Origin of the sequence: Nitrospirillum amazonense (assembly GCF_029594735.1) — a bacterium.
Taxonomy (GTDB): domain Bacteria; phylum Pseudomonadota; class Alphaproteobacteria; order Azospirillales; family Azospirillaceae; genus Nitrospirillum; species Nitrospirillum amazonense.
The window spans coordinates 769,673-826,128 of record NZ_JARPAF010000002.1 but is presented as its reverse complement, the minus strand read 5'-3'; the positions used below and the strand labels follow the sequence as shown (position 1 = coordinate 826,128).

General features: G+C 69.0%; 49 protein-coding genes and 1 tRNA gene (1 of these 50 cut by a window edge). 30 read left to right on the top strand and 20 right to left on the bottom strand.

The features are described 5' to 3' along the window. Both P5F91_RS09985 and P5F91_RS09980 read left to right on the top strand, forming a co-directional pair. Nucleotides 1-1,209 carry the 3' portion of a DUF1800 domain-containing protein gene (locus P5F91_RS09985; RefSeq protein WP_145613580.1) on the top strand. It extends 393 nt beyond the left edge of the window, so 1,209 of the gene's 1,602 nt are visible here — the last part of the coding sequence; its start codon lies beyond the left edge, outside the window; it ends in the stop codon at nt 1,207-1,209. 19 nt (nt 1,210-1,228) lie between these two features. Then, complete coding sequence (locus P5F91_RS09980) at nt 1,229-2,539, top strand: DUF1501 domain-containing protein (RefSeq protein WP_277907127.1); 1,311 nt, start codon at nt 1,229-1,231, stop codon at nt 2,537-2,539. Nucleotides 2,540-2,589: 50 nt separating this feature from the next. On the opposite strand, the gene P5F91_RS09975 is transcribed toward P5F91_RS09980, so the two are convergent. From P5F91_RS09975 to P5F91_RS09960, 4 genes are all read right to left on the bottom strand, one after another. After that, on the bottom strand, nt 2,590-4,074 hold the full coding sequence (locus P5F91_RS09975) for a methyl-accepting chemotaxis protein (protein WP_277907126.1): 1,485 nt from the start codon (nt 4,072-4,074) through the stop codon (nt 2,590-2,592). 200 nt (nt 4,075-4,274) lie between these two features. Beyond that, nucleotides 4,275-4,904, bottom strand: coding sequence for a DUF1826 domain-containing protein (locus tag P5F91_RS09970; protein WP_277907125.1), 630 nt, complete (start codon nt 4,902-4,904; stop codon nt 4,275-4,277). Continuing rightward, entirely contained in the window at nt 4,901-5,176 is a 276-nt protein-coding gene (locus tag P5F91_RS09965) for a hypothetical protein (protein WP_277907124.1), read from the bottom strand. Before P5F91_RS09965 ends, P5F91_RS09970 begins: the two co-directional genes overlap by 4 nt. A gap of 53 nt (nt 5,177-5,229) precedes the next feature. Beyond that, nucleotides 5,230-6,723 (bottom strand): MFS transporter, encoded by a 1,494-nt coding sequence (locus P5F91_RS09960; RefSeq protein WP_277907123.1) that lies wholly within the window; start codon nt 6,721-6,723, stop codon nt 5,230-5,232. Between the two features lie 128 nt (nt 6,724-6,851). Here P5F91_RS09960 and P5F91_RS09955 point away from each other — a divergent pair, with 128 nt between their 5' ends. Then, nucleotides 6,852-7,760 carry a LysR family transcriptional regulator gene (locus P5F91_RS09955; protein WP_277907122.1) on the top strand — a complete coding sequence of 303 codons (909 nt, stop codon included), beginning with the start codon at nt 6,852-6,854 and terminating at the stop codon, nt 7,758-7,760. On the opposite strand, the gene P5F91_RS09950 is transcribed toward P5F91_RS09955, so the two are convergent. Both P5F91_RS09950 and P5F91_RS09945 read right to left on the bottom strand, forming a co-directional pair. Then, nucleotides 7,757-9,709, bottom strand: coding sequence for a potassium transporter Kup (locus P5F91_RS09950; protein ID WP_277907121.1), 1,953 nt, complete (start codon nt 9,707-9,709; stop codon nt 7,757-7,759). The genes P5F91_RS09955 and P5F91_RS09950 overlap by 4 nt on opposite strands. A 169-nt stretch (nt 9,710-9,878) precedes the next feature. Next, complete coding sequence (locus tag P5F91_RS09945; protein ID WP_422394462.1) at nt 9,879-11,123, bottom strand: ABC transporter substrate-binding protein; 1,245 nt, start codon at nt 11,121-11,123, stop codon at nt 9,879-9,881. A gap of 195 nt (nt 11,124-11,318) precedes the next feature. On the opposite strand from P5F91_RS09945, the gene P5F91_RS09940 reads away from it, so the two are divergent. Genes P5F91_RS09940 through P5F91_RS09925 form a run of 4 tightly spaced genes read left to right on the top strand, consistent with a single transcriptional unit; the run spans nt 11,319 to nt 14,619 of the window. Beyond that, the gene (locus tag P5F91_RS09940; RefSeq protein ID WP_277907120.1) at nt 11,319-12,125 is read left to right on the top strand and encodes an ABC transporter ATP-binding protein; all 807 of its coding nucleotides are present in this window, start codon (nt 11,319-11,321) and stop codon (nt 12,123-12,125) included. Beyond that, on the top strand, nt 12,118-12,822 hold the full coding sequence (locus P5F91_RS09935) for an ABC transporter ATP-binding protein (RefSeq protein ID WP_277907119.1): 705 nt from the start codon (nt 12,118-12,120) through the stop codon (nt 12,820-12,822). The genes P5F91_RS09940 and P5F91_RS09935 overlap by 8 nt, the downstream gene beginning before the upstream one ends. Before the next feature lies 1 nt (nt 12,823). Continuing rightward, nucleotides 12,824-13,693 (top strand): branched-chain amino acid ABC transporter permease, encoded by an 870-nt coding sequence (locus P5F91_RS09930; RefSeq protein WP_277907118.1) that lies wholly within the window; start codon nt 12,824-12,826, stop codon nt 13,691-13,693. Then, a complete protein-coding gene (locus P5F91_RS09925) occupies nt 13,693-14,619 on the top strand; it encodes a branched-chain amino acid ABC transporter permease (protein WP_277907117.1) in 927 nt (308 codons plus the stop codon). The genes P5F91_RS09930 and P5F91_RS09925 overlap by 1 nt, the downstream gene beginning before the upstream one ends. Here the strand turns inward: P5F91_RS09925 and P5F91_RS09920 are convergent. After that, a complete protein-coding gene (locus P5F91_RS09920) occupies nt 14,609-15,400 on the bottom strand; it encodes an NAD(P)H-dependent oxidoreductase (protein WP_145613587.1) in 792 nt (263 codons plus the stop codon). The two genes, P5F91_RS09925 and P5F91_RS09920, sit on opposite strands and share 11 nt — an antisense overlap. A gap of 96 nt (nt 15,401-15,496) precedes the next feature. On the opposite strand from P5F91_RS09920, the gene P5F91_RS09915 reads away from it, so the two are divergent. After that, complete coding sequence (locus P5F91_RS09915) at nt 15,497-16,414, top strand: LysR family transcriptional regulator (RefSeq protein WP_145613588.1); 918 nt, start codon at nt 15,497-15,499, stop codon at nt 16,412-16,414. Here the strand turns inward: P5F91_RS09915 and P5F91_RS09910 are convergent. The 5 genes from P5F91_RS09910 to P5F91_RS09890 all read right to left on the bottom strand — a co-directional run bounded on the left by P5F91_RS09910 (nt 16,411) and on the right by P5F91_RS09890 (nt 27,688). Continuing rightward, nucleotides 16,411-18,432: a beta-N-acetylhexosaminidase gene (locus P5F91_RS09910; RefSeq protein WP_145613589.1), complete on the bottom strand. Its 2,022-nt coding sequence runs from the start codon at nt 18,430-18,432 to the stop codon at nt 16,411-16,413. The genes P5F91_RS09915 and P5F91_RS09910 overlap by 4 nt on opposite strands. 47 nt (nt 18,433-18,479) lie before the next feature. Then, entirely contained in the window at nt 18,480-20,237 is a 1,758-nt protein-coding gene (gene nagE / locus P5F91_RS09905) for an N-acetylglucosamine-specific PTS transporter subunit IIBC (RefSeq protein WP_277907116.1), read from the bottom strand. After that, nucleotides 20,237-22,828, bottom strand: coding sequence for a phosphoenolpyruvate--protein phosphotransferase (gene ptsP / locus P5F91_RS09900; protein WP_186455002.1), 2,592 nt, complete (start codon nt 22,826-22,828; stop codon nt 20,237-20,239). Before ptsP ends, nagE begins: the two co-directional genes overlap by 1 nt. 364 nt (nt 22,829-23,192) lie before the next feature. After that, nucleotides 23,193-25,871 (bottom strand): TonB-dependent receptor, encoded by a 2,679-nt coding sequence (locus P5F91_RS09895; RefSeq protein ID WP_145613591.1) that lies wholly within the window; start codon nt 25,869-25,871, stop codon nt 23,193-23,195. A gap of 305 nt (nt 25,872-26,176) precedes the next feature. Beyond that, nucleotides 26,177-27,688, bottom strand: coding sequence for a hypothetical protein (locus tag P5F91_RS09890; protein WP_277907115.1), 1,512 nt, complete (start codon nt 27,686-27,688; stop codon nt 26,177-26,179). A gap of 282 nt (nt 27,689-27,970) precedes the next feature. Here P5F91_RS09890 and P5F91_RS09885 point away from each other — a divergent pair, with 282 nt between their 5' ends. From P5F91_RS09885 to eat, 12 genes are all read left to right on the top strand, one after another. After that, nucleotides 27,971-29,023 carry a glycoside hydrolase family 3 N-terminal domain-containing protein gene (locus tag P5F91_RS09885; protein WP_145613593.1) on the top strand — a complete coding sequence of 351 codons (1,053 nt, stop codon included), beginning with the start codon at nt 27,971-27,973 and terminating at the stop codon, nt 29,021-29,023. Nucleotides 29,024-29,168: 145 nt separating this feature from the next. Then, nucleotides 29,169-30,914 (top strand): ABC transporter substrate-binding protein, encoded by a 1,746-nt coding sequence (locus P5F91_RS09880; protein ID WP_277907114.1) that lies wholly within the window; start codon nt 29,169-29,171, stop codon nt 30,912-30,914. A gap of 76 nt (nt 30,915-30,990) precedes the next feature. Then, nucleotides 30,991-31,968, top strand: coding sequence for an ABC transporter permease (locus tag P5F91_RS09875; RefSeq protein WP_145613594.1), 978 nt, complete (start codon nt 30,991-30,993; stop codon nt 31,966-31,968). A gap of 5 nt (nt 31,969-31,973) precedes the next feature. Continuing rightward, nucleotides 31,974-32,837 carry an ABC transporter permease gene (locus P5F91_RS09870; RefSeq protein WP_145613595.1) on the top strand — a complete coding sequence of 288 codons (864 nt, stop codon included), beginning with the start codon at nt 31,974-31,976 and terminating at the stop codon, nt 32,835-32,837. After that, nucleotides 32,834-33,676, top strand: coding sequence for an ABC transporter ATP-binding protein (locus P5F91_RS09865; protein ID WP_145613596.1), 843 nt, complete (start codon nt 32,834-32,836; stop codon nt 33,674-33,676). Before P5F91_RS09870 ends, P5F91_RS09865 begins: the two co-directional genes overlap by 4 nt. 32 nt (nt 33,677-33,708) lie before the next feature. Then, on the top strand, nt 33,709-34,575 hold the full coding sequence (locus tag P5F91_RS09860; protein WP_211107227.1) for an ABC transporter ATP-binding protein: 867 nt from the start codon (nt 33,709-33,711) through the stop codon (nt 34,573-34,575). Next, nucleotides 34,572-35,462 (top strand): N-acetylmuramic acid 6-phosphate etherase, encoded by an 891-nt coding sequence (locus tag P5F91_RS09855; protein ID WP_145613598.1) that lies wholly within the window; start codon nt 34,572-34,574, stop codon nt 35,460-35,462. Before P5F91_RS09860 ends, P5F91_RS09855 begins: the two co-directional genes overlap by 4 nt. 228 nt (nt 35,463-35,690) lie before the next feature. Then, entirely contained in the window at nt 35,691-36,584 is an 894-nt protein-coding gene (locus P5F91_RS09850; RefSeq protein WP_145613599.1) for a glucosamine kinase nucleotide-binding domain-containing protein, read from the top strand. Nucleotides 36,585-36,618: 34 nt separating this feature from the next. Beyond that, nucleotides 36,619-37,674, top strand: coding sequence for an SIS domain-containing protein (locus tag P5F91_RS09845; RefSeq protein ID WP_145613600.1), 1,056 nt, complete (start codon nt 36,619-36,621; stop codon nt 37,672-37,674). Beyond that, nucleotides 37,674-38,816 (top strand): N-acetylglucosamine-6-phosphate deacetylase, encoded by a 1,143-nt coding sequence (gene nagA, locus P5F91_RS09840; RefSeq protein ID WP_277907113.1) that lies wholly within the window; start codon nt 37,674-37,676, stop codon nt 38,814-38,816. The genes P5F91_RS09845 and nagA overlap by 1 nt, the downstream gene beginning before the upstream one ends. 41 nt (nt 38,817-38,857) lie before the next feature. Then, the gene (locus P5F91_RS09835) at nt 38,858-39,142 is read left to right on the top strand and encodes a transposase (protein WP_145613602.1); all 285 of its coding nucleotides are present in this window, start codon (nt 38,858-38,860) and stop codon (nt 39,140-39,142) included. Between the two features lie 62 nt (nt 39,143-39,204). Then, nucleotides 39,205-40,632 carry an ethanolamine permease gene (gene eat / locus P5F91_RS09830; protein WP_479684991.1) on the top strand — a complete coding sequence of 476 codons (1,428 nt, stop codon included), beginning with the start codon at nt 39,205-39,207 and terminating at the stop codon, nt 40,630-40,632. Between the two features lie 67 nt (nt 40,633-40,699). Here eat and P5F91_RS09825 read toward each other — a convergent pair whose 3' ends face one another. Beyond that, the gene (locus P5F91_RS09825; RefSeq protein ID WP_040846647.1) at nt 40,700-40,939 is read right to left on the bottom strand and encodes a hypothetical protein; all 240 of its coding nucleotides are present in this window, start codon (nt 40,937-40,939) and stop codon (nt 40,700-40,702) included. A 305-nt stretch (nt 40,940-41,244) separates the two neighbouring features. Between P5F91_RS09825 and P5F91_RS09820 the strand changes: the two genes are divergently transcribed. Then, nucleotides 41,245-41,874, top strand: a complete 630-nt coding sequence (locus P5F91_RS09820; RefSeq protein ID WP_145613604.1) for a YitT family protein — start codon at nt 41,245-41,247, stop codon at nt 41,872-41,874. 87 nt (nt 41,875-41,961) lie between these two features. On the opposite strand, the gene P5F91_RS09815 is transcribed toward P5F91_RS09820, so the two are convergent. The 4 genes from P5F91_RS09815 to P5F91_RS09800 form a co-directional block, all read right to left on the bottom strand. Further along, nucleotides 41,962-42,198 carry a hypothetical protein gene (locus P5F91_RS09815; protein ID WP_145613605.1) on the bottom strand — a complete coding sequence of 79 codons (237 nt, stop codon included), beginning with the start codon at nt 42,196-42,198 and terminating at the stop codon, nt 41,962-41,964. A gap of 147 nt (nt 42,199-42,345) precedes the next feature. After that, nucleotides 42,346-43,992: an EAL domain-containing protein gene (locus tag P5F91_RS09810; RefSeq protein WP_145613606.1), complete on the bottom strand. Its 1,647-nt coding sequence runs from the start codon at nt 43,990-43,992 to the stop codon at nt 42,346-42,348. Between the two features lie 177 nt (nt 43,993-44,169). Further along, nucleotides 44,170-45,108 carry a S1/P1 nuclease gene (locus tag P5F91_RS09805; protein ID WP_277907112.1) on the bottom strand — a complete coding sequence of 313 codons (939 nt, stop codon included), beginning with the start codon at nt 45,106-45,108 and terminating at the stop codon, nt 44,170-44,172. 148 nt (nt 45,109-45,256) lie between these two features. Then, nucleotides 45,257-45,342: transfer RNA gene (locus P5F91_RS09800), tRNA-Leu, on the bottom strand. Between the two features lie 221 nt (nt 45,343-45,563). Here P5F91_RS09800 and P5F91_RS09795 point away from each other — a divergent pair. The 3 genes from P5F91_RS09795 to P5F91_RS09785 are packed head-to-tail and all read left to right on the top strand — an operon-like array spanning nt 45,564 to nt 47,298. Next, on the top strand, nt 45,564-46,148 hold the full coding sequence (locus P5F91_RS09795; protein ID WP_145613608.1) for a YqaA family protein: 585 nt from the start codon (nt 45,564-45,566) through the stop codon (nt 46,146-46,148). A 30-nt stretch (nt 46,149-46,178) separates the two neighbouring features. Next, a complete protein-coding gene (locus P5F91_RS09790) occupies nt 46,179-46,700 on the top strand; it encodes a disulfide bond formation protein B (RefSeq protein ID WP_277907111.1) in 522 nt (173 codons plus the stop codon). 10 nt (nt 46,701-46,710) lie between these two features. Continuing rightward, nucleotides 46,711-47,298 carry a demethoxyubiquinone hydroxylase family protein gene (locus P5F91_RS09785; protein ID WP_145613610.1) on the top strand — a complete coding sequence of 196 codons (588 nt, stop codon included), beginning with the start codon at nt 46,711-46,713 and terminating at the stop codon, nt 47,296-47,298. Here P5F91_RS09785 and P5F91_RS09780 read toward each other — a convergent pair whose 3' ends face one another. Beyond that, the gene (locus P5F91_RS09780; protein WP_277907110.1) at nt 47,299-49,413 is read right to left on the bottom strand and encodes a TonB-dependent receptor; all 2,115 of its coding nucleotides are present in this window, start codon (nt 49,411-49,413) and stop codon (nt 47,299-47,301) included. It abuts the gene before it with no gap. A 255-nt stretch (nt 49,414-49,668) separates the two neighbouring features. On the opposite strand from P5F91_RS09780, the gene P5F91_RS09775 reads away from it, so the two are divergent. Then, nucleotides 49,669-50,544 carry a LysR family transcriptional regulator gene (locus P5F91_RS09775; RefSeq protein ID WP_277907109.1) on the top strand — a complete coding sequence of 292 codons (876 nt, stop codon included), beginning with the start codon at nt 49,669-49,671 and terminating at the stop codon, nt 50,542-50,544. A gap of 5 nt (nt 50,545-50,549) precedes the next feature. Here the strand turns inward: P5F91_RS09775 and P5F91_RS09770 are convergent, their stop codons facing one another. Further along, the gene (locus P5F91_RS09770; protein WP_411861176.1) at nt 50,550-51,119 is read right to left on the bottom strand and encodes an HNH endonuclease; all 570 of its coding nucleotides are present in this window, start codon (nt 51,117-51,119) and stop codon (nt 50,550-50,552) included. A 277-nt stretch (nt 51,120-51,396) separates the two neighbouring features. On the opposite strand from P5F91_RS09770, the gene gluQRS reads away from it, so the two are divergent. Further along, entirely contained in the window at nt 51,397-52,245 is an 849-nt protein-coding gene (gene gluQRS / locus P5F91_RS09765) for a tRNA glutamyl-Q(34) synthetase GluQRS (protein WP_277907108.1), read from the top strand. A gap of 114 nt (nt 52,246-52,359) precedes the next feature. Continuing rightward, on the top strand, nt 52,360-52,839 hold the full coding sequence (locus tag P5F91_RS09760; RefSeq protein WP_277907107.1) for a hypothetical protein: 480 nt from the start codon (nt 52,360-52,362) through the stop codon (nt 52,837-52,839). Nucleotides 52,840-52,950: 111 nt separating this feature from the next. Here the strand turns inward: P5F91_RS09760 and P5F91_RS09755 are convergent, their stop codons facing one another. Next, complete coding sequence (locus P5F91_RS09755) at nt 52,951-53,811, bottom strand: DUF4743 domain-containing protein (protein WP_277907106.1); 861 nt, start codon at nt 53,809-53,811, stop codon at nt 52,951-52,953. 207 nt (nt 53,812-54,018) lie between these two features. Here P5F91_RS09755 and P5F91_RS09750 point away from each other — a divergent pair, with 207 nt between their 5' ends. The 3 genes from P5F91_RS09750 to P5F91_RS09740 all read left to right on the top strand — a co-directional run bounded on the left by P5F91_RS09750 (nt 54,019) and on the right by P5F91_RS09740 (nt 56,252). Next, nucleotides 54,019-55,389: a globin-coupled sensor protein gene (locus P5F91_RS09750; RefSeq protein WP_277907105.1), complete on the top strand. Its 1,371-nt coding sequence runs from the start codon at nt 54,019-54,021 to the stop codon at nt 55,387-55,389. Between the two features lie 67 nt (nt 55,390-55,456). Next, complete coding sequence (locus P5F91_RS09745) at nt 55,457-55,660, top strand: twin transmembrane helix small protein (RefSeq protein ID WP_050898461.1); 204 nt, start codon at nt 55,457-55,459, stop codon at nt 55,658-55,660. Between the two features lie 16 nt (nt 55,661-55,676). Beyond that, entirely contained in the window at nt 55,677-56,252 is a 576-nt protein-coding gene (locus tag P5F91_RS09740; protein ID WP_145613617.1) for a cob(I)yrinic acid a,c-diamide adenosyltransferase, read from the top strand. The last annotated feature ends 204 nt before the right edge of the window (nt 56,253-56,456 follow it).

Sequence of the window (56,456 nt, the reverse complement as noted above, 5' to 3'; positions counted from 1 at the left end):
TACGACCCGGCCCAGCTGCGTCAGGTCATGACGCTGTTCTGGCATGACCATTTCTCCGTCAACGCGGCCGATAGCTACACAGCCCCGGCGCTGCCCGCCTACGACGCGGCCCTCCGCGCCCACGCCCTGGGCAATTTCCGCGATCTGCTTGAGGCGGTGGCGACCAGCCCCGCCATGCTGATCTACCTGAACAACCGGTCCTCGCGCGGCGGGGCGGCCAACGAGAACTACGCCCGCGAGCTGTTCGAGCTGCATACCTTGGGGCGCGACGCCTACCTGAACACCCAGTATGACCGCTGGCGCGATGTGCCCGGCGCGCTGAAGGGCGCGCCGGAAGGCTATATCGACCAGGACGTCTATGAGGCCAGCCGCGCCTTCACCGGGTGGAGCATCCAGAGCGGCCAGGATCTGGGCGGCTACAAGGCGCCCAACGACGGTCGCTTCACCTACATCGAATCCTGGCACGACAATTACCAGAAGCGTGTGCTGGCAGCGGAATTCGACAGCTACCAGCCGCCGCAGAACGACGGGCACAAGGTGCTGGATCTGGTGGCCAACCATCCCGCCACCGCCCAGTTCATCTGCACTAAGATGGTGCGGTCCCTGCTGGGCGGGGAACCGTCGCCGGAGCTGGTCAGGGCCGCCGCCGCGACCTGGCTGGACAACCGCCAGCGCCCCGACCAGATCGCTCGGGTGGTGCGGCTGATCGCCCTGTCGCCCCAGGCCACGGCCAATTGGGGCGCCCGGCCCAAGCGGCCGCTGGAGCTGGTGGCCAGCTTCGCGCGCGCCACCGGCATCCCCGTCACCGCCAGCGAGCCGCTGGTGGGCACCATGGATAGCGCCGGGCAGAAGCTGTACGCCTGGCCCAGCCCCGACGGGCATCCCGTGGCGGACGATTATTGGCTGGGCGCGCAGAACATGCGGGCGCGCTGGAACCTGGCGCTGGGCCTGGCGGAGGGGTGGTGGATGCCACCCGGCCTGTCCGCCACGGCCCAGATGGGGCCGGCCGCCGCCCACAGCGGCCAGGCGGTGGCCTTCTGGTCCGACCGTTTGCTGGGCAGCCCCACGGCCATCGATGCCGCAGCACTGCTGGGCGGCCTGTCCCTGACCGCCGACGCGCCGCCCATGGTGGACAATAAAACCGGCGAATTCGCCAACCGCCGCCTGGCCGCCTATGTGGCCATGAGCCCCGCGTTCCAGCTGCGCTGAGCGGGAGGAGGAGACCATCATGGCGTTCAATCGACGCGAGATATTGAAGACCCTGGCCGCCGCCGGCGCCCTCACCACCGTGCCCGGCCTGGGGCAGTTGGCCTTCGCCGCGCCCGGTGGCCCAACCAACGGCGCGCAAGGCGCGAACGGCAAAATCCTGGTCGTGCTGTTCTTCCGCGGCGGCATGGACGTGCTGAATTTCATCGGCCCGGCCAATGACGCGGTCTACATCGACGCGCGGCCGGCCGACCTGCGGCTGCTGGACAGCGGCGACAAGGCCGGCATCGCGATGGACAGCGACCTGGCGCAGGGTGTGGATTTCCGTCTGCATCCCGAAGCCGCCGCTCTGCATGAAATCTACCGCCAGGGCGACCTGGCCATCGTCCACGCCACCGGCCTGTCCAACGCCACCCGCAGCCATTTCGAGGCGCAGGAACTGATGGAGCGCGGCCTGGCGGAGGAGCCCAAGGGCAACGGCGTCCTGGGCACGGAGGGTGGCTGGGTCGCCCGCCTGCTGCGCCAGATGGGAAGCAATGGCGAGCTGGTGGCGGTCAGCACCGCCGGCGGCGTGCCCAAGCTGCTGCAAGGCTATCCCGAAGCCCTGTCCATTCCCGACCTGCGCGGCGGCTTCGGCCTGCCCGGGGGGCCAAGCACCCAGGCGGTGCTGGAGCGGTTATACCCGGCCGGCGGCCAAGCGGCGTCCTTCAATCCCAATGTCGCGCGCGGTGGCCGGGTGGCGCTGGACGCCGCCCTGCGCCTGAACGCCGCCCTGCCCAAGGGGCCGGATGGCAAGGTCCTGGCCTACCAGCCGGAGCATGGCGGCGCCTTCGACGGCGACGTCGGCCGCTCGCTGGAGACGGTGGCCCGCCTGATCCGCATGGACGCCGGCCTGAAGGTCGCCTGCGTCGATATGGGCGGCTGGGACACGCATGAGGGCCAGGCCGGCCGATTCAAGAGCCTGGTCCATCAGCTGTCGGGCTCGCTGAGCACCTTCTGGAATGACCTGTCGGCCTATCACGACCGCATCACCCTGGTGACGGTCAGCGAGTTCGGCCGCCGCCTGCGGGCCAACCGCAGCGGCGGCACCGACCACGGCCATGGTTCGCTGATGATGGTGCTGGGCGGGGGCGTGGCGGGCGGCCGCCTGCTGGGCCGCTGGCCGGGCTTGCAGCCGCAGGACTTGGACGAGCGCGTGGACCTGGCTGTCACCTCCGACTATCGCGACGTGCTGACCAGCGTGCTGAAGCATCGCATGGGCGTTGGCCAGGTGGACGCCGTTTTCCCCGGCTTCCACCCGGGCAGCGGCGATCCCGCCCTGTTCCGGGCGTAGTTCGGGCCTACAGCGGCGTGGGCACCTTCTCACGCCGCTGGTACCCTCCATTACCGCGCCAGCACGTGCGCGGCCCGCTTGGTGGTGGTGACGGCCTCGCCAACCTGGCCGATGGCTGCGGCGATGCCGCCGAGGTTGTTGGTGACCGTCTCCACCGCCACCGCCGTGCGCTGCATGTTGGAGGACATGTCACGGGTCACGGCACTCTGCTCCTCCACAGCGCTGGCGGTGGAGGTCACATATTCCCGCACCGTGCCGATGGATTGGCGGATGGTGCTCAAGGCACCCACGACTTCACCGGAAACGGCCTGCATCCCCTCGATCTCATCGGAGATCTGCTGGGTGGCATTGGCGGACTGGGTGGCCAAGTTCTTCACTTCCGTCGCCACCACGGCAAAGCCCTTGCCGGCGTCGCCAGCTCGCGCGGCCTCGATGGTTGCGTTCAGGGCCAGCAGGTTGATCTGTCCGGCGATACCGCGGATGACCTCAACCACCCCTTCCATGGAGCGCGCCACTTCAGCCAACCGCTGGGTGGAGGCATCGGCCTTATCGGCCAAGTTGGCGGCGCTCTCGGCCGCCGTCCGCGATTGCGCCATGCTCTGCGAAATCTCGCGGATGGACGCCGCCAGTTCCTCGGCGCTGGACGCCATCATCTGAACGGCGCCAGAGGTTTCGCCAGCGGCGGTCAGGGCGTCACCCGACTGCCGCGTGGTCTGGTCCATGGCGTGGTCAATCTCCCCGAAGTTCTTGTCGATCAAGACCTTCAGGTCGGCCAGCATCTGCACCTGGCGGGTGACGTCGGTGGCGTACTTCACCACCTTGAACGGCCGGCCGTTCAGATCGAAGATGGGGTTGTACGACGCCTCGATCCAGACCTCGCGCCCACCCTTGCCCAGGCGGCGGAACTGGGCCGCCTTGTATTCACCCCGGCGCAGCGCATCCCAGAAAGCGCGGTAATCGGCGCTGTCGCGGTAGGCGGTGTCCACGAACATGGCGTGCGGCTTGCCCTGCACCTCGGCCAGCGTATAGCCCAGGGTGTTGAGGAAACCGTCGTTGGCGGTCAGCACGGTGCCGTCCATGGTGAACTCGATCACCGCCTGCGATTTGCGGATGGCGTCCATCTGGCCCCGCAGGTCGGCGTATTCCATCTTCTGCGCCGTGACGTCGGTCGCGTACTTCACCACCTTCAGCGGCCGGCCCTTGGTGTCGAGAATGGGGTTGTAGGAGGCCTCGATCCAGACCTCCTTGCCGCCCTTGCCGATGCGCTTGAACTGCGCCGCCTGGTATTCCCCGCGCCGCAGCGCCTCCCAGAAAGTCTTATAGGCGGCGCCGTTCCGCTCCGCCTCTTCCACGAACATGCTGTGGGATTTTCCCTGGATCTCCGCCAGGGTATAGCCCATGGCCTTCAGGAAGTTCCTGTTAGCGGTCAGCACAGTGCCATCCATGGCGAACTCGATCACCGCCTGGGACCGGTCCAGGGCCGTCAGGGTGGCCGCCATCACGCGGAACTGCTTAAGGAAACCCGCCAACATCATTTCAACACTCCAAAAAAAGATCCAAGATTCCAGATCGGCCGCAATGGCGGATTCGCAATATTCCGAAAAGGCGCGGTTGCCGGAGCCAATGCCTGGAATGCGTCGGGGATTGGATATTTCATGAAGTATGACAAAAACCTTGCCGGCTTATTAATGTTCGCACACCGTTAACATCACCAACGGGATATATACGCGAAAGGTTAGATGGGCACCCAAGCCTTGGGCGACGCGGCGGAGGGTAGGTTCAGGCACAGGACCAGCCGTGCCTGGCCGGTGCCGGCGATGGGGGGAGAGCGGTGAACGACGCCCTCGCCACATGTTTCGCCACTGCCCTTGAACAGCGCCACGGCATGGCGTGGCATCTCATACAACGGCCCCCGGTATCGCCGCTGCTCCGCCAGCGCGCGGGCGGCATCGATGGGTGCCACTATCTGGGTGCCCGGGCCCCGATAGGTGGTGATCAGGCGCAGCCGCACATGGTCGCGGTGGAATTTCCAACAGGCGTCGCCCTCCACCACCTCCAGCCGCAGGTCCACCCACTCCCCGCCCGCCACGTCCAGGAAGCGGCGGCTGAGATCCACGATGTCGGCGGCCAGCGCCAACGGCGCACCGGTCCCGTCCAGCAGTGGCGCCAGGGCGGTATCCACGTCACCGAGGCGTGCCAGGAAACGGCCTCGGGGCAAGCGGCCCGCCGGCAGGGCGTCCAGCCAAGGGGCCAGCGCGGCGCCGGGGAACCGGTCCCGCCGCCACAGCGCCAATCCCACCGCCGGATCCGAGACACGGCCCAGCACGGCGGGGCTGGCATCTTCGACAATGCCGGCACCGGTCATTGCCGCGTCTGCCCGGCCACCAGGTCGTCCCCCGCCACATCGCCGCTGACATGGGCCGCCAGGGTGGCCAGCACATCGGCCACCCCTTCCGCCCCATAGACGGCGATCAGCCGGGGCAGCAGTTCCACCAGGCCGGCGGCCAAGGCGCTGTGCGCCGGGATGCCCGCCGCCTCGCATCGCGATAGCGCGCCCTGGAAGGTAAGTAGGGCTTCGGCGAAGCGGGGCGGCACCACGCCGGGGGGCAGTCCAAGGGCGGCGGTGAGGGTGGACATCGGGCTCGGGCTCCGGCATTGGAAGGGATATTTAGAAATGTAACGTTATAACATTACATTTCAAAGGAAGAATGCCGTCGCCCCTTGGCCGTCACCAGCAGGGCCAGGGCCACCAGGCCGCCCGCCACCAGGAAGGTGACGCGCATGCCGGCGGCGGCTGCGTCCGCCGGGGCGGTGGTGATGTCGGGCACGCCGGAGGCCACGGCGAACACCGCCCCCAGGGCCGAGGCGCCGGTGATCAGGCCCAGGTTGCGGGCCAGGTTCAGGATGCCGGAGACGACACCCCGCCGGTCGGGTGGAACACCCGACATGACCGCGGTGTTGTTGGCCGCCTGGAACAGGGCATATCCGGCGGTCAGCACGGCGATGGACCCGACATAAGCGGCAACACCACAGGTGGGCCCCTGCGGACCCAGCCCCGCCAACGCCATCAGCACCGCCCCCGCCACCATGGCGGCCAGGCCGGCGACACTCACACGCGCCGCGCCGAAGCGGTCGACCAGCCGGCCCGCCGGCACGCCGGCCAGGGCGGACATCAGGGGACCGGCCGACATCACCAGCCCTACCCCGGCGGGGCTCAGGCCCACGGCGCGGGCCAGGTAGAACGGCCCCACCACGAAGGTGGTCGCCATCACCGTCGCCACGGCGCCACTGCCCATCAGGCCCGGCCCCACCACCGGGTCGCGCAACAGGCCCAGGCGCACCAGGGGTGACGGCACCAGCTCCTCCACCAGTGCGAACAGCCCGGCGCCCAGGACCGCCGCCGCCAGCAGCGCCAGGTTCAGCATGCCCCAGTGCCCCCGTCCCAACGTCATGGCCAGGGCGTACAACGCCAGGGTGCCGCCCAGCAACACCGTGCCGGCGGCATCGAAGCGGGGCCTGTCGGAGGGTGCCGACGGCCCGTCCGCCAACCCCCTATCCGCCAGCCCCCTATCCGCTGGCCCCCTATCCGTCGGCAGCGTCCGACAGGCCAGCAGCAGGGCCAGACCACCCAGCGGCAGGTTGACCAGGAAGATGGCCCGCCAGCCCCAGGCGGCGATGAGCGCGCCGCCCAGTGACGGGCCCAGCGCGGTGCCTACGGCCGACATGGTGCCCATCAAGCCCATGGCACGGCCGATGCGATCCTTGGGCACCGTTCCGCCGACGAAGGCCAGGGCCAGCGCCGTCATGGCCGATGCGCCCAGCCCCTGCGCCGCCCGGGCGGCGACCAGGACACCCAGGCCGGGCGCCAGCCCGCAGAGCGCCGAGGCGCCGGTGAACAGGGCCAGGCCGGTCAGCAACAGGCGGCGGCGACCCGCCAGATCCCCCAGCCGCCCGACGCTGACAATCAGGGTGGTCATGGCCAGCAGATAGGCCAGCACCACCCATTGCACCTGCTGGAAAGGCGCGCCCAGGCCCCGCGCCAGGGTGGGCAGGGCCACGTTGGCCACGCTGGTGCCCAGGGAAGACAACAGCACGCACAGCGACAGCGTGGCCAGAACCCACCGGGTCCCCACCGGTGCCGCCTCCGCCATCTTGATTGGTTGATCCACACTCATTGAGGCCATGTCACCCTCCGCTCATTGGTTCGGGCGGACGGTAGCCAGCATGGTGACATGGCGGAACGCGCATGGGTTGCAGCATATTCGTGCACGCCACGCGCTATGTCGCGCCGCGCCGCGTGTTAGGATGCGCCATGGCCACCCTGCCCGACCTGAACCTGCTGATCACCCTGGACGTGCTGCTGAGCGAGGGCAGCGTGGCCAAGGCCGCGCGCCGCCTGCGGCTCAGCCCCTCGGCCATGAGCCGGGCGCTGGCCCGCCTGCGGGAGGTGACCGGCGACCCGCTGCTGGTGCGGGCGGGCCGGGGCTTGGTGCCGACGCCCCATGCCCTGGACCTGCGCGAGCGGGTGGCGCCCCTGGTGCGGGAGGCGGAGGCCGTGCTGCGCCCGGCGGAGGGGCTGGACCTGGCGCGCCTCACCCGCACCTTCACCCTGCGCACCCGGGAAGGATTCGTGGAAAGCTTCGGCGTCGCGCTCGTCAACCGGGTGGCGCGGGAAGCGCCGGGCGTGCGCCTGCGCTTCGCCCCCAAGCCCGACAAGGGCAGCACGCCCCTGCGCGACGGCGCCGTGGACCTGGAAACCGGGGTGGTGGGCGACGGCATGGGGCCGGAGGTCCGCGCCCAGGCCCTGTTCCGCGACCGCTTCGTCGGCGTGGCGCGGGCCGGGCACCCCTTGGGCCTGGGTACCCTCACCCCCGCCCGCTTCGCCGCCGCCCGCCACATCGCCGTGGCCCGCCGCGACCATGACCCGGACCGGCGCCACGCCCCTGTGGACACGGCACTGGAAGCGGTGGGCTTGGCGCGCGACGTGGCCGTTATCGTCGGCGACTTCTCCGCGGCATTGACCCTGGCCCGTGCCACCGACCTGGTGGCCACGGTGCCGGAGCGGCATACCCTGACCCTACGCGAGGGGCTGTTCACCTTCGCCCTGCCGGTGGAGGTGCCGGAGATCACCGTGTCGCTGCTGTGGCACCCCCGCCTGGACGCCGACCCCGCCCACCGCTGGCTGCGCGGCTGCGTGCGCGAGGTCTGCGGGGAAAGTTAGACTTCCAGCCTGAACCCCACCTCCATCACCTGTTCCGGCGGCAGGTGGAAGTAATCCGACGCCCGCAGGCCCAGGCGCTGCATCAGGTGATAGGCGGTCCAGATGGGGCCGGACAGGGCGGGGTTCCGCTCGGCGCGGATCAGCCGCTCATGCGAGATGTAATAGGTCACCTCTTCCCGGCAGAAGGCCAGGCCCAGGCGGGCCAGGCCGCGCATCACCGTGGGCACGTCCGGCTTCTGCATGAAGCCGATGCGCACCGTCACCCGCCAGAATCCATTGCCCACCTGCTCCACCGACAGGCGCTCACCGGCCGGCACTCGGGGCCGCTTGGTTGGCACCAGGGTCAGCAGGATGACGTGTTCGTGCAGCACGCGGTTGTGGGTGACATGGTGCACCAGCATGGGCGACACCCGGTCGGCCGTGCGGGTCACGAACACCGCCGTGCCGGGCAGGCGGTGCACCACCGTCTCCTCCACCTGGCGCATGAAGTCGGCGAAGGTGGTGCCGCCCTCGCTCAGCTTGATCTGCACGATGGCGGTGCCCTTGCGCCAGGCGACCATGAGGAAGGCGATGAAGCCGCCGATGGCCAGCGGCAGCCAGCCGCCCTCCAGCAGCTTGGTGCTGTTGGCCACCAGAAAGGCCAGGTCCACGGCGGCGAAGAAGCCCATCATCAGGTTGGTGGGGATGGCCGGCCAGTTCCACAGCTCGCGCATCACCCGGCGCAGCAGGATGGTGGTGATCAGCATGGTGGCCGACACGGCGATGCCGTAGGCGGCGGCCAGCGCCTCGGAATGGCGGAAGCCCAGCACGATCATCAGGGTCGCGATCATCAGCAGCCAGTTGACCACGCCGACGTAGATCTGGCCGTAGGACTTGCGCGAGGTGGGGGAGATGGACATGCGCGGCAGCAGGCGCAGGGTGATGGCCTGCCGCGTCATGGAAAAGACGCCGGAGATCAGCGCCTGGCTGGCGATGACCGTGGCCATGGTCGCCAGGATGACCAGGGGCACCAGCGCCCAGTCCGGCGCCAGGCGGTAGAAGGGATTGTCCACCGCCTCGGGCTTTTCCAGCAGCAGGGCGCCCTGGCCCAGGTAATTCAGGATCAGGGCGGGGAAGACAACCACGAACCAGGCCCGGCGGATGGCGCCGGCGCCGAAGTGGCCCATGTCGGCGTACAGGGCCTCCGCCCCCGTCAGTGCCAGGAAGACGGCGCCGAACACGGCGAAGGCCACGCCCGGCGCATGCACCAGCAGATGTTCCGCCGACAGCGGGTTGAAGGCCATGAGGATGTCGGGCCGCTGCGCCACATGCCACAGGCCGACGGCGGCCAGCACGCCGAACCACAGCGCCATGATGGGGCCGAACAGGCGGCCGATGGCGCCGGTGCCGCGATACTGGATGGCGAACAGGGCCACCAGCACCACCACGGTCAGGGGCAGGACGAAGGCGGCCAGGTGGCTGTCGGCCACGACCAGTCCTTCCATGGCCGACAGGACGGAGATGGCGGGGGTGATGGCGCCGTCGCCGAACAGCAAGGCGGCGCCGCAGATGCCCAGGAACACCACCATGGGCACCATCTCCTTGGCGCTGGGCGGATGCACCAGGGACAGGAGCGAGAGGATGCCGCCCTCGCCATCGTTGTCGGCACGCAGCACCAGGGCCACGTACTTCACCGCCACGATCAGGATCAGCGCCCAGATGATCAGGCTGACCACCCCCAGCACGTCGCCCTCGCTGGGCAGGCGGCCGTGATGGGTGACGGCACCCAGCGCCGTCTGCATGGCGTAAAGGGGGGAGGTGCCGATGTCGCCGAAGACCACGCCCAGCGCGCCCAGCATCAGCATGCCCTGGCTGCCATGGACATGGCCGTGGCCGTGCTGTTCATGCAGGCCATCGGCCGCCGGGGCGGCCGCGCCCTCATCCTTCGCCATCGATTCCGCGTTGCTCATCCGTCCGGTCCCCGCCCCAATCCCCGCAAAGGGTCGCCTACCCTAGATAAGCCGCCCTGCCCGACCTTCTACCGTTGGGGCGGTCGGGGCGGCAATGCGGCGAATGGGGCTTCAAAAACCAAACGGCGGACCAGAAGGCCTTCCTGGCCTCAATGCGCTTTGCCTGGCCTCAATGGGCTTTGATCAGGGGGCAGGCCCCCTTGTCCTGGGCCTGGTAGGCTTCTTCCCCCGGAATGGTGCGCAGCAGCTTGTAATAATCCCAGGGCTTCTTGCTTTCCTCGGGCTTCTTCACCTCGAACAGGTACATGTCGTGCACCATGGTGCCGTCCTCGCGCACCGTGCCCTTGGCGAACATGTCATCCACCGGAAGCTCGCGCATCTTGGCCGCCACCGCCTTGGCGTCGGTGGTGCCCGCCGCCTTGACCGCCTTCAGGTAATGCAGGACCGAGGAATAGGTTCCGGCCTGGATCATGTTGGGCATGCGCTTCACCTTCTGAAAATAGCGCTCCGCCCACTGCCGGCTGGCGTCATCCCGATCCCAGTAGAAGGCTTCGGTCAGCACCAGGCCCTGCGCCGTCTTCAGGCCCAGGGCATGCACGTCGCTGAGGGTGAACAGCAGGCCGGCCAGCCGCTGCCCGCCCTTGGTGATGCCGAATTCCGCCGCCTGCTTGATGGCGTTCGTAGTGTCGGTGCCGGCGTTGGCCAGGCCGATGACCTGGGCCTTGGACGCCTGCGCCTGCAACAGGAAGGAAGAGAAGTCGCTGTTCTGGAAGGGTGCGTTGACCGCCCCCACCACCGTGCCGCCCTTCGCGGTCACGAAGTCGGTGGTGTCCTTTTCCAGCTGGTGCCCGAAGGCGTAGTCGGCGGTGATGAAGAACCAGGACTTGCCCCCCGATTCCACCAGCGCCCCGCCCGTGCCGCGCGCCAGGGCATAGGTGTCGTAGGCCCAATGGAAGCCGGTGGGCGAGCAGGCCTCATTGGTGAGCTTGGAGGTCGCCGCCCCCACCACAATGTCGATCTTGCCCTTGGCCTTGGCCAGGTCCTGCACCGCCAGGGCGACGGAAGAGGTGGTGAGCTCGCCGATCATGTCGACGGCATCGGCATCGAACCACTGGCGGGCGATGGCGACGCCGGTGTCCGGCTTGTTCTGATGGTCGGCGCTGAGCAGCACGATCTTGCGCCCCAGCACGCTGCCGCCGAAATCGTCGATGGCCATTTGCGCCGCCACGACCGAACCGCGCCCGCCGAAATCGGCATAGGTGCCGGACTGGTCGTTCAGGATGCCGATGCGCACCGGTTTTGTCGTGTCCGCCTCGGCGGCCGCCCGCGCCGCGCCCAGCGGCATCAGGCTCAACGCCGCCCCGAGCATCGCGCCGAGGATCACGGGGCCGCGCCGTGTCAGAGTTCCGCTCATCCGCTTCCTCCCGATATCGTTATGGTCGACGCCCGACCCTGCCGATCCCGGCGCCGCTGCCCACCACTATGCCGCATCCCGGACGATCCGGGAATGCAACACCTTGAAATATCTTGTTGCCCTGGGCCTAATGACCGCGGGAGACCAAAGACCCGGCGGACACTGCCGGCCAGGATGCGCGACAGGGCAGGCCCGATGACCGACCCCGCAATGACGGACCCCCCAGTGGTGGATCCGATACCGGACGTGGTCCTGGAGACACGGGGACTGACCAAGTCCTTCCAGGGTTTCACCGCCGTGCGCGACCTGGACTTCACCGTGCGCCGGGGGACCATCCATGCCCTGATCGGCCCCAACGGCGCCGGCAAGACCACCGTGTTCAACCTGCTGACCAAGTTCCTGGCGCCGACATCCGGCCACATTCTGCATGACGGCGTGGACATCACCGGCGCCAGCCCGGCCGCCATCGCCCGGCGGGGCATAGGCCGGTCCTTCCAGATATCCGCCACCTTCCCCCACCTGTCGGCGCTGGAGAATGTGCGCGTGGCGCTGCAGCGGCGCACACCCGGCCGTTTCCACTTCTGGCGGCCGGAATCCACACTGGCCGCGCTGAACGACCAGGCGTTGGCCCTGCTGGCCGAGGTCGGGCTGGAGGCGCGCGCCCAGGAAGCGGCCGGCACCCTGCCCTATGGCGCCAAGAAGGCGCTGGAGATCGCCACCACCCTGGCGCTGGATCCCGACGTGCTGCTGCTGGACGAACCGCTGGCCGGCATGGGACGGGAGGACGTGGCCCGCACCGCCGCCCTGATCCGCCGCGCGGCGCAGCGGGAAAAGGGCCGGCGGACGGTGGTGATGGTGGAGCACAACCTGGGCGTGGTCGCCGACCTGTCGGACCGCATCACCGTGCTGCAGCGGGGGGAAATCCTGGCCGAGGGCAGCTACGCCGACATCGCCGCCGACCGCGCGGTGCGCGAGGCCTACATGGGGACCGGGCATGCCTGAGACGGTGCTGTCGGTCAGCGGCCTGGACGGCCATTACGGCGACAGCCATGTGCTGCACGGCGTGGCGTTCAACGTCCAGGCGGGGGAGGTCGTGACCCTGGTTGGCCGCAATGGCGCGGGCAAGACCAGCACCCTGCGCGCCATCATGGGCCTGCTGCCCCGCCGCGGCGGTTCCATTCTGCTGGGCGACCGGCAGTTGATCGGCCTGCCCCCGCACCGCATCGCCCGGGCCGGCATTGGTTATGTCCCGGACGACCGGGGCATCTTCGCCAGCCTGTCGGTGGCGGAGAACCTGGCCCTGCCGCCCCGGGGACGCGAGGGGGGCTTGTGCGACGATGAGATCCAAGCCCTGTTCCCGCCCTTGAGGGAGCGGCGCGCCAGCCCCGGCACCAAACTGTCGGGCGGGGAGCAGCAGATGCTGGCCATCGCCCGCGCCCTTCGCACCGGGGCCCGCCTGCTGCTGCTGGACGAACCGACGGAGGGCCTGGCCCCCGTCATTGTGCAGCAGATCGGCGCGATCCTTCGCGATCTGAAGAGCCGGGGATACACAGTGCTGCTGGTGGAGCAGAACGTGCATTTCGCGGCATCCGTGGCCGACCGCCACATCGTCATGGAAAACGGCCGGGTGGTGGACAGTCTTGACAACGCCGAGCTGGCCGCCGACCCCGGCCGGCTGGACCGCTTCCTGGGGGTGTGAGATGTCCGTTCAGGTTCTGTCGGGACAGCTGCTGCTGGGCCTCATCAACGGCGCCTTCTACGCCCTGCTGAGCCTGGGCCTGGCCGTCATCTTCGGCGTGCTGGGCATCATCAATTTCGCCCATGGCGCCTTCTACATGGTGGGCGCCTTCGCCGCCTGGGGCTTGGCGACCTACCTGGACGTCGGCTACTGGCCGGCCCTGGTGCTGGTGCCCCTGGCGATGGGGCTGCTGGGCATGGGGGTGGAGCGGCTGATGCTGAAGCGCCTGGCCGGCCTGGATCCGCTGTACGGCCTGCTGGCCACCTTCGGCCTGGCTCTGGTGCTGGAAGGCACCTTCCGGCAGGTCTACGGGTCCTCCGGTCAGCCTTATCCCGTGCCGGAGGCGCTGCAGGGGGGCGTCAACCTGGGCTTCATGTTCCTGCCGCTCTATCGCGGCTGGGTGGTCGCGGCCTCCATCGTCGTCTGCCTGGCCACCTGGCTGGCCATTGAGCGCACCGCCCTGGGCGCCCGCCTGCGCGCGGCCACGGAACGGCCGGACGTCGCCCAGGCCCTGGGCCTGAACGTACCGCTGCTGGTCACCGTCACCTTCGGCGTGGCGGTGGCGCTGGCAGCCTTCGCCGGGGTCATGGCCGCCCCCGTCTATCAGGCCAACCCCCTGATGGGCAGCAATCTGATCATCGTCGTCTTCGCCGTGGTGGTCATCGGCGGCATGGGGTCCCTGTCTGGGGCCATCCTCAGCGGCTATGGCCTGGGCCTGGCCGAGGGCATGACCAAGGTGTTCTATCCCCCCGCCGCCAACATCGTGGTGTTCGTCATCATGGCACTGGTGCTGATGGTCCGCCCCGCCGGGCTGTTTGGGCGGGTAAACTGATGCGCCTCCCTCCCCTCGCCCTCCTGGCCCTGGCCGCCCTGGCCCTGCTGTTGGCCGCCCCTTGGGTGGTCTACCCCGCCTTCCTGATGAAGGCGCTGTGCTTCGCCCTATTCGCCGCCGCCTTCAACCTGCTGCTGGGCTACGCCGGCCTGCTGTCCTTCGGGCATGCCGCCTTCTTCGGCGGGGCGGCCTATGTCACCGCCCATGCCGCCAAGGTGTGGGCCTGGCCGCCGGAACTGGCCATCCTCGGTGGCACGCTGGCGGCCGCCCTGCTGGGCCTGGCCATGGGCGCGCTGGCCATCCGCCGCCAGGGCATCTATTTCGCCATGACCACGCTGGCGCTGGCGCAGATGCTGTTCTTCCTGTTCCTGCAAGCCCCCTTCACCGGCGGTGAGGACGGCATCCAGGGTGTCCCCCAGGGCCGCCTGTTGGGCCTGGTCGACCTTGGCCAGCCCACCAGCGCCTATTACGCCGTGCTGGCCATCGCGGCCCTGGGCCACCTGGCGCTTTATCGCATCATTCATTCGCCCTTCGGCCAGGTGCTGAAGGCGGTGCGCGACAACGAGGCCCGCGCCCGGTCGCTGGGCTATGAGGTCGACCGCTACAAGCTGACGGCCTTCGTGCTGTCGGCCACGCTGGCGGGCCTGGCCGGCGGCACCAAGGCCCTGGTCTTCCAGATCGCCACGCTGGCCGACGTACAGTGGCAGATGTCGGGCGAGGTGGTGCTGATGACCCTGCTGGGCGGCATCGGCACCGTGGCCGGCCCCGCCGTGGGCGCCTTCCTGTCCGTGGGCCTGGAAAGCGCTCTGGCCACCAGCGGCCTGCCCGTCGCCGCCGTGATCGGCGCCGTCTTCATCGCCTGCGTGCTGGTCTTCCGCCGGGGCCTGGTGGGGGAGATCGGGGCGCGGCTGAAGATCAGGATTTGACCCCCTCTCGCAGATGCACCCCGAAGCCGGTTGCGCCCTCACTGAGCCCCTCCCGCAGTTCCATGCTGGGGATCCGGTAGTCCCCACCGTTCTGCTGCCGATAGGGGATGGGAGCCGTCTGCTCCAAGGTGCGCAGGCGTTCCCGCAGACGCTCGGCCTCGCGCTCGAAGCCCGCCGCGTCCAGCCGATCCGCCTGGTACAGGACGAAGGGCGGCAGGACGGCGTAGCCGGGGTAGTAGAGGATGCCATGGTGGATGGGGAACAGCAGGTCGTCGATGGGGCCGTTGATCCCGCGCGGGCCGTAGTGCGGTGCCCAGCCGCCGGCGGTGGTGATGACCATGGCGCGCCTGCCCTGGAAGACGCCCTCGCCATAGCGGTCGCCCCAGCGACGGTCGCTGTGTTCGCCCACGCCATAGGCGAAACCGTAGGCGAACACGCGATCAACCCAGCCCTTCAGGATGGCCGGCATGGTGAACCACCAGAGGGGGAACTGCAGGATCAGCATGTCGGCCCAGCGCAGCTTTTCCTGCTCCGCCAGCACGTCGGCCGTCAACCGGCCGGCGGCATAACCATCACGCGACGCCAGCACCGGCACCAGGCGATCCTCAGGCTTAAGGTCGGGGAAGTCGGCGTGGTCGACCACGGCCTTCCACCCCATGGCGTGGAGGTCGGATACCTGGACCGTGTGGCCCTGGGCCTCGAGTTCGGCCACCGCGACGTCACGCAACGCGCCGTTCAGGGATCGGGGATCGGGATGGGCGAAGACGATGAGGACGTTCATTTGGGTCAGTGCTCCGGATTAGCGAACCGACGCCTCAGGTAGACCTGATCCCATCCATGCGCTACAGATAGGCAATGCATAAGATCTTGCCGAATTATGGATAAGTCCGGCGTCACGCTAGAGCGCATGCGCACTTTCGTCCGCGTGGCGGAGCGGGGCAATTTGTCGGCCGTGGCCCGCGAACTGGGCGTGGGCCAGTCCACCGTCACCCGCCAGCTGCGCGAGCTGGAAGAGGCGGTGGGCGTGCCCCTCTTGAGCCGCACCACCCGGCGCGTCACACCGACGGAGGAAGGCGCGCGCTATCACGCCCAGTGCGCCCAGATCCTGCGACTGGTGGATCAGGCGTCGGATGAGGCGCGTGGTGGCCGGCAGGGCGCGGCCGGCACCATCCGCCTATCCTGCACGGCGGCCCTGGGCGTGCGCCATATCAGCCGCCTGCTGTTCGCCTTCCAGGATCGTCACCCGGACATCGGCATCGACCTGAACCTGACGGATGAGCGAGTAGATCTAGTGCGGGAAGGCGTGGACATCGCGCTGCGCCTCGGCCCACTGACCGACAGCACCCTGAAGCTGAAGCCCCTGGGCCGTTCACGCCGATCGCTGATGGCCTCGCCGGGCTATCTGGCGCGGCGGGGCCGGCCCACCCGGCCGCAGGACCTGGCAGGCCATGACATCGTCCGCATGTCCAACGTGTCCGGCAGCGATACCCTGGTGCTGCACGGACCCAATGGCGGCCTGACGGAGGTGCCGGCGGGCGGACGCTTCCGCGTCGACCATGGCCTGGGCGCGCGCGAGGCGCTGGCGGCCGGCCGGGGCATCGGCCCCACCCACCACTGGCTGGTGGATGACCTGCTGGCCGATGGCCGGGTGGAGATCGTCCTGCCCGGCCATAGTCCGCCGCCGGTGCCCTTCAACATGCTGATCGTGCCGGAACGGGCGGGCATCGCCCGCGTCCGCCTGCTGATCGACTTCCTGGCGGACGCCGTGCCGGGCATCCCGGGGATGGAGCATTAGCGCGCAGCCTTCACCAGCCTGGCCACCGCCGGCAGGATGGCGAACTCCAACTCGGCGCCAGGTTCAACCGCCTCCGCCAGCGCCTTGTCCGCCGCGGCGCGGTCGGCCAGGGGCTTGCCCGTGGCCACGGCATCGGCGGCGGCCAGCCCCGCCGCGGCCAGGCGGGTCAGCTTGGCCGCCGGCGCGGCCAGTTCCGCCAGCAACGGCGTAGCCTGGCGGTAGGGGGCCAGCAATGTCTCCGCCGTCTGCCACCGCTCCAGCAGGCCCCGCACCTGCGTCCGGGCGATGATGTCGCCGGGCTGGGCGATGAGACGGTCCACTGCCAGCCCAAACTCCCGCGCCACGGCGCTTTCCGCCGGGATCGCGTCCACCAGGCGGTTCAGGGGCGTGGACTGCACGGCGTCCGGCCGCTGGGTGGAGCGGTTATAGTCCTTCAGCGGCTCCACCGCCTGAGCCAGGGGCCACAGGGCGCCACCCCCCGCCGGCCCCGCCACCCGGGCCAGCATGGCCTCATTCGCCGCCCTGTGCCGCGAGCCGGCAAAGGCCAAGTCATCGGCCACACGGTCCAGACGCGCGTACATGGCCGGGACATCGGCCGTCATATCCTTGGGCGACCACAGCTTTTCCGCCACCACGGCGGCGCGGGGCCATAGGCGGATGTCCAGGTTCTCCGGTGACAGCCGCTCGCTCCAGGCGCAGGCCTCACCGCCCAGGATAAGGCCTTCCAACCCCGCCGGCAGGTTCTCCGGCATAGGATCGGCAGCGTAGTGGCGGCCGGCCGGCCAGCTCAAATCCAGATAATAGGGGGCGGACAGGATGCCGGCGTGGCCGGCCAGCGCCGCCTTCTTCAGCGATTCCGTATCCCGCCAGGACTGCACCACCACGTCCTTGGGCATGTCGCCGTCCATGATCTCATCCCAGCCGATGGCGTGTTTGCCGTGGCGGGCGACGATGGCCTGTACCTTGGTGGTGAACAGGGCCTGCAAGGCGGCGGTGTCCGTCAGGCCATGGGCCTTCATATAGGCCTGGACGGCAGGGCTGGCCTTCCACTGTTCGCCGTTCACCTCATCCCCGCCGATGTGGAAGTAAGGATCGGGGAACAACGCGGTCATTTCGCCAACGAGACGATCCAGGAACTGATAGGTGCTGTCGCGCGTCGGGTCCAGCGCGGGATCGAAGACGCCCCAGTGCCGCTCGATGGCGTAGGGGCCGGGCGCGCTGGCCAGTTCCGGATAACCCACCAGCCAGGCGGTGGTGTGCCCCGGCATGTCGAATTCCGGCACCACGCGGATGCCCCGGTCGGCGGCGTAGCGGATGACCTGGCGCACCTGGTCCTGGGTGTAGAAGTCGCCGTCCGACCCCAGCTGATGCAGCTTGGGGAAGACCTTGCTTTCCACGCGGAAGCCCTGGTTGTCGGCCAGATGCCAGTGCAGCACGTTCAGCTTCACCGCCTGCATCAGGTCGATGGTGCGTTCCACCGTGGCGATGGGCATGAAGTGGCGCGACACGTCCAACAGCAGGCCGCGCCAGGGGAAGCGCGGCTGGTCATGGATGGTGACCGCCGGTACGGCCCAGCCCTGGGGCCCGTTGGCCACCAGCTGGGCGAAGGTGGCGATGCCCCGGTTGATGCCGACGGATGTGGCGGCCGTGATGCTGGCGCCGGTTGGCGTCACCGTCAGGGTGTAGGCCTCATCCTCCTTGGGCGCCGGCACGGCGGCGCTGACGCCCGTGACGGTCAGCATCAGGGTCGCCTTCCCCCTCGCTGTCGGCGTGCCGGCCAGGAACTGCCCGGTCTTGGCGGCCAGGCGCTGGATCAGGGTGTGGGCCGCCGCGGTCAAGTGCGGATCGGCGGGCCCCGCCAACGCCACGGTGAAACCGCCATCCACCAGCAACTGCCCCGTGCCCGCGCTCATGGCCGCCGGCAGGGGCATGAGCGCCGCCGGCTGGGCGTACGCGGCGGAACCGACGCTGGCGGCCATCAGGGTCACGCCGGAGACAAGCAAGGCCTTCAATCGCATGGGTAAGCGTCCCTGAGGAAAGCGGAATCGTGGATGGGGGTGGGCCGTCAGCCCCGGGCCATGGCGTGGGTCAAGGCATCGGCCAGCGGGGCGGCGGGCCCCCCCAGCAGCAGGTGCAGGCGGCCGGAGCCGACCCGGGCCACACCGCGCAGGCCCAGGGACAGCAAGCGCCCCTCGTCCACGCCGGCGGCGTCGGCGACCCCCAGCAACAGGCGGGTGGCGCGGGCCTCCACCGCCTGGACGTTGCCCGTACCGCCCAGGGCCGCCAGCACGGCGGCAACATCCGGCAAGGGGGCCGGAGCGGTGGCCGGCGCCGGTTCCTCCACCGCAACGGCGACAGCAAGCGCGCCGCCCGCCGGCAGATGGGTCAGGGCCTTACGGATCTCGCCCGCCACCTGGTCGGCCACGGGGCCCAGCACCACCTGCAAGGCGGTGGCGTTGGGGCGGACCACGCCGCGGGAGCCCAGGGCCGTCAGCGCCGCCTCATCCACCGCGCGGTTGTCGGCCAGCACCAGGCGCAGGCGGGTGGTGCAGGCGTCCACGGTACGGATGTTGCCGGCGCCGCCAAGGGCCACGACAAAGCCGCCGCCCCGACCCTGCTCGGCCAGCGCTTGGGTGGACACGACCGCCACCGGCGCATCTTCCCGTCCCAAGGTCTTGAGGTCGAAGCGGCGGATGACGAAGGCGAAGGCGGCGTAATAGACGGCGAAGTAGGCGGCACCCACGGGCAGCAGCAGCAGGGGCCGCGTCGCCTTGCCGAAATTGACGACGTAGTCGACCAGCCCGGCGGAGAAGGTGAAGCCCAGCTTCACCCCCAGCACGTCCATCACCACCATGGCCAGGCCAGTCAGCACGGCGTGCAAGGCGTAGAGGGGCGGGGCCACGAACATGAAGGTGAACTCGATGGGCTCGGTCACGCCGGTCAGGAAGGCGGTCAGCGCCATGGACAGCAGCATGCCGCCGATGGCCGCCCGCCGTTCGGGCTTGGCCGCGCGGTACATGGCCAGGCAGGCCGCCGGCAGGCCGAACATCATGACGGGGAAATAGCCGGCCATGAAGCCGCCGGCCGTGGGGTCGCCGGCGAAGAAGCGTTTCAGGTCGCCGGTCGCGCCCTGGTAATCGCCCAGGATGAACCAGGCGACATTGTTCAGGATGTGGTGCAGGCCGGTGATGATCAGCACCCGGTTCAGCAGGCCGTAGAGGAACAGGCCGACATCGCCGGCCGACAGCACGGCGCGGCTGAGCCCGTCCAGCCCGGCCTCCAGAACCGGCCAGCCGAAGCCGAAGATGAGCGCCAAGCCCAGCCCGGCGAAGCCGGTGGCGATGGGCACGAAGCGCCGGCCGCCGAAGAAGGACAGGAACTCCGGCAGCTTCAATTCGCTGTAGCGGTTGTAAAGGCCGCCGGCCAGCAGGCCGGACAGGATGCCGGCCGGCACGCCGATCTTGGCTACCGCCTTGATCTTGTAGCTGGTGGCGGCAGCGTCCAGCGCCGTTCCGGTGAGGCCGGCCACCACCTCGGGCGGCACACGCACCAGGGCCTGCGCCCCCTGCGTCGCCACCAGGAAGCCCACCACACCAGCCAGGCCGGCGGCGCCGTTGTTCTCCCGCGCCAGGCCCACCGCCACGCCGATGGCGAAGACCAGGCCCAGGTTGGTGAAGATGGCCTCGCCGGCGGCGGCGATGAAGGGGATGCCCAGCAGGTCGGGCTGCCCCAGGCGCAGCAGCAGGCCGGCCACCGGCAACACGGCGATTGGCAGCATGAGGGCGCGGCCCAGCTGCTGTATCAGGGCGAAGCGGTCGCGCATCAGGCGGCTCCCTCGGTGATGGCGACGGCGAGACCGGCGCGGGCCAGCAGGCTGCGCACGGCGGCGGCGGACTCCTGCGCCAGGGCCTCGGTGGCCAGCGCCACGCAGGCGGCCTTGTCCAGCGGGCGCAGGGCGGCCTTAATGTCCGGGATGGTGGGCGGGGTGGCCGACAGCTCCGTCACGCCCAGGCCCACAAGCAGGGGGGCGGCGGCGGGGTCGGAGGCCAGGGCGCCGCACACGCCCACCCAGCGGCCGTGCTTGGCCGCCCCCTCCGCCGTCTGGCGGATGAGGCGCAGCACGGCGGGGTGCAGGGCGTCCAGGCGGGCGGCCAGGTCGGGGTTGCCCCGGTCCATGGCCAGCACATACTGCGTCAGGTCGTTGGTGCCGATGGACAGGAAGTCGGCCTCGGTGGCCAGCTGGTCGGCGGTCACCGCCGCCGCCGGCGTTTCCACCATGACGCCCAGCTGCACCGGCGGGGCGTGGCCCAGAGCCTCACGCTCGTGGTCCAGCATGTCGCGCACGGCCCGCACCTCATCCAGGGTGGCGACCATGGGCACCATGATGCGGCATTGGCCCACCGGGCGGACGCGCAGGATGGCGCGCAACTGGGTGCGCAAAATCTCCGGCCGGCGCAGGCCGATGCGCACGCCGCGCAGGCCCAGGATGGGGTTCTCTTCCCGCGGCAGGGGCAGGTAGGGCAAGGGCTTGTCGCCGCCCACGTCCAGGGTGCGGATGATCAGCGGCCGGCCGGCCAAGGCCGTCGCCACCGCCTGGTATTGGGTCGCCTGTTCATCCTCATCGGGCGCCGTCTGGCGGTCCAGGAACAGGAATTCGGTGCGTAGCAGGCCGCAGCCCTCCGCCCCCTTGGCCACCCCCTTCACCGCGTCGGCCACCTTGCCGACATTGGTGTAGACCTCGATGCGGGTGCCGTCGGCCATGACGCAGTCGGCGGCCGCCGCCTTCAGGTTGGCCTCGGCCAGCACCTTGCGCCGCGCCGTCTCGCGCTCCAGCTTGGCCAGGTCGTCGGCCGGCGGCTGCACATGCAGCAGGCCGCGGTCGGCGTCCAGGATCAGCGGGGCGTCATCGGGGATGCGCAGCACGGCGGCCCCGCCCGCCACCAGGGCCGGCACGCCCATGGAGGCCGCCAGGATGGCCACATGGCTGGTGGGACCGCCGCGCGCGGTGCAGAAGCCGGCCAGGCGGCCGGCGTCCAGGTTGCTGAGCTGGCTGGGCATCAGCTCTTCCGCCACCAGGATGGCGCCCTGGGGCAGGATCACCGGCTGCGGTTCCCGTCCGGCCAGGGCCAGCATGACCTGGCGGCGCAGGTCGATCAGGTCGGCGGCCCGCTCCGCCATGCGCGGATTGCCCAGGGCGCGCAGGGCAGCGGCGGACCGATCGGTGGCGGCGCGCCAAGCGGGGCCGGCGGCAACCCCGGCGGTGATGGCAGCGCGCGCCTCGTCCAACAGATCAGGGTCGTCCAGGATGGCCAGGTGCGCCTGGAAGATGTCGCGGCGCTGGGTCTGGCGCGTCTCTTCCGCGTGCGCCACAGCGGCGGCCAGGCGGGCGCGCACGCGATCCAAAGCGGCGGCCAGGGCCTGTTGCTCGGCCTCGGCGCCCAGGCCGCTGGCCGGTACCTCCACCTCCTCTTCCTGCAGGCGGAAGGCGCGGCCCAGCGCCAGGCCCGGGGCGGCGGTGACGGCGCGGATGACGGCCGTCTCGCCCGGGGCGAAGGGTGGCTGGGCCTCCAGCGCCGGCGGTTCATCGTGCGGCGGCACGGCGGCACTGGGCAATGAGGGTACGGGCAGCGCCTCGGCAAGGGGAACCGGTGTCTCGCCCAGGCCGGCGGAGATCGCGGCGGCGACGGCGGCGACGGCGGCGGCGGCGTCCTCGCCCTCCGCCAGCACGGTCAGGGCGTCGCCATGGCGCAGGCCCAGCGACATGGCGGCCACGGCACTCTTGGCATTGGCGCGGCGGCCTTGCGCCGCCAGGAAGACGGCGGCGGCGTAAGGCTTGGCGGCGGCAGCCAGCACGGCGGAGGGCCGGGCGTGCAGGCCGTGCACCAGGGGCAGCACCACCGACTGTTCCGCACTCTGGGTGCGTTCCCCGGTGGCGGCGCTGGCGGCGCCGTCGCCCTGCACCAGCAGGGTCAGCAGCACCTCGCCCGCGCGCACCGGCCCGCCGGTCCTGGCCTCCACCACCGTGGCGGCGGGGCCGCCGGCGATGATCAGCGGGGTCAGCAGGCTTTTGGCCTCCCGGGCCAGCAGGTCCATGTCGAAGTCGATCAGGGCGTCGCCGGCCCGCACCAAGGCACCCTCGGCCACATGGACGGTGAAGCCCCGGCCGCCCAGGGCCACGGTCTCCAGCCCCACATGCATCAGGATTTCCACGCCGCAATCGGCGCGCAAGGTCACGGCGTGGCACGCGCGATGGACGGTCAGCACCACGCCGTCGCAAGGGGCCCGCAGGGTGGCGCCCGTCGGGTCCAGCGCCAGCCCCTCCCCCATCATGCGCTGGGCGAAGACGGGATCGGGCACCTCATCCAGCGGGGTCGCCCATCCGTCCAGCGGGGCCAGCAAGGTGAGCCGCGTCACGTTGGCCGTTCCCGGCGTCGCACCGGCCGGCGCCCCATTTCCCACCATCGAACCGCCCACGCCTTTCCTCATTTCCCGGCACCCTGGGGCGCCGTTTCGGCATTCAACCCGACTAAAGCACGCCGCCCCCGGTAGCGGGCAAGCGGCGGGACGCCTTATCCCGCGAAACTCCAGCCCCGGGAAAAAGGGGCCCGGACGGACGCCCGGGCCCTTCCAAGTTCGGGGAGATCGAGAGCACAATCCAAAGAAAGTACGCCCTCACGGAAACAACCCGCCGTCCGTGACGAACCAGCCGACGGGGCACTGGCGGCGGCCGGGGGTCAGGGGAACGTCCCCTGGGCCGGCCGCCACACACTCATGAACCTCAGTACTTGAAGTGGGCGCCGAAGTAGTACTGACGGCCGTTGTCGTAGATGGCGCGCGGCTGGTCAGTGTTGTTGGCGTAGTACTTCATCAGCTCGTCCGTGATGTTCAGGGCCGAGAAGGTCAGGCTGAGGTAGTCATTGACCGGTATGTTGACCGAGGCGTCCAGGGTGCCGAAGTCATCCTGGTTTTCCAGGGTGCTGCGGTCCAGGCCCACCACGAAGTGCGAGCGGAAGGTGTAGGACAGGTGGGCGCTGATCCAGTCGTTCTCGTAATAACCCGTCAGGTTGTAGGTGTGACGGGAGTTGCCGATCATGGGCGCGCCACTCTCCTCGGTGCCGTAGGCGTAGGTGTAGTTGGCCTGGACGCCGAAGCCGCCGTAGATCGGCTGCTGGATCGCCAGTTCAAAGCCGCGGTTCTTGGCCGAGGTGTTGAACGGGTGGGTCACCTGGTAGGTGTGGTTAGCCTTGTAGAAGTCGGAATAGAAGGTCTGCGGCGTGACGCCGTAGGTAACGTACGAGTTCATGTCGTTGTAGAACACGGCGAACGACAGCAGGGACTGCGGGCCGTAGTACCATTCCAGCGACGCGTCGTAGTTGGTGGACTCGATAGGCTTCAGGTCGGGGTTGCCGCCCGAGCCGGAGGAGGCAACGTCGTTCAGGCTGACCGAACCGCCCAGCGCGCTGTAGTCGGGCCGCGCCATGGTCTTGGCCACCGCCAGGTGGGCCACCACATCGTCCGTCACTTCCAGCTTCAGGTTGGCGCTGGGCAGCACGTTGATATAGTCGTGGCTGATGTTGGTCGGCACGTAGGGGCCGAAGGCGGAGGTGTTGATGGCCCCCGGCGCCCCGGCGGTGGAGGCGAAATACACCAGGCTGGTCAGGTTGGTGTCGACGAAGCGGACGCCGAAGTTGCCCGACCAGCCGGCGCCGCCGACATTGGCCATGACATAGGCGGCGCTGTCGGTCTCCGACACCTTAAAGGAACCCGGCCAGTAATAGCGTGAGGTGCCATCGGCGCCGTTGATGGGATCAGCGTTGCCGATACCGTAGGAATTGAAGAAGGCGGCGATCTGGTCGTTCGACAGGGTCCAGATGTTGGTGAGGACCGGACCGCCCAGGTTGGAACCGAAGCCGGCGGGATAGGTGCCGCTGGACGAGGGCGTGGCCACGCCCCAGCCGCCGTTGGCGCAGCAGCCGCCGTCCACCTTGAACTGGGTGTTGCGCTGGTGGGCGCTGACGCGCACGCCGGCCTTCACCGAGTCCCAGATGCCGGACTTGACGTCATACTTGGCGTCCAGCTGGCCGTAATACTCCTGGTCCACGGCGGTCAGCACGTCGGTCCAGGCCCAGCCGGTGGCGTAATTGCCGTTCTGGGTGCCGGTGGGAATGCCGAAATTGACGGTGGCGGGGGCCGAAAGGCCGTTCAGGGCGTAGCTGGCGGACGAGGCGGCCACCGCCTCATACGCCGGCTCGCTGGGCGTGTCGCCCAGGCCGTAGGTGTAGCCGACCTTGCCGGAGAAGCTCAGGCGGTCGGTCGCCTGGTAGGTCACATCGGCGTCGATGTAGGACGTCTCGGCCGAAGCGCCGGGGCGCGAGATCTGGTCGTAGACAATGGCGTTGGTCACCGACGGCGTGGTGGCCGAGGTCAGTGTGTTGTTCTTGACGGTGTAGGCGGTGGGCACCGCCTGCTGCGTCGAGAAGATGCTGGAACCCCAGTACATGAAGTTGCGGTTGGAGTTGTCGGCGTCCATGTGCGAGTAGAAGCCGTTGATGTCCACCGTCAGCTTGTCGGTCGGCGTGAACTCCACATCGATGTCGCCGCCCATGCGCTTGCGCTTCTGCTGGAACAGGGCGGAACCGATCAGGGTGGGGTAGTAGACGCCGTTCAGCTCCGGGTGCGCCTTGACGGCGGCGTCGGTAGCGGCGAACTGCGAATAGCCCAGGACTTCCTGGCCCTCGCGCTGCACGTCGCGTTCCTCATAGAAGGCCTGCGCCAGGACGCCAAAGGTGTTGGACTTGTTCTTCCAGGAGACCAGGCCGTTGAACTGCGGCGACACCTTCTCGGCCATGTCGCCGTAGACGCCCTCGATATCGGCGGCGGCGGTGAAGTTGTCCTTAAAATCCAGCGGCTTGCGGGTGAGGATGTCGATGGAGCCGGCGACGCCGCCCTCGACCAGGTCGGCCTGCTGGCTCTTGTACACCAGGGTCTTGTCGACGATTTCCGACGGCAGCAGCGAGAAGCTGACCGAGCGGCCAACGGTGGAGAACTGGTCCAGCAGGAACCAGTCGCCGGTGGCCACGCCGTGGCCGTTGATCGTGGTGTTGGTCAGCGAGGGGCTGGAACCGCGAATGCTGACGCGGTCGGCCTCGTCGAAGCCGCCTTCGCCCGAGGCGGCGGACTGGATCATGACGCCGGGCACGCGCTGCAGCGCGTCGGCCACGTTCTTATCGGGCAGCTTGCCGATGTCTTCCGCGCTGACCACGTCGACCACGGCGGTCTTGTCGCGCTTGACGTCGATGCTGTCCTGGATCGACTTGCGGAAGCCCGTCACCACGATTTCATCAAGGCTGGAGTCCGCCGCCGGGGCGGGCGCGTCGGCCGCATAGGCCGTGGCCGACATGGCCAGCACCGCCACCACGCTGGCGGAACCGCGCAGCATCTTTCTCCCAAATCCCATCAAACCCTCCTCTGGCCCATCTTTTGTGTTTACCGGCGCGGCCAACCGTCAGACCCAACCGACGGCACCACGCCTGGAACCAGACACCGCCATCCCCCTCTTGCCCGAATGGGGAGCCCACCGGGGCAACCCGGGGTGACCGTGCGTTCCGGCATATCAGGCATGAGAGAGGGGCGGGGGCGAAAGGCTGGTTCCGGCAGAATGTCGAAAATGACGGCAAAATCGGGGATTTTGACTGTCGGGGCCGGTGAAACCTGTAACATTACAATGTATTACTTATGGACTGGGCGGCGGATTGGGCGACGCTATATGCGCTCGGCATGCCGCAGGTGCTGTTTCAGCCGGCCCAGGGCCTCACGCACCCCTTCACGCTCGGCCCCCGCGTCGGGGCAATGCCGCAGCACGAATTCCGCCGTGCGCACCACATCGCGCCAGCGGGGGTTGCGGGGCAGCGTTTCCACCAGCAGGTATTTGTCCAGCGTGCGGGTCTGCAGCGAGCTGCGATCCATATAGACGCGCCACAGCCCGCTTTCCTCCGCCAGCTCGATCTTCCCCTTGCGCTTGGCGTGGTGCCAGAAGTCCAGCGCCAGGGTCATGACATCGACGATGCAGCGGCGGAATTCCTCATTGGCGTCCAGGTCGTTGGCCGGCTCAACCTCCAGCACCGCGGCGGGCGCCGGCATTGCCGCCTCCAGCACCGGTTCGGGGACCGGCATGACGGCGGCGATCACCGGCGGCGGGGTGACCGGGGCTGGCACCACGACGGGCGGCGCCACGGGAACCGGGGCCTCGGCCACCGCAGGGACCTTGGGCGCGGCGTGGCGGGACTGGCGCCAGGTCCAGCCGCCGGCCGCCGCGCTGGCCAGGGTCAAGCCCCAGGTCCACCAGCCCAGCCAGCCCGACAGGGCCCAGCCGCTGGACAGCACCTGGAACTGCCACGGCGATCCGGGCACGCCGTACACGCCATAAGGAGACAGGCCACGGGCCGACGCCGGCTGGTCCGCCGGGTGACCGCCGGCATCGATCAGCGTGAAGCCGACACCCTGGCGTGCCAGGGTGCCCAGGCGGCGATCCACCGTGGCCAGCGGCAGGCGGAAGGCCACGACACCCTCCACCGAGCCATGGCGCACCACCGGCCGGGCCACCAGCATGCCTATTCCCTCCGGCCCATCGCTGGCGGTGGCGCCATCCAGATCCTTGGGCGGGGTGACCACCAGCACCTGGGTGGGGTCGTCCACCTTCTGCAGCCGGGCCATGATCTCGCGGAACACCTCGCCCAGCGGGGTGTCGCGGGCGCGGGCGTCGTTCAGGTCCTGGCCGAACGCACCGTCCTTGCGCAGGCTGTAGACCACGCGGCCCAGGCGATCGATGAGGTAGAGGTCGCTGAAAACGGAAGAGCCGATCATGTCCACGAAGCTGGCGTGGAAGCGATCGTGCACAGCCATATAGGGGGCGAGCGCGGAAGAGGCGCCCTGCTGCTGCGCGTCGCCCGCCGCGAAGGCGGTGCGCAGCAGGGCGGCGGCCCGCTCGGGATTGGGGGAAATCTGCGCGAAGGCGGAGGCGAAGCCGTAATAACGGCCCACGCTGTAGCCGATGAAGCTGGTGCTGGAGAAGGCGGCGCTCTGGTCGCGCGCGGATTCGTACAGGATGCCGAGATCATGGGCGGCCATGTCGCGGGCAGTGGCCACGGCCGTGTCGGTGCGATCCATGACGGCGTACAGCGCCGTCATCAGCGACAGGCAGAGCAGCACCGCAAGCGTGACGAGGCTGGCCGGCGCCTTGATAGCCCACCTCTCAAACCCGACCACCCCGATCACCCCCTGTTTTTTGCTGGGGACAGGAATACATCCAAATCCACCGACATCACTGTTTTTAAATCGGCTTTACCGGCGCACGGCTGCGAGCATACCGTCAATTTCGTCAATCCGCAAAGCGGGCCTTGATCGCCAGGGCCTACCCGGGCTCCCCTGCCGGGGACCGCGACCGGCCCGCCGAAGCGCGGATTTCCTCGATATTCCGCCCCCCACCGCTTCCGGCGCACCGCCCGCGCCGCGGGGCCTAGCCGCGCCCGCGCACGGCATCAGAAAAGGTGACGTCCCATGACCGTAAGCACCCGCCAACCGCCGCTCGCCGTCGTCTTCGGGGTGCCGGGGCTGGAGATGACGGCCGACCAGAAGGCCTTCTTCCGCGACGCCGACCCGCTGGGCCTGATCCTGTTCAAGCGCAACTGCGGTACACCCGATCAGCTGCGCCGCCTGTGCGATGATTTCCGCGACGCCGTGGGCCGTGCGGACGCCCCCATCCTGATCGACCATGAGGGGGGACAGCACCAGCGCATGGACCCGCCGGTGTGGCCGGCCTTCCCCCCGCCCGCCCGTATCGGCGCCCTGTATCGCCGCGACCGCGCGGCCGGGCTGGCGGCGGCCCATCTGGATGGCGCGGCCATCGGCAGCCTGCTCCGCCAGCATGGCATTTCCGTCGATTGCGCCCCCCTGGCCGACGTGCCAGTGCCGGGCAGCCATGAGGTCATCGGCGACCGCGCCTTCAGCGACAAGCCGGGCGAGGTGGCGGAACTGGCCGGCGCCTTCATGGCCGGCATGATCGCCGCCGGCGTCACCCCCATCATCAAGCACATTCCCGGCCACGGTCGCGCCATGGTGGACAGCCATGAGCGCCTGCCGGTGGTGGACACCGACCTGGACACCCTGGCCGACAGCGACTTCCTGCCCTTCCGCCGGCTGGCCCAAGGGGCGATACAGGGTCCGGGCCCATGGGCCATGGTGGCGCACATCGTGTTCAGCGCGGTGGACACCGCCCGCCCCGCCTCCATCTCCCCTTTGGTGGTGGAGCAGGTGATCCGCGGCCGCATCGGCTTCGGCGGCGTGCTGATTTCCGACTGCATCTATATGGAGGCGCTGGCCGGCACCCTGGCCCAACGCTGCGCCGCCGTGCTGGCCTCGGGCATCGACATCTGCCTGTCCAGCCATGGCGATGTGGATGAGTGGCGGCCCATCGCGGCCGCCGCCCGCCCCCTGACGCCCGACAGCCTGGCGCGCCTGACCCACACGGCCGTGCCCGCCCATGGCGCCCCCGGCGGCCTGATCGACGACGTGGCCGCGGCCGCCCGGGACCTGGCGGCCCAGCTGGCGTAAACGGTGCTCTGACGAAACTGACGAGTTTGCGCCCTGGCCTGGGGCGGCCCGGGCGGCGACAGTGAAAGGCGGGACGGGGCGCCAGAGACCGATTAGAGTCCAGCGGCGCTCCAGTCCGGGAGCTTCAGTACCTTTGGGGACGGCCTTGATCCGACGTTTCGTTTCCATCACGGGTGTTGCCCTGACCCTGGCCGCCACGGCGCTGGCGGCCCCGACAGCGACCGCGCCCACCGCGGCGCCGGAAGGCCAGGCTGCCCCGGCGACGCTGACGGTGCTGGCTGCCATGTCCAGCGGCTGGGTGCGCAACTTCAATCCGTTCAATGAGACCAGCCGCCTGCCCAGCGTGCGCGAGTTCATCTATGAGCCGCTGGTGGTTTTCAATTCCATGTACGGCGGGCGCCCCGAATACCGTCTGGCCACGGACTACGCCTTCTCCCCCGACCTGCTGAAGCTGACCTTCAAGCTGCGCGACGGGGTGCAATGGTCGGACGGCCAGCCCTTCACCGCCGCCGATGTCGCCTACACCTTCGACCTGCTGCGCCGGTTCCGGGCGCTGGACACGCTGGACATGGGCAACCGCGTCGCGGCGGTGGAGGCGGTCGACGCCCACACCGTGGTCTTCACCCTGAAGAAGGTGAACACCAGCATCGTGTTCGAGATCGTGCGCGTGCCGGTGGTGCCCCGCCATGTCTGGTCCAAGGTCGCGGACCCCGTGACCTTCACCAACGACACGCCGGTGGGCACCGGCCCGATGACAGAGGTGAAGCGCTTCACCCCCCAGGTCTACGTGCAGTGCCGCAATCCCAACTACTGGGACGGCGCCGACCTGAAGGTCGACTGCATGAGCTTCCCCCAGGTGCGCAACAACGAGCAGCTGCTGACCGCCGCCGCCGAGGGGCGGCTGGACTGGTTCGGCGCCTTCCTGCCGGATATCGAGCGCACCTACGTGGCAGCCGATCCCAAGCACCACCGCTACTGGTTCCCGCCGGGCGGCACGGTTGCCATCGACATCAATTTGAACAGCCCCTCGCGCGGCAACCGCGCCGCCTTCCGCAATGTCAATTTCCGCCGTGCCGTCAGCATGGCGGTGGACCGGCGCGCCATCGTGGACATCGCCGGCTACGGCTATCCCGAGGTCAACGAGTATGCCAGCGGCATCGGCCGCACCTATCAGGATTGGGTGAACCCGGAAGCCGAGCGCCAGTACGGCCGCTACGCCCATTTCGACAAGAACGGCGCCCAGGCCCTGCTGGCGGAGAGCGGCTTTCGCGACGTCAACGGCGACGGCTACATCGACAATGCCGACGGCAGCCCCATCGCCTTCGACATCCTGGTGCCCACCGGCTGGACCGACTGGGTGAATTCCACCCAGCTGGTGGCGGAAAGCCTGAACGCCCTGGGCCTGAACGTCCGCGTCTCCACCGTGGAGCCCGCGTCCTGGGCGCAGAAGCTGATCAGCGGCGACTACGACATGGCCATCAACGGCCTGTTCCCGGGGGAGACGCCCTACCGCAGCTTCGACACCGGCTTTCATTCCCGCTACAGCGGCAAGACGCGCTTCGCCCCCACCCGCTTCACCGACCCCGACCTGGACAGCGCGCTGGACGCCTTCGTCGCCACCATCGACCCGACGGAGCAGCGCCGCGCCATGGACAAGGTGCAGATGATCGTGGCAGCCAACAGCCCCTACGTCCCGCTGTTCAGCAACCCCACCTGGTACGAATACAACACCCGCCGCTTCAAGGGCTGGTTCAACGCCGACAACCCCGTGGCCCGGCCCGACGTCTTCGACGGCACACCCGAACGCCTGCTGCACCTGCTGGCGCTGGAACCGGTGAAGGGCCAGGCCGCGGCGGCGGCGCCGCCAATCCCCTCCGCCGGCGGCGGGTGATCCCGCCGCCCCTCGTCAGATGACTGGACGCTTTCGGGCGGTCCCTCAGACACCTAAAGGCCAAGGCTGATATCCTATGTCCTTCCTGCTTCGCCGGGCCGGGTTCTACGTCGTCGCCTTCGTCGTGGCCGCGATCTTCAACTTCCTGCTGCCGAGGCTGATGCCCGGCAACCCGGTCGACATCATGTTCGCCCAGGCGGGCACCGTACTGCCGCCGGAAAGCCTGGAGGCGCTGAAGGCCACCTTCGGCTTCGTCGACGGGCCCTGGCCGGTGCAGTTCGGCCGGTATCTGGCCAGCGTCTTCACCTTCGACCTGGGCCTGTCGGTGCGCTTCCACCCGCTGACGGTCAACGCCGTGCTGATGCAGGCCCTGCCCTGGACCCTGCTGCTGGTTCTGACCTCCTCCCTCATCGCCTTCCTGCTGGGCTCGGCTCTGGGCATCCGCGCCGCCTGGCGCCGGGGCGGGGCCTTCGACAGCTTCGGCGCGCCGGCCGCCCTGATGATCCAGGCGGTGCCGCCGCTGGTGACCTCGCTGGTCGCGCTGTTCGTGCTGAGCATCCGGCTGAAGTGGCTGCCCACCGGCTACGCCTGGGCGCCGGAGCTGGACCCCGGCTTCACCCTGGCCTTCGTCGGCAGCGTGCTGGTGCACGCGGCCCTGCCCATCCTGACCCTGGTGGTGGCGCAGATCGGCGGCTACGTGGTTACCATGCGCAACAGCATGATCAACCTGCTGGGCGAGGACTACATCACCCTGGCCACGGCCAAGGGCCTGTCGGACGGGCGCGTGCGCTACGCCTATGCCGCGCGCAACGCCCTGCTGCCCACCGTCACCAGTTTCGCCATGACCCTGGGCGCCACCTTCGGCGGGGCGCTGATCACCGAAATCGTCTTCAACTATCCGGGCCTGGGCTACACCCTGTACCAGGGCATCACCGCGCGCGACTATCCCCTGATCCAGGGCCAGCTCATGCTCATGACGCTGGCCATGCTGACGGCGAACTTCGCGGCGGATCTGCTGTGCCTGGCCCTGGATCCCCGCCTGCGGAGGGCCTGAGCGCCATGCGCGCCTTCTTCACCTCGCTTCTCGCCAACCGCAAGGCCAGCATCGGCGCCGGCATCGTGGCGTTCTTCCTGGCGCTGGCGGTGTTCGGGCCGCTGGTGGCGCCCGCCGGCCCCAACCAGCGCGTGGGCCGCCCGCACGAGGCGCCCAGCGCCGCCCACCTTATGGGCACCACCCGCATGGGCCGCGACGTGCTGGCCCAGACCATCCATGGCACCCGCACCTCGCTGCTGGTGGGCCTGTCGGCCGGCCTGATGATCACCGCCATCGGCACCGCCGTGGGTGTCACCGCCGGGTACCTGGGCGGCCGGGTGGATGAGTCCCTGAACCTGATCACCAACGTGGTGCTGGTCATCCCCAACCTGCCCCTGATGCTGGTGCTGGCCGCCTTCATCGGCGCGGCCAGCCCGGCCACCATCGCCCTGATCATCGCCGGCACCGCCTGGGGCTGGGGCGCGCGCGTCACCCGCGCCCAAACCCAGAGCCTGCGCAGCCGCGACTACATCCACGCCGCCGAGCTGCTGGGTGAGCCCACCTGGCGCATTCTGGCCTGCGAGCTGCTGCCCAACCTGGTCTCCATCATCGGCTTCAACTTCATCGGCAGCGTGCTCTACGCCGTGGTGACGGAGGCGACCCTGGAGTTCCTGGGGTTGGGGGACGCGCTGAAAGTCTCGTGGGGCACCCTGCTGTACAACGCCCAGACCACGTCGGCCCTGCAGGTGGGTGCGTGGTGGGAAGTCGCCTGCCCCTGCCTGGCCCTGGTGCTGTTCGGCAGCGGCCTGTCGCTGATCAACTTCGCCATGGATGAGGTCGCCAACCCCCGCCTGCGCACCCTGCGCCTGAAGCTGAGGGCACCGGCATGATCGCGCCCCTGCTTCAGGTTCGCGGCTTGACGGTCGATTACGCGACACCGCAAGGCGCCACCCGTGCCGTGGACGGCGTGTCCTTCGACCTGGACGCTGGCGAGGTCATGGGCCTGGCCGGCGAGTCCGGATCGGGCAAGAGCACGCTGGCCTTCGCCATCGCCCGCCTGCACCGTCCGCCGGCCCACGTCACCGGCGGCAGCGTCACCCTGGCCGGCACCGACGTGCTGGCCCTCGGGCCCAAAGACCTGCGCCAATGGCGCTGGCGCGAGGTCAGCGTGGTGCTGCAGAGCGCCATGAACGCGCTGAACCCCGTGCTGCGCGTGTCCGACCAGTTTCGCGACATGTTCCGCGCCCACGGCATCACCAACAAGGCCGAGGTGGCGGAACGCAGCGCCGGCCTGTTGGGCCTGGTGGGTATCTCCCCCGACCGGCTGCGCGATTATCCCCACCAATTCTCCGGCGGCATGCGCCAGCGCCTGGTGATCGCCCTGGCCCTGGCCCTGAAGCCCAAGCTGGTCATCATGGATGAGCCGACGACCGCCCTGGACGTGGTGGTGCAGCGGGAGGTCCTGGAACAGGTGGCCGACCTGCGCCGCCGCCTGGGCTTCTCCGTCCTGTTCATCACCCATGACCTGGCGCTGATGAGCCAGTTCTGCGACCGGGTGGGCGTGATGCTGCAGGGTCGGCTGGTGGAACTGACCACGCCCGCCGCCATCGCGACCGGAGAAGGGAAAGGGGGTGCGAACCATCCCTATACCCGCCGCCTGTGGGACAGCATTCCGCCGCTGCACTCGTCCGAACCCGTCCGCGCCCAGCCCGACCTGGTGATGCCATGACAGCGCCCGTCCTTGAGACCGAAAAGCTTTCCATGGTTTTCGCCAACGGGAACAAAGCCCTGGATGGCGTGGATCTGACTCTGCAGCCCGGCCGCGCGCTGGCCCTGGTGGGCGAGTCCGGATCGGGCAAGAGCACCTGCGCCAAGCTGCTGACCCACATGCTGCGGCCCACGTCCGGCCGCATCCTGTTCCAGGGCCGCGACGTCACCGGCCTGTCCGGCCGTCGGGAACTGCTGGAATACCGCCGCATCGTGCAGATGGTGTTCCAGGACCCCTTCGCCGCCCTGAACCCCGCTCACACCGTAGCCTATCATCTGGCCCGGCCCCTGGCCCTGCACCGGCCGGACCTGGACCGTGCCGGCCGGGACGCCGAGGTGCGCGCCCTGCTGACCCAGGTGGAACTGGACGCGGGCTCCCTGCTGCATCGCTTCCCGCATGAGCTGTCCGGCGGGCAACGCCAGCGGGTGAGCCTGGCCCGTGCCCTGGCGGTGAACCCGGCCGTCATCATCGCCGATGAGCCCACCAGCATGCTGGACGTCTCGATCCGCCTCAGCGTGCTGGACACCTTGCAGCGCCTGAAGGCCGAACGGGGCATCGCCCTGCTGTACATCACCCACGACATCGCCACCGCCCGCTATGTGGCGGAGGAGACGGCGGTGCTGTTCCGGGGCCGTGTCGTGGAATCCGGCCCCACCGCCGCGGTGATCGATGGACCCCGGCATCCTTACACCCGGCTGCTGCTATCGGCCGTGCCCGATGCCGGCCGGCCATTCGACGCAGGAGGGTCGCTGATCAGCCGCGCCGACGCCGTGCGGCGCCTGAGCGAAGGGCCGGGAGACTTGGTTTATGTGGGACCGGGGCACAAGGCCCGGACCGTGGATGAAAGGGTTGCCGCATGAATGCCGCGACGGAAGGCGTGGGCCAGCGTTTCAAGGGCCTGGACACCTGGAGCACCCAGGACGTGCTGGAGGCGCTATGGACCGGGCAGAGCCGGGCCGTGGCCGCCTGCCTGTCCGCCCTGCCCACCCTGGCAGCAGCGGTGGAGGAGGCCCTGGCCCGGCTGGAGGGCGGGGGCACGCTGATCTATGTCGGGGCCGGCACCTCCGCCGTGCTGGCGGCCCTGGATGGGCTGGAGTTGGGTCCCACCTTCGGTTGGCCGCGCGATCGCCTGCGTCTGGTGCTGGCCGGCATCTCAGACCTGACCGTCGGCTTCGACGGCACGGTGGAGGATGATCCGGATGAGGGCGCCCGGCGCTTGGCCGCAACCGGCTGCGGCCCCCGCGACGTGGTCATCGCCGTGTCGGCTGGCGGGCGCAGCGCCTTCGTGGTCGAGGCCCTGGCCGAGGCGGCCCGGCGCGGCGCCCTGACCATCGCCGTCGCCTGCACCACCACCGCCCCGCTGTTCGATCCCGCCCGCCACCGCGTGGCCGTGGTGACGGGGGATGAGGTGGTGGCGGGTTCCACCCGCCTGGGTGCCGCCACGGCGCAGAAGGCCATCCTGAACCTGTTCAGCACCACGCTGATGGTGCGGCTGGGCGCCACCTACGACAATCTGATGGTCAATGTCCGCATCGACAATGTGAAGTTGCGCCAGCGCGCGGCGGACATGCTGGTGCGCATCACCGGCGCGGCGGAAGACGCGGCCCTGGCCGCCCTGGACCGTGCCGCCGGCGACATCAAGACCGCCGCCCTGCTGCTGGCCGGGCATACGCCGGAGGGCGCCGCAGCCGCCCTTACGCAATCCGGCGGCCGGCTGCGCGCCGCTCTTTCGGCGGCGACGTCCTGATGTGGTCTTTTCCTGGCCTTATAAAGCCGAGTCTCGCGGCTCGACAAATGGCCATCGGGACGGTCTGCGTTAGTGCATTGTTTTTTATGGTTTCAGAACGCCATTTTTGACGGTTTCAGCGTTATTTTGCGGATGAGATCAGGCAGCTGAATGCGGATGTCGAAAGCTCGATCTTCTGATCTGGTCCACATCTGGTATCATACCATCAGCAAACGAACGGGTCTGGGCATGGGCGACTTTCTCTACATGGGCGTGGATGGCGGCGGCACGGGTTGCCGCGCGCGTCTGACCAACGCCGCCGGCGACCGGCTGGGCGAGGGCCGGGGCGGCCCCGCCAACATCCGGCTGGGCCTGGGCGTCAGCTGGGCCGCCATCCTGGCCGCGTGCGACCAGGCGCTGGCCCAGGCCGGCCTGGACCGTGACGCCCTGTCCCGCACCCATGTCGGCCTGGGCCTGGCCGGCATCTGCCGGGTGGAGGATGAACGCGCGGTCGAGGCTGGCGCGCCCGTCCGCTGCGCCGGCGTGACCGCCCGCAACGATGCCCACACCGCCTGCCTGGGCGCCTTCGACGGAGCGGACGGCGCCATCCTGATCGCCGGCACCGGCAGCATCGGCTACGCCCTGGTGGACGGCGTCGGCCGGCCGGTGGGCGGCTGGGGCTTTGAGGTGTCGGATGAGGGCAGCGGCGCCCATCTGGGGCGGGAGGCGGCGCGCGCCGCCCTGCGCGGCCATGACGGCCTGGGCCCCCACACGCCCTTCACCCTGCATGTGCTGACCCGGCTGGGGGGTGATCCCGCCGCCGTGGTCGCCTGGGCCGGCACGGCCAAGCCCGCCGACTATGGCACCCTGGCGCCCTTGACCCTGGATTTCGCCGCTGCCGGCGATCCCGTAGCCACCCAGCTGGTGGAGGCCGCCGCCGGCCAGCTGACCGCCCATGTCCGCCGCCTGATAGACCTGGGCGCCCCCAAGGTCTGCCTGATGGGCGGCCTGGCGCCGGTGATCGAGCCGTGGATGGCCCCCTGGGCCCGGCGCCTGCTGGTGCCGGCGCGGGGCGACGCCCTGGATGGCGGCCTGCACCTGGCCCGTATCGCCGCCCGACACCCGGCGGAGCGCGCCGCATGACGACACACCCCGATATCGCCACACAGGAACCATCATGACCGCCGCCGCCAAGCCCCCTAAACACCCAATGGCCCCATTGATGGCCATCGAGGCCGCCGAGTCCGGTGCCGCCAGCGCCCGCCAGATCGACCGTGCCAGCCCCCTGTTCCGCGACCTGGGCGCCCGCCTGCGCGCGCTGAAGCCCAAGGTGGTCATCACCTGCGCCCGGGGCAGCAGCGACCACGCCGCCGCCTACGGCAAGTACCTGATCGAAACGCGGGTGGGCGTGCCGGTCGCCTCGGTCGGGCCGTCCGTCATCTCGCTCTACAACGCGCCGCTGCAGATGGAGGGCGCGCTGTTCGTGGCGGTGTCCCAGTCCGGCCGCAGCCCCGACCTGCTGCGCCTGGCGGAGGCGGCCAAGGCCGGTGGCGCCCTGGTGGTGGGTTTCGTAAATGACGAGACCTCCCCCCTGGCCGAGCTGGCCGACGTCTTCATCCCGCTGTGCGCCGGGCCGGAGAAGAGTGTCGCCGCCACCAAATCCTACCTGACCGCCTGCGTCGCCTTCCTGCAGCTGGTGGCCCATTGGCGGGAGGATGCCGGCCTGATGGATACCGTGGCCAAGGTCCCCGGCTGGCTGGACGCCGCCGTGGCCCTGGACTGGTATCCGGCCTTGCGCCGGCTAGAGCTGGCCACCGGCCTCTACGTTCTGGGCCGGGGCGTCGGCAGCGGTGCGGCGGCCGAGATCGCCCTGAAGTGCAAGGAGACCTCGCGCCTGCATGCCGAGGCCTTCAGCGCCGCCGAGGTGGTGCACGGCCCCTTCGCCCTGGTGGGGCCCGGCTTCCCCATCCTGGCGCTGACCCAGGACGACGTGACGGCGGAGGTGACGCGCGGCACCCTGGCCAAGGCGGCCGGCCTGGGCGCCCCCATCCTGGCCACCGAGACCGGCATCGACGGTGTCGAGGCGCTGCCCGTGGTGCCGGGCCTGCCGGCCGAGGTCGGCCCCCTGGCGGCGGTCGCCAGCTTCTACATGGCCATCCACAAGGTGGCGCGCGCCCGGGGCCTGGACCCGGACGTGCCGCCCAACCTGCGCAAGGTGACGGAGACGGTGTGATGCGGACTTTCTTCCACGGGTGCCCGGTTTTCACCGGCGACCAGACACTGGAGGGCATCGGCGTCCTGGTGGAGGACGGCCGCGTGCTGGACCTGCTGCCCCAGCCACCGGCGTCCGTGGAAGAGGTGGCGCTGGAGCCCGACAGCCTGCTGGCGCCGGGCTTCGTCGACACCCAGGTGAACGGTGGCGGCGGCGTGCTGTTCAATGAGACGCCGACGGTCGAGGCCGCCCTGGCCATCGCCAGCGCCCACCGCCGCTTCGGCACCACATCGCTGCTGCCCACCTTCATCACGGATGCCGCCGGCAAGTGGCGTCTGGCGGTGGATGCGGCCGCCGAGGCCGCCCAGGTTCCCGGTGGCGGTGTGGTCGGCATCCACCTGGAAGGCCCCTTCCTGAACATGGAGCGCCGGGGCGTGCACGAGGCCGCCTATGTCCGCGCGCCCACCGACGAGGACATCGATTTCCTGCTGAGCCTGCCGACGCGCTTCCCCCAGGGCCGCGTGCTGCTGACCCTGGCCCCAGAGGTGGTCAGCGACGGGACCCTGGCACAGCTGGCGGAAGCCGGCCTCATCCTGGCCGGCGGCCACTCCGCCGCCACCTACGCCCGCACCGACAGCGCCCTGGACCATGGCCTGACCGGGTTCACCCACCTGTTCAACGCCATGCCGCCCCTGATGAACCGGGAGCCGGGCATCGCTGGCGCGGCGCTGTCCAGCCCGCGCGGCTGGTGCGGCGTCATCGCCGACGGCGTGCATGTCCATGGCGCCGTGCTGTGCCTGGCCCTGGCTGCCAAGGGACCCGACCGGCTGTTCCTGGTGACCGACGCCATGTCGCCCACCGGCACCGATGTCGACAGCTTCGAACTCTACGGCCACACCATCTACCGCCGCGACGGCCGCCTGGTGACGGCGGAGGGCGTGCTGGCCGGGGCCGATATCGACATGGCGGCGGCCGTGCGCGGGGCCGTGCGCCTGATGGGTGTCGCGCCGGAGACGGCGCTGGCCATGGCGGCGCGCGTGCCGGCCACCTTCCTGGGGCTGGACGAACTGGGCCGCATCAAGCCGGGCGCGCGGGCGGACTTCGTGGAGCTGTCGCAGGCCCTGACCGTGCGGCGGGTGTGGAGCGCCGGCACGGAACGGTAACGCTTGAGAGGACGAGCAGGGCCAAGAGCGGGAGAGGGGCAATGAAACGGAATCATTCCGCCGAGGAGATCGCGCAGTGCCTGGCCAAGGCCGATGGCCTGCTGGAACAAGGCGTGAAGGTGGTGGACGTGGCGCGCATCCTGGGCGTCAGCCGCATGACCTATTATCGCTGGCGCCGCGACCAGGCCGGCGCGCCCGGTGACGCCGACCTGCGCCGCCGCCTGACGCGGCTGCAGGAGGAGAACGCCGCCCTGCGGCGGCAGCTGGCGCAACTGACGGCGGGCACCACCGACGCCCAATCATTGGGCATTCCCGCCTTCGCCTAAAACAAGGGCAAATCCCCTCCCCCATACCGCTGTTTCCTGGGCATACTGGTCCGGAAAACGACATGGGGGCGCGGGGCATGGCAGTGGACGGGGCTGGGGACGGGGCTGGGGACGGGGCTGGGAACGGGGCCGGGCTGAGCAAGAGCCTGGGCGGGTGGCATCTCTGGGGCATCGCCGTCGGGCTGGTGATCTCCGGCGAGTATTTCGGATGGAGCTATGGCTGGGCCCAAGCTGGCACGCTGGGCTTCCTGGTCACCACCATCCTGGTGGCGGTGCTGTACACCACCTTCATCTTCAGCTTCACCGAGCTGACCACCGCCATCCCGCATGCTGGCGGTCCCTTCGCCTACAGCCACCGCGCCTTCGGCCCGCTGGGCGGCTTCATCGCCGGCTACGCCACGCTGATCGAGTTCGTCTTCGCCCCGCCTGCCATCGCACTCGCCATCGGCGCCTACCTCAATGTCCAGTTCCCCGACCTCAGCCCCAAGCTGGCGGCCGTGGGCGCATATGGCGTCTTCGCCGCGCTGAACATCGCCGGCGTCACCATCGCCGCCACGTTCGAGTTGTGCGTCACCCTGCTGGCCATCGCCGAACTGCTGGTGTTCATGGGCGTGGTGTCGCCGGGCTTCACCTGGGGCAACTTCGCCGCCCACGGCTGGTCGGGTGAGACCGGTCCCCTGTCGGCCACGGCCCTGGGTGGCATCTTCGCCGCCATCCCTTTCGCCATCTGGTTCTTCCTGGCCATCGAGGGCGCGGCCATGGCGGCGGAGGAGGCCAAAGACCCCGCCCGTACCATCCCCCGCGCCTATATCGCCGGCATCCTGACCCTGGTGGCCCTGGCCTTCGGTACCATGGTGCTGGCGGGCGGGGTGGGCGACTGGCGCGACCTGGCCAACATCAACGACCCCCTGCCCCAGGCCATGAAGGCGGTGGTGGGGGCGGACAGCGGCTGGTTGCACATGCTGGTATGGATCGGCCTGTTCGGTCTGGTGGCCAGCTTCCACGGCATCATCATGGGCTATTCCCGCCAGATCTTCGCGCTGGCCCGGGCGGGCTTCCTGCCGGCGGGTTTGAGCCGCCTGCACCCCACGCGGCGCACGCCGCACTGGGCCATTCTGGCGGGCGCCGTGGTGGGCATCGCCGCCATCTTTTCCGATGAGGTGCTGGCCTTCGGCGGCCAGCCGCTGACGGCCAACATCGTCACCCTGTCGGTATTCGGCGCCATCGTCATGTACATCATCAGCATGGCCAGCCTGTTTCGCCTGCGCCGCACCGAGGCGGACATGCAGCGGCCCTTCCGGGCACCGGGATATCCCCTGGCGCCGGCCGTGGCGCTGGGCCTGGCCTGCCTGTGCCTGGCGGCCATGGTCTATTACAACCTGCTGCTGTTTGGGGTCTTCGTGGCCCTGCTGGCCTTGGGCTGGCTGTACTGCCGCCTGACAGTCTTGCGCCGCCCGGCCGGCGGGGCGCTGCCGGAGGCGGGCCTGTAGGTAGGCAAACGGCCCGGGCGAAGGCGTCCGGGCCGTTTCCTCGTGCCAGACGACACGGTGATGGCGGTCAGCGCGCCAGCATGCTGTTGGTGATGCCCGGGGTGGGCACCTCCAGGTCCGGGCGGCCCAGGCGACCGGCCATCTCGGCGCGCACCACCTTCAGCCGTTCCAGATATTCCTCGGCCTCGTCACCGGCGGTGTCGGTCAGGATCAGGCTGTCACTGCTCCACCGTTCGATCAGGGGATCCAGGTCGGCGATGCGCTCCTGCAGGATGCGGGCGTACGCGGCGCTCTGGTTCGTGCTCATGGCTTTCCTCCTGCTGTGATGCGTATCCCAAGCCTTTCAAACGCCGGAAAGATCGGCAACGGGGCAATGGTTCAAGGCCCCTACGCCGAAAGCCCGTAACATCCCCCGGTCCCTATGCGGTCCGACTAGGTGCGGCCGGCTACGTCCGGCGGACGATATTGGCCAGGGGAGCGATGACCTATGGCGGCAACCCGCGCCCCTGGCGATCCCTCCCAGCCAAATGACCTGCCGTGTAATTATTGAAGAGCATCCCCCAGGTCATTTCAATATAATTTATGAAATACACAGTGTTCGTCGGTTGATAAATGATGAATCCGATCAATCAACACCACCACAAATCTTATGAGGACCTGGCGGCGCTGGGTATCGGCACACTGCTCGTCTCGCTGGGCACGGTGCTATATGCCAAGGCGACGCTGCTGGTGGGCAGCATCGCCGGCTTGGCCCTGCTGTTGCATTACGTGACCGACCAGGGATTCTGGCTGTTCTTCTTCGTGCTGAACCTGCCCTTCTACATCCTGGCCTGGCGGCGCATGGGCTGGCGCTTCACGGCGCGCACCTTCGCCGCCGTCTGCCTGGTGACGGTGGAAACGCGGCTGACGCCGGGCTGGGTGGATTTCGCCGTGCTGAACCCGGTCTATGCCGCATTGGCCGGCGGCGGGCTAATCGGCACGGGGCTGCTGATCCTGTTCCGCCACCGCATCGGGCTGGGCGGCATCAACATCCTGGCGCTGTACCTGCAGGAACGGTTCGGCATCCGCGCCGGCTATCTCCAACTGGGCTTGGACGCGGCCATCCTGGCGGCCGCCTGCTTCGTGTTGACGCCCCAGCGCCTGGCCCTGTCGGTCATGGGCGCGATTGTCGCCAACATGATCGTAGCCATGAACCACCGCGCAGACCGCTACTTGGGCCTGACAGCCGACCCGGCGCGCTGAAGATCGGACACCATGCGGCACAAAACCACCCGCCCCCGCGTCCGCCGCCGGGGCGGATCGCGGGTGAGGGAAATTCCTGAGCCGCCGCTAGCGCACCGTCATGCCGTCGGCGACCTGGGAGGTCATGCGGCCGTCCAGATCCGGCCGGCTCATGCGGCTGACCAGTTCGGCCCGCAAATCCTTGAGACGATCCACGAATTCCTCGGCCTCGTCATGGGCGGCGCCGGTCAGCCGGAAATGCCCGCTGGTCCACCGGTCGATGAGGGGGTCGAGATCCGCGATGTGCTCCCTCAAGACGAGGGAATAGGTGCTGTACTGGGTCATGGGACACCTCCACCTTTGTGCTTCCATGAAAATCCTGCGCAGGCTCCTTCGCAACTGTTCTCTCGTATTGGTCTCCCTATTTGACGCACATCAAGTAATCGGCGCGAATATTATCTGATAAAGCAGATCGATCGCCAAACCATGGCCTCAGCCGCCGGCGTCGATCACCGTGGGCCGCCAGCCTGAGGGGCGGCTCAGGGGCCGCAAGTCCACATCCGTCCGCTGCGGCCGCTCCAACGCCTTGGAGAACAGCCAGCCTTGGCCCAGGGCGCACCCCAGGCCGCGCAGGCGCATCATCTGTTCCGGGGTTTCCACATGCTCGGCGATGGCGGTGACGCCCAAGCCCCGGCACAGGGCCAGCATGCCGGTCACGATGGCCTCTTCCCGCTTGTTCACGCACATTTTGGCGATGAAGCTGCCATCCAGCTTCACATGGTCGAAGTCCAGCGCGCGAATGTAGGTGAACGATGCCATGCCCACGCCGAAATCATCCAGGCAGAGGGGATGGCCCAAGCGGCGCACGGCGCCCAGGACGTTCCGCGCCCTTTCCAGATCCCCCAGATTGCCGGTCTCCGTCACCTCGAACATCAGGCGGCCGGACAGGCCGGGCTGGGCCTTCAGCTGCGCCAGCAGCGATTGCATGAACAGGTCCGAGCCGACGGACACGGCGGACAGGTTCACCGCCAGGATGATGTCCGGGGGAGCCGTCTCCAGCTCACGCATCGCCAGGCTGCACACCAGCATGTCCACGTCGTTGATGACGCCCAGCTCTTCCGCCAGGGTGATGACGGAACCCGGGCGGTCGCCATTGAAGCGGCTCAGCACCTCCAGATGGTGCATGCGCCCGGTCTTCAGGTCGACGATGGGTTCGAACACCAGGGACAGGCGGTTGCCGCCCAGATCGTCACGCAGGCGCGCCAGGCAGCCCACAGCGTCCTTCACGAAGCCGGCGGCGGCCGACTGGCCCGACAGCATGTCCACCGCGCCCGCGCCCGCCTCGGCGAAGCGGCGCAGGGCGTGCAGCAGCAGGCGCGACCGGTCGGCGCGGCTGAGACCGAAGCTGTTGCTGTCCAGGGTGCGGGCATCGACTTCCAACGGCTGGTCCAGGCCCAAATCGGCGGCGACGCGGGCGATGTCGCGGGTGATCTGTTCCGCCAGGCTGGCGGGGGCCATGACGCCAAAGCGGTTGTCGGCCACGCGGCCGGCCACCGCTCCGCCATGCTGGCGGAAGACGGCGCCGATCTCGGTCATCAGCTGGCCGTCCGCCTCCGCCGTCAGGCGGCTGCGGATGTCGGCCAGGTTGTTCATCTCCAGCAGGGTCAAGGCGCCACAGGCCGGCGGCTCCACGCCGCCGGGGGCGAAGTTGACGGCCGCCGCCTGGGCGAAGGCGGCCGGGGTCAGCAACTCGGTCGCGGCATCCACATCATGGGGCGCCGGCAATGCCGCCACGCCGGCGACCAGCTGGCAGAAGGTGACGCTCAACAGGGGGCTGCCCTGCATGCGGTAGGCGGCCAGGACGCAGACCACCACGCGGCCGTCCCGCCGTCGCAGGCGTACCGGCCGGGGGCTGCTGCGGCCGTTGTCGCCCAGGGCGTCCAGCACCCGGCGCACCAGGGCGCGGTCGGCCGGCACCAGCAGGTCCGCCAGCGCGCGGCCCGCCAGTTCGGCGTCGCTGTAGCCGGTCAGCGCCAGGGCGGCGCCGGCGGCGAAGTGCAAAGCGCCGTCGCCATCCACCTCCATCAGCAGGTCGGCATTGGCGAACGCGAATCCCAGATACCGCTGAACCGGCTTCATTCTGACTGCTTCTTCCGGGCGAACGGCCGCGACGGCGGCCCCATGCCCAGCATCCTCGTCCCGGCATGCTTAACATCGCGTGAAGGGCGGCAACGGCAATCCATCCCGAGGCAGCGCCCACCTGGCGCAGCCGCGTGGAACCGTCGCTCCCGCGTCAGGTGCGGATGCCCCGTGGGTTCAGTGCCCGACCGCCTGGTTCACCACCCAGGCCAGGCGTACACCGGCCATTTCCAGGCGCATGCGGACCAGCGGCCAGGCGGCGGTCTCATAACCCTGGGCCAGGCGCTCGACCCCATCGGATTCCGGCGCCTGCAGCAGGCCGTAGACGACGTCGCGGGCTAGGCCATGGCTTTCCTCGCCCCAGGCCTGCACCGCCTTGTCCAGGCCGGCACCCTCGAACGGGGGTTTGGTGGACGGCGTCTTGGGCGTCCAGGCCTTGACGTCATAGGCGGTGATGCCGGGTTCCAGCGTGGCGGCCGCCGACTTGGCCTTGGCCAAGTCGATGGAATAGTCCTTGTTCACCGACAGGCCCAGCTCGCGGTCGACGATGGAGCCGTCCCAGACCGAATGCAGGTTCAGGTGGCCGTTCCGGTCCTCATCGAAATAGCGGACCTTGACGTCGTTGCCGCCCTTGTCGTGGTTGCGCTCGGCGGCGTGCAGGGGCTGGTGCAGGTCGCCCACCAGGTGCACCACCCACTTCAGTGCGGCCAGCCGCGCCTCCGGCGCCGCCTTGGTGTCGGCCAGGATCCGGGCCTGCTCCGGCAGGCGGGCGAGGACACAGTTGTCGTCGGCGCAGTCCCGCGCCGGATCATAGGCCGGCTGGTCGGTGGGCACGTCGACATAGTGCCACGGCAGCGTGTCGGGCAGACCGCCCTTGTCCTTGGGCAGATGGCCCACCGTGTCCGGCCAGCTCGCTACCTCATCCAGGGTGTGATGCCCTTCCAGCGACAGCAGCTGGTCCACCACCGCCTTGGCCTTGGGCGTCAGCCGGTCCTGCGCGATGTCGCCGACGATGGCGTGCCCGTTGGGGCCCCAGGCCAGCGCCGGCCCGGCGGTGAGGGCGAGGGCGGCGGTGGACATAACGGCGGCGATGGCGAGGCAGCGAAAGGCGGTCATGGAGAGTCCCGATCTGGAGAAGGCCGCCAAATTAACCGCTTAACATTGCGCTGTCATGTCGGGGGCGGCATTGGAGCGCAGGACCCGGACATAAAAAATGGCCCGGGAAGGGCCATCTTTGGCAGTCAGCGATTTCAAAGGATGGAAGTGGTGCCCCCGGTCGGACTCGAACCAACACGACCTTGCGGCCAACAGATTTTGAGTCTGCCGCGTCTACCATTTCGCCACGGAGGCACCGGGCGCTTTCAAGCGTGCGGCGGATCATAGCGATAGAAAGCCGGGGGTCAAGCGCCGCATAGCACCGCCGGGTCAGGGGCGGGTCATGGGGTTGCGCCACGGGGTTGACACGCGGCGGGGCGGGGGCGGCGGTTGCAGGCGCGGGACGCACCTGATAGACGGGTAGCGCCCGGCTCGCCCCTTATCCCAAAGGGCGGCCCCGCTGTCGGAGATGCCCGTTGCTGCGTAGCCTTTATGACCGCACCCTCGCCCTCGCCGGCCACCGCCATGCCGTCTGGGCCCTGGCGGGTATTTCCTTCATCGAAAGCTCGGTCTTTCCCATTCCCCCGGATCTGCTGCTGATCCCGCTGATCCTGGCCGACCGGCGCCGCGCCTTCTTCCTGGCCACGGTCTGCACCGTCGCCTCGGTCCTGGGCGGCTTCCTGGGCTATGCCATCGGCTATTATTTCTGGGACACCATCGGCCATCGCGTCATCGAAGCCTACGGCCTGATGGGCAAATACATGGAGTTCAAGCAGGGCTTCGACGAGAAGGGCGCCTGGATCATCATCCTGAAGGGGATGACGCCCATCCCCTATAAGCTGGTGACCATCGCCAGCGGCGCCTTCCAGTTCGACCTGGCCACCTTCGCCGGCGCCTCGCTCATCTCCCGCGCCCTGCGCTTCTTCCTTGTCGCCGCACTCCTCTGGAAATTCGGTGAACCGATCCGCACATTCGTGGAAAAGCGCCTGACGCTGGTCACTACCGCGGCCCTGGTCCTGATCATCAGCGGCTTCATTCTGGTGAAGTACCTGCATCTCTAGAGCCCCACCGCCCCATCCGGAAACCACCCCATGACCGCTTACGCGCCCAGCCCGACCGCCGCCCCGTCCCCGCTGGCCCACCCCCGCCTGCCGCAGGCGGCGCTAGTCCTGGCATCGGTCGGAGCGCTGGGCACGGCGCTGCTGTCGCAGTATGTGGGCGGCCTGCACCCGTGCGAGTTCTGCATCTGGCAGCGCTGGGCCTATGTCGCCGCCATCGTGGCGCTGCTGCCCGGCTTGGCGAACCCGCGGTTCCGTACCGCCTCGCTGGTCCTGGGCGGGCTTGCCTTCCTGGCGGGTGCCGCCATCGCCGGCTTCCATGCGGGTGTGGAGCAGCACTGGTGGGAAGGCTTCACCACCTGCAGCAGCAGCATGCCCAAGAACCTGACGCTGGATCAGTTGCGCGAGCGCCTGCTGTCCGCCCCGCTGGTGCGGTGTGATGAGGCGCAGTGGACCTTCCACGGTATCTCCATGGCCGCCTTCAACTTCCCGGCCTCGCTGGTCCTGGGCCTGGTGGCTTGGGCCGCCGCCCGCGCCGGCGCCAAGCGGGCCTGAGGATATGGTCATGACCGACACCGCCCCCGCTGACACCTCTAAGCAGGCTGAACGCCTGGCCCGGCGCCCCTTGCCGGGCGATTTGGGCACCGAGGCGCAAATCGCCCGCATCATCCGCGTGGACCAGGCGGGCGAGTACGGCGCCGCCCGCATCTATGCCGGCCAATTGTCGGTGCTGGGCAAAAGCCCGGTGGGCGCCACCATCCGCCATATGGAGGAGCAGGAGCGCGTCCACCTCGATACCTTCAACCAGATGATGGTGAAGCGCCGGGTCCGTCCCACGGCCCTGCAGCCACTGTGGAAGGTGGCCGGCTACGCTCTGGGTGCGGCCACCGCCCTGATGGGCGAACGGGCGGCCATGGCCTGCACCGTGGCGGTGGAGGAGGCCATCGACGCCCACTACGCCGAGCAGGCAGAACGCCTGGGCCCGGGCGAGGCGGAGCTGAAGGCCACCATCGAGAAATTCCGGGCCGAGGAGCTGGAGCACCGCGACATCGGCATCGCCCACGATGCCGAGCTGACCACCGGCTATCCCGTGCTGTACACCCTGATCAAGGCGGGCACCCGCGCCGTCATCTGGGTGGCGGAACGGGTCTGATCATGGCGCGGCGTCGCCCGCCTTATTCTCATCGCCACCCAGCCTGTACGTCAGCTTGAAATAGACGATCTGCCCCGGCACGGCCAATTCGGACCGTTCCCGATACTGCGGCGTGTCGATCCATGTCACGCGCCACACGCTGTTGAACACGTCGTTGGCGGTGACAATCAATTTCAGCCGGGACGTCACGTCATGGCCATAGGACAGGGTCACCGACTGATAGCCGGACCGCGTGCCGCCCGCCTCCAGCGACCGGCCATGCAGTTGCGCCTGGAGTTGCAGGCGGTCGCCCTCCGCCGGCGTCCAGGTCAGGTTGACCTTGGTCAGGTGCGTGAACAGGGCGCCGTTATAGTTGCCACCGCTAACTGGGATGGATTCCCGGACGTGGGACAGGTCGGAACTGAGGCCGACCGCCCAGTCCGGCCCCAGATGGAAATCCACCGCCAGATCCAGGCCGGCCGACGTGCCGCTGCCCGCGTTTTCCACCGTGGAGACCAGGGCCGTGTCGCCCGGTGCCGCAGCATAGCGATAGTCCACGATATCGTCGCTCAGACGGCGCGCATACAGGGTGCCGCTGGCCGTCACCTGCGCCGCCGTGTAGGTGTAGCCAGCCGCCACCGAGTCCGTCCGGCTGGGCCGCAAGCCGGTGTTGCCCAGAATGGTGGTCGCGCCCACGATGGTCTGAAGCGGGTTCAGCTGTTCGGTCGTCGGCCGGTCGATACGCCGGGTGTAGCTGAACGTCAGGCGGCTTTCGGGGCTGAGGTCCCGGCCCAGGGATAGACTGGGCAACCAGCGCAGGTCGTTCGAGTCCGGCATGCCATCCGCCGCCGCCAGGAACCGGGTCGCCATCGACTCCACCCGCAGCCCGCCCTTGACCAGCCAGGGGCCCAACAGGCGCTGGTAACTGGCGTAACCGGCGCTGAGGGTGCGGTTGAGACCGAAGCGCGCGGCGGGGGAGGCGCCGAACCCGCCATCACCCGAACCGCCCACGGCCCCCGCCTGGTAGGCCGACTGCACCCGGCCCGACTCGATCTCGAAGCCCAGCTTGAGCTGCCCCTCCCGGGGTAGCGGCAGGACGTAGTCGCCGCTGACCGTATCGATCAGCTCACGTTCGGTGTGCCGCTGGCGATAGATGTCCTCCACGAAGGCCGGAACCTGGAAGAGCTGGTCGTCGGTCTGGTCGCGCAGCGTCTCATGATCCTCGTGGCTGGCCTTCACGGTCAGCGTGTCGCCGCCGACCACCCCCTTGCGGACGTAATCGCCGGTCAGGGAGGCGTGGTCGAAGTGCTGCGGAGCGCGATCCTGAGTCACGCTGCGGCTGGTCGGCCCGCCATCGGAACCATAGACGTCCAGATCATCCCGGTATTGGCGCGGCCGGCGGCGCAGGGCCCCCTCCCCGCCGAGGCTGACGGTGTCGTGGGCCGAAGCGGCATAAGAGACCCCTAGGGTGCCGGTGGTGTTGGTGTAAGGCACGAAGGTGGAGCGATGCTCCACCAGATGGCCGGCGGCCGATCCATCCGCGTTCTTGGCCGCCCGGTCAGTGTCCAGCAGGTCGTAGCGGATGTCGTCCCGCACATCGGCCGAACCGCTGAACGTCCAGGCGCCCACCCCGAAGGAGCCGGCGGCGGAGCCGCTGCGCCGTCCCTGCGAACCGATCCCCGCCCCCAGGTCCGCCTTGGCCGCGGGGCCGCGCGGCTTGCGCGTGACCAGGTTGATGACGATGCCGGCATCCCCCCGGAACTCCGGCCCCGGGTCGGTGATGACCTCGATCTTGGCGATGGTGTTGGCCGGCATGGATTGCAGGGCCGTCGCCAAGGGCATGCCGCGCAAGGCCGCCGACGGCTTGCCATCGATCATGACCGTGACGGCGGCGCCGTGCACGCGGACCTTGCCCGCCGGGTCGACACTGACCGCGGGCAGGGTGGTCAGGACGTCGGCGACACTGCCGCCCCCCTTGGCCTGGAGGTTGTTCGCCAAATCGTACACCGTGCGGTCGTCCAGGCGCGTAGCCTCCGGCGGGGTGGCCGTGACGGTGATTTCCGTCTGCGCCAGCGCCGATGGCGCGGTGAGGGCAAGGCCGGCGATGACCGCGTTTTGAAACCCCCTGACCTTCACACTGTTCCCCCTTCAGGCGGTCTTGGCGCGGGCACATGGGCGCATACTCCCGACAGCAGGGGCCGGGAGGTCGCAAGGCACGGGCGCGTAGTGGAAACGAGGGGAACGGCCCTTGGGAAAAGCGGGACATTCCCAACGCTTTTCTCAGATCGTCGCGCCCCCGTCAGTCGGTAATGCCTTAAAATTCCAGCATTTGATTGCCGGCGCAAACGACGATACCTTGGCGCGATCCTGAATTTTTCTAAGGATGGGACCATGCCGCTCAGCGCCATTTCCTTGAACGCGCTGCGGGCCTTCGAGGCCGCGGCACGGCACCTGAGCCTGACCCGCGCGGCGGCGGAGCTGCACGTCACGCAATCGGCGGTCAGCCATCAGGTGCGCGGGCTGGAGGAGCAACTGGGCGTCAGCCTGTTCCGCCGCAGCACCCGGGGCCTGATCCTGACCGATGAGGGGCAGGCCCTGGCGCCCACGATCCTGGAGGCGTTCGCCATGATGGAGCGGACGCTGGACGCCGTCAGCGCGACGGGCCCGGCGGAGATCGTCAATTTGGGCGTGGTCGGCACCTTCGCGGTGGGCTTCCTGTTCGAACGCCTGGCCGCGTTCCGGGCCCACCATCCGCGCGTCGACCTGCGTATCATGACCAACAACAACAAGGTCGACCTGTGGACGGAAAGCCTGGACCTGGCCATCCGCTTCGGCGACGGCGCCTGGCATGGCGTGGAAGCGCACCGCCTGATGGACGCGCCCATGACGCCGCTGTGCGCGCCGTCCCTGGCCGCCGTTCTAAAAACGCCCGCCGACCTGGCCGGGCATCCGCTGCTGCGGTCCTATCGGTCCCAGGACTGGCCGGCATGGCTGAAAGCCGCCGGCGTGCCCGGCATCCCGGCGCGGGGGCCCCTGTTCGACGCCTCCACCCTCATGATCCAGGCGGCCATGGTGGGGGAAGGCGTGGCCCTGGCGCCGCCCGCCATGTTCCGGCGGGAGTTGGCGGAGGGCCGGCTGGCGCAGCCGTTCCAGGTGTCGGTGGATACCGGGTGCTATTGGCTGACCCGCTTGTTTTCCAAGCCTCTGACGCCGGGGGTGAGGGCGTTCCAGGACTGGATCCTGGCCTGCACCGCCCCCCATCGCTGAAACCGTCAGAACGGATCCAGCTCGGTGTCCCAGTAGAGGAAGTCGCGCCAGCTCTCGTGCAGGAAGTTGGGCGGGAAGGCCCGGCCGTTTTCCTGCAGCTGAAAGACCGTGGGCTGGAAGGGGGGGCTCAAGGGGATCATGCCGCACACGTGGGGCAGCCGGTTGCCCTTGGCCAGGTTGCAGGCGGAGCAGGAGGTGACGACGTTGTCCCAGGTGGTGCGTCCGCCGCGGGAGCGTGGGATGACGTGGTCGAAGGTCAGTTCCTGGGTGGGGAAAGGCTCACCGCAATACTGACAACAGAAGTGATCGCGCAGGAAAACGTTGAAGCGGGTGAAGGCCGGCCTTCGCGTCGCCGGTATGTATTCCTTCAGGCTGATGACGCTGGGTATTCGGATTTCCGCGGTGGGCGACCGGACGACGCGGTCGTAGACGGAAATGATGTTGACCCTGTCCAGGAAGACCGCCTTGACGGTGTCCTGCCAGGACCAAAGGGACAAGGGGAAATAACTGAGCGGCCGAAAATCGGCGTTCAGCACCAAGGCCGGACAACTGTCTAGTGGTGGAGACAATACCACCCCCGCACCGTTCCCGAGGACGGCCGCGGGCCGAACCCACGGCCAGAAATCACCGTCTTATTAGCCTTTCCCGTCCCTCTCGGCAATCCTCGCCTTCGTGGGGACCCCGCTATTTCACGATAACGTCATACCGCTACCCACAAGATGTGGGGCCAATGGGCTCACCTAACCCTTTTTATAGGCCCGCCAGCATAGGTCACCCGCGGGACTCGGTCGCATATGACTGAATTGACGGGGCGGGATGGGCAGCGAGCGCCCGCCGATGGTATCAGGGGACATGGACCAGCCCGTCACCCGCTTCGCCCCCAGCCCCACCGGCCTGCCCCATCTGGGCCACGCCTATTCCGCCCTGTTCGGCTGGCACGCCGCGAAGAAGGCGGGCGGGACCTTCCTGCTGCGCTTCGAGGACATCGACCCCAACCGCTGCCGGCCCGAGTTCGAGGAGGCGTTTACCCGTGACCTCCGCTGGCTGGGCCTGAGTTGGCCGGAGCCGGTGCGCCGCCAGTCGGAGCATATGACGGACTACCGCGCCGCCCTGGACCGGCTGGCGGGCCTGGGCGTGCTGTACCCCTGCTTTTGCTCACGCAAGGACATCCAGGACGAGATCGCGCGGGCCGGGGCGGCGCCCCATGGGCCGGAGGGGCCGCTCTATCCCGGCACCTGCCGCCACATGGACCCGGGCCGGCGGGCCGACCTGCTGGCCGCCGGCACGCCGCACGCCCTGCGCCTGAATGTCGCGGCCGCCGCGCACCAGACCGGGCCGCTGGGCTGGACCGACCTTGATGCCGGCCCCCAGGTGGCCCAGCCGGGCATCCTGGGCGACGTGGTGCTGGCCCGCCGCGACGTCGCCACCAGCTATCACCTGGCGGTGACGGTGGACGACCATCTGCAAGGCGTCACCCTGGTGACTCGGGGACGGGACCTGATGGAGGCGACGCACGTGCATCGCCTGTTGCAGGCCCTGCTGGGCCTGGACGTGCCCACCTGGCACCACCACCGCCTGTTGATGAACGAGCGGGGCGAGCGGCTGGCCAAGCGCGACGGGGCCGCCAGCCTGGCGGCCCTGCGTGACAGCGGCGCCACACCGGCCGAGGTCTATCATCGCCTGGGCATGGAAACGCCTTGATCGCAAATCGACTTGATCAAGAATGGGTCGCGCTCATCTAGCCATGCGCACACGCTACGCTTTTTAGCGAATTTTTCGCCACCCAGACGGAAGGCCCCGTGGTAAGAACGCGCCATGCCTGATGCCGATACCCTCGCCCACTACCGCACCCTCGTCAAAGACACGACGATAGACGGCAACACCCTGCTGTCGACGGACTACTTCAATCACTTCAACGAAGTGATCATGCTGTTGTCCATGCTGGGCGACATGCCGGACATGCTGGACGAGATCCGGGCCTGGCAGCCCAAGACCTACAAGCAGCATTTCGAGGGCAGCGGCCTGGGCTTCGCCGCCCTGGCCATCGATGCCTACGACCATGTGCCGCCCGAGTATCGCCAGTCCTTCGATCGCGTCATCGCGGAACTGGAGGCGACCATCGCCGAGGCGGTGGTGGTGCTGGAGGCGGAACTGGGCTCCCCCGAGGTGCTGGGCTTCATGGCGTCGGATTACTGGCAGCGCCTGCAGAAGCTGGTGGACCGGGGCAGTGCCATCGTCCACGGCGCCACGGAACAGGCCACGCTGGACCAGGACGCGATCGACGCGCTTTTTTAGGCGCCTCAGGCGCCGGCGGGGCATCCGCCCCTTGGCTGATCCTCGCTGCGCCCTGCGGTGCTCGCTCCGGCGGACGCCGTCGCGTCCTAGGAACAAAAAGAGCGTCGGGCGTCAGTCGGTGGCCCTGAGGCCAGTCACAAGATCCATGTAATTCGGCTCGTGATCCGGGTTGAGCTGGCCGTGGCGGATCAGGAAGTCGATCACCACCAGGTTGACGTTGAACTTCCAGTCGTCGGTGGTGCGCACGCTGTCGGCCACGCGGGCCAAGGGCCAGAGCTCGAAGGCCTCGACCTCGCCGTCCGTGTTGCGCGGGATGACATCGCGGCTGAGCGCCAGGTCATAGCAGAACAGGGTGTCGCGGCGCAGGCCGGCCACCGTGTCGAAGACATAGGTGATGGCGCCCACCGGCACGGCGGCACGGGCCAGGCCGGGATCCAGCCCCGCCTCCTCATGCGCCTCCTTCGCCAGGTTTTCCGCCAGGCTGAGGCCGGCCGGCTGGCCGCCCGCCACCATGTTGTCCAGCTTGCCCGGGGCTACGCCACGGTCACGGGCGCGGCGTCCCACCCACATCTCGATGCGCCCATCCGGGCCGAGCACATAGCCGTTCACGTGCAGGCCGAAGCCGCGCACGCCGAAACCGGGAACGGCGGCCCGGTCGATTTTCAGCAGTTCCGGCTGGCCCCACTGCGCCAGCACCGGGAAGTCCTCTCCCCGCAAGGGGGGCACCATTCCCTCCGCCGCCAGCACCGCCACCACCTCGGCCACCGCCTGGCTGCGGCGCGCGGGATCGGGGGGCAGCAGATCCAGCAGGGGCGCCGCCCCGCCCATCAGGCGGAACGCGTCGCTGAGGCTGGCCACCCGGTCGGCGAAGGCGGAACGCACGTACCCCACCGGCCGGCCATTGACCGCGAAAGGCAGGAAGGCGGCCGCGTCGTGGGTGTTGCACGCCTGAATGTGTCGGATGAAGGCCATGCCCCGGTTTAGCCCGGTCACGGCGCGGATGCAATGTCGCCCGTCGCGGCACACAGGCTCCGGTTGATCTACATCAATTACTATTGCCAAAAGGTTAGGGTCGCGCTGGGTGCCCAGTTGTCTTTACGGATGATTCATCAACCCGGCATGATTTTGACCTGGCCGCACGCTGTTCGCCAGCGCCGCATAGACGACCAGGAGAAAATCATGACCGCCGGTGACGACTCCATGCAGCGCCAGTTCCAGGAACGCCTGGCCTTCCTGGAAATCGACGCTTTGACCCGGGACGCCCTGCGCAGCCTGCGCCCGCATGTCGAACGCGAGTTGCCCGCCATTCTGGATCGGTTCTACGCCAAGCTGCGGACCCAGCCGGAGATCTTCAAACTCTTCGGCGGCGACAAGCACCTGTCGCACGTGAAGGACATGCAGATGCGGCATTGGGCGGCCATCGTCACCGGCACCTTCGACGCCACCTACCTGGACAGCGTCATCCGCGTGGGCCGCGCCCACAACCGCCTGGGACTGGAGCCGCGCTGGTACATCGGCGGCTATGCCTTCATCACCGGCGAACTGCTGACCATGGTGACGCGCATGGACCAGCGGGGGCCCTTCGCCTGGCTGCGGCCGCGCCTGGACGTGGCCCGCCTGCAACAGGCCCTGCTGCGCGCCGTCATGCTGGACATGGATCTGGCCATCTCCGTCTATATCGAGGAAGGGCGCCGCGACCGGCAGCGGATGTTGGAAGGCTTGGCCCAGAATTTCACCGACACGATGACCGGGGTCATCGATGGCATCAGCGGCGCCGTGGGCGGGCTGCGCCAGGACGCCAGTCTGCTGACGCAAGCCGCCGACCAGTCGCTGGCGGAAAGCACACAGGCCGACACGGCCGCTGGCAGTGCCGCCAGCAATGTCCAGTCGGTGGCCAGCGCCACTGAGGAACTGTCGGCCTCCATCACCGAGATCAGCGCCCGCGTCGTGCAATCCAACAAGATTTCGGCGCAGGCCATGGAAACGACCCGGCGCACCGACGGCGCGGTGCGCGGCCTGGTGGCCGCCGCCGCCCGCATCGGCGACGTGCTGAGCCTGATCAACACCATCGCCAGCCAAACCAACCTGCTGGCCCTGAACGCCACCATCGAGGCGGCCCGGGCGGGTGAGGCCGGCAAGGGCTTCGCCGTCGTGGCGGGCGAGGTCAAGGCGCTGGCCACCCAGACCGCCAAGGCAACGGAGGAGATTTCCGCCCAGGTGAGCGCCATCCGCCACGTGTCGGAAGAGGCGGTCTCGGCGATCAGCCAGATCGGCAGCGTCATCGCCGGCATGGATGAGATCGCGACCTCCATCGCCAGCGCGGTGGAGGAACAAAGCACTGCCACCCGGGAAATCGCCCGAAGCATCGCCCAGGCGGCCACGGGCACCGCCAGCGTCTCGGCCAACATCAGCCACGTGGCCGACGCCGCCCGCCAGACGGGGGCGGCGGCCGGCCGCCTGAGCCAGTCGTCCGGCGATCTGGGGCTTCAGGCCCAGCGCCTGCGCGAGGGGGCGCAAACCTTCGCCACCCGCTTGCGGGAAAGCGCGTGATCCCCTGAGGAGGGACGCCCCCCCAAGCCGATGGGCAAGCGCGCCAGCGCACGCTATAATCGCGGCCATGGGCACATTCCTCTTCTTCTGCCTGGGCGCCACCATGCTGGCCGTGCTGGGCGTCCTGATCCTGGGCCTGTTCACCATGGCCCGGGGCGGCGACAAGGCCGGCACCACGGGTAACCGCCTGATGTGGTGGCGCATCCGCCTGCAGATCCTGGCGGTGGTGCTGTTCATCCTGACGGCGCTGGCCCTGAGTCACCACGCATGACGGCGCGCGGGGCGGCATGGTCACACTGACCCGCATCTACACACGGGGCGGCGACACGGGCCAGACCTCGCTGGGGGATGGCCGCCGCGTGGTCAAGCATGACCTGCGGGTCGAGGCCTACGGCACGGTGGACGAAGCCAACGCCGCCATCGGCCTGGCGCGCCTGCACACCGCCGGAACCCCGGCGGACGCTTATTTGTCCCGTATTCAAAACGACCTGTTCGACCTGGGCGCCGACCTGTGCACCCCGGAACAGGAAAACCCCAAATACCCCCCCCTGCGCATCGTCGGTGCCCAGGTCGACCGGTTGGAGCGGGAGATTGACGCGCTGAACGCCGACCTGGCGCCGCTGTCTTCCTTCATCCTGCCGGGCGGTACCCCCGCCGCCGCCTTTTTGCATCAGGCCCGTACCGTCACCCGCCGGGCGGAGCGGCTGGTGGCCAGCCTGGCGGAGCGGGAGCCGGTGAACCCGGCTGCCTTCAAGTACCTGAACAGGCTTTCAGATTTTCTGTTCGTGCTGTCGCGCCATGTCAATGACAGGGGCGCCGGCGACGTCCTATGGGTGCCCGGCGCCAACCGCGAGGGACGTTAAACCCTTGGGTTTAGGCCATATTGCAGTGCAACAGGGCAGCGTTGACAGCTTTGTGGGACAATCCTATTTTTGCCGACCACGTCCGTATGGCTCGATCCGCCGGACGGGGAAAATAACCAGAACCCGCCAGATCGAGGGTGGAGCGTCACACCGGGCGGGCGCCCTCCAAGAAGTGCCAAAGGATGGCTTGAGACATGAAGATAC

What these genes read in the sequence shown, in the direction of transcription:
- P5F91_RS09850 (WP_145613599.1), top strand. Translation starts at nt 35,691, where the DNA reads ATGGGCGACTTTCTCTACATGGGCGTGGATGGCGGCGGCACGGGTTGC.
- P5F91_RS09805 (WP_277907112.1), bottom strand. Translation starts at nt 45,108, where the DNA reads ATGACCGCCTTTCGCTGCCTCGCCATCGCCGCCGTTATGTCCACCGCC.
- nagE (WP_277907116.1), bottom strand. Translation starts at nt 20,237, where the DNA reads ATGCGCGACCGCTTCGCCCTGATACAGCAGCTGGGCCGCGCCCTCATG.
- P5F91_RS09895 (WP_145613591.1), bottom strand. Translation starts at nt 25,871, where the DNA reads ATGGGATTTGGGAGAAAGATGCTGCGCGGTTCCGCCAGCGTGGTGGCG.
- P5F91_RS09980 (WP_277907127.1), top strand. Translation starts at nt 1,229, where the DNA reads ATGGCGTTCAATCGACGCGAGATATTGAAGACCCTGGCCGCCGCCGGC.
- P5F91_RS09745 (WP_050898461.1), top strand. Translation starts at nt 55,457, where the DNA reads ATGGGCACATTCCTCTTCTTCTGCCTGGGCGCCACCATGCTGGCCGTG.
- P5F91_RS09925 (WP_277907117.1), top strand. Translation starts at nt 13,693, where the DNA reads ATGCGCCTCCCTCCCCTCGCCCTCCTGGCCCTGGCCGCCCTGGCCCTG.
- P5F91_RS09740 (WP_145613617.1), top strand. Translation starts at nt 55,677, where the DNA reads ATGGTCACACTGACCCGCATCTACACACGGGGCGGCGACACGGGCCAG.
- eat (WP_479684991.1), top strand. Translation starts at nt 39,205, where the DNA reads ATGGGGGCGCGGGGCATGGCAGTGGACGGGGCTGGGGACGGGGCTGGG.
- P5F91_RS09935 (WP_277907119.1), top strand. Translation starts at nt 12,118, where the DNA reads ATGCCTGAGACGGTGCTGTCGGTCAGCGGCCTGGACGGCCATTACGGC.
- P5F91_RS09775 (WP_277907109.1), top strand. Translation starts at nt 49,669, where the DNA reads ATGCCGCTCAGCGCCATTTCCTTGAACGCGCTGCGGGCCTTCGAGGCC.
- P5F91_RS09970 (WP_277907125.1), bottom strand. Translation starts at nt 4,904, where the DNA reads ATGACCGGTGCCGGCATTGTCGAAGATGCCAGCCCCGCCGTGCTGGGC.
- P5F91_RS09790 (WP_277907111.1), top strand. Translation starts at nt 46,179, where the DNA reads ATGACCGCTTACGCGCCCAGCCCGACCGCCGCCCCGTCCCCGCTGGCC.
- P5F91_RS09875 (WP_145613594.1), top strand. Translation starts at nt 30,991, where the DNA reads ATGTCCTTCCTGCTTCGCCGGGCCGGGTTCTACGTCGTCGCCTTCGTC.
- P5F91_RS09975 (WP_277907126.1), bottom strand. Translation starts at nt 4,074, where the DNA reads ATGATGTTGGCGGGTTTCCTTAAGCAGTTCCGCGTGATGGCGGCCACC.
- P5F91_RS09815 (WP_145613605.1), bottom strand. Translation starts at nt 42,198, where the DNA reads ATGACCCAGTACAGCACCTATTCCCTCGTCTTGAGGGAGCACATCGCG.
- P5F91_RS09885 (WP_145613593.1), top strand. Translation starts at nt 27,971, where the DNA reads ATGACCGTAAGCACCCGCCAACCGCCGCTCGCCGTCGTCTTCGGGGTG.
- P5F91_RS09825 (WP_040846647.1), bottom strand. Translation starts at nt 40,939, where the DNA reads ATGAGCACGAACCAGAGCGCCGCGTACGCCCGCATCCTGCAGGAGCGC.
- P5F91_RS09965 (WP_277907124.1), bottom strand. Translation starts at nt 5,176, where the DNA reads ATGTCCACCCTCACCGCCGCCCTTGGACTGCCCCCCGGCGTGGTGCCG.
- P5F91_RS09865 (WP_145613596.1), top strand. Translation starts at nt 32,834, where the DNA reads ATGATCGCGCCCCTGCTTCAGGTTCGCGGCTTGACGGTCGATTACGCG.
- P5F91_RS09810 (WP_145613606.1), bottom strand. Translation starts at nt 43,992, where the DNA reads ATGAAGCCGGTTCAGCGGTATCTGGGATTCGCGTTCGCCAATGCCGAC.
- P5F91_RS09955 (WP_277907122.1), top strand. Translation starts at nt 6,852, where the DNA reads ATGGCCACCCTGCCCGACCTGAACCTGCTGATCACCCTGGACGTGCTG.
- P5F91_RS09930 (WP_277907118.1), top strand. Translation starts at nt 12,824, where the DNA reads ATGTCCGTTCAGGTTCTGTCGGGACAGCTGCTGCTGGGCCTCATCAAC.
- P5F91_RS09845 (WP_145613600.1), top strand. Translation starts at nt 36,619, where the DNA reads ATGACCGCCGCCGCCAAGCCCCCTAAACACCCAATGGCCCCATTGATG.
- P5F91_RS09915 (WP_145613588.1), top strand. Translation starts at nt 15,497, where the DNA reads ATGGATAAGTCCGGCGTCACGCTAGAGCGCATGCGCACTTTCGTCCGC.
- P5F91_RS09820 (WP_145613604.1), top strand. Translation starts at nt 41,245, where the DNA reads ATGATGAATCCGATCAATCAACACCACCACAAATCTTATGAGGACCTG.
- P5F91_RS09920 (WP_145613587.1), bottom strand. Translation starts at nt 15,400, where the DNA reads ATGAACGTCCTCATCGTCTTCGCCCATCCCGATCCCCGATCCCTGAAC.
- P5F91_RS09940 (WP_277907120.1), top strand. Translation starts at nt 11,319, where the DNA reads ATGACCGACCCCGCAATGACGGACCCCCCAGTGGTGGATCCGATACCG.
- P5F91_RS09870 (WP_145613595.1), top strand. Translation starts at nt 31,974, where the DNA reads ATGCGCGCCTTCTTCACCTCGCTTCTCGCCAACCGCAAGGCCAGCATC.
- P5F91_RS09860 (WP_211107227.1), top strand. Translation starts at nt 33,709, where the DNA reads ATGGTTTTCGCCAACGGGAACAAAGCCCTGGATGGCGTGGATCTGACT.
- nagA (WP_277907113.1), top strand. Translation starts at nt 37,674, where the DNA reads ATGCGGACTTTCTTCCACGGGTGCCCGGTTTTCACCGGCGACCAGACA.
- P5F91_RS09755 (WP_277907106.1), bottom strand. Translation starts at nt 53,811, where the DNA reads ATGGCCTTCATCCGACACATTCAGGCGTGCAACACCCACGACGCGGCC.
- P5F91_RS09910 (WP_145613589.1), bottom strand. Translation starts at nt 18,432, where the DNA reads ATGCGATTGAAGGCCTTGCTTGTCTCCGGCGTGACCCTGATGGCCGCC.
- P5F91_RS09950 (WP_277907121.1), bottom strand. Translation starts at nt 9,709, where the DNA reads ATGAGCAACGCGGAATCGATGGCGAAGGATGAGGGCGCGGCCGCCCCG.
- P5F91_RS09855 (WP_145613598.1), top strand. Translation starts at nt 34,572, where the DNA reads ATGAATGCCGCGACGGAAGGCGTGGGCCAGCGTTTCAAGGGCCTGGAC.
- P5F91_RS09835 (WP_145613602.1), top strand. Translation starts at nt 38,858, where the DNA reads ATGAAACGGAATCATTCCGCCGAGGAGATCGCGCAGTGCCTGGCCAAG.
- P5F91_RS09760 (WP_277907107.1), top strand. Translation starts at nt 52,360, where the DNA reads ATGCCTGATGCCGATACCCTCGCCCACTACCGCACCCTCGTCAAAGAC.
- P5F91_RS09750 (WP_277907105.1), top strand. Translation starts at nt 54,019, where the DNA reads ATGACCGCCGGTGACGACTCCATGCAGCGCCAGTTCCAGGAACGCCTG.
- gluQRS (WP_277907108.1), top strand. Translation starts at nt 51,397, where the DNA reads ATGGACCAGCCCGTCACCCGCTTCGCCCCCAGCCCCACCGGCCTGCCC.
- P5F91_RS09785 (WP_145613610.1), top strand. Translation starts at nt 46,711, where the DNA reads ATGACCGACACCGCCCCCGCTGACACCTCTAAGCAGGCTGAACGCCTG.
- P5F91_RS09945 (WP_422394462.1), bottom strand. Translation starts at nt 11,123, where the DNA reads ATGAGCGGAACTCTGACACGGCGCGGCCCCGTGATCCTCGGCGCGATG.
- P5F91_RS09960 (WP_277907123.1), bottom strand. Translation starts at nt 6,723, where the DNA reads ATGGCCTCAATGAGTGTGGATCAACCAATCAAGATGGCGGAGGCGGCA.